Source organism: Citrobacter sp. Cf087, from assembly GCF_030334285.1.
In the GTDB taxonomy this organism is placed as follows: domain Bacteria; phylum Pseudomonadota; class Gammaproteobacteria; order Enterobacterales; family Enterobacteriaceae; genus Citrobacter; species Citrobacter freundii.
Map to the genome: position 1 here is coordinate 377,894 of NZ_JAOWED010000031.1, position 57,671 is coordinate 435,564.

Here is a 57,671-nt window from a genome sequence, read left to right on the forward strand (position 1 = left end):
ACAATTCCTCACACGCAATATTTGGAGTTATCACGTACATCATTAATGATGCCAGGAACGCGGAGTTTGATGACTGCCCGATTATGTAGATAGAAACACACCAATGGGAAAGGATAATTATGCTTGTTTGATGGCTAATTAACCGCTCATGAAATTGGTAATATTTTAGTTAAAAATATTAGATATCAATCACAAAGATTTAATGACAATTGTCTTTGAAATGACTATAAATCTACCCACTCGCTACGGATATAGCGTATCCAATATGCACTGCTGTGTGATTACGGGTGTCTGTGGATGTCAGCAGGCACCCGGTTTTTCATCATCGACTACACACAGCAGTTACCATGCCTGGCAAATTCTATATTTGAGCGGTGTTTCTCCCCATTCATTCCCCAGAGCTTCCCCACTTAGAAAACAGGCATAAAAAAACCAGCCGTAACAGGCTGGTTCTTCGAGGATTTTTGGTCGGCACGAGAGGATTTGAACCTCCGACCCCCGACACCCCATGACGGTGCGCTACCAGGCTGCGCTACGTGCCGACGCTATGGCTGCTAATACTACTGCTTTCCGCTACGAATGCAAGAGCATGTCTCGCTAACTGATTTATAATTAATCAGTTAGCAATAAATCGCTTCTCATCCGTCAGAACCTGTAACAGCAGACTTAGCTGCGGTTTCTGATCTTTTATTTTCTCGCCGCGCAAATTATAGGTCTGATAATTACCGTTGTTGTTCAGCACCAGCGTCATCTCGGGTGTGGTAACGGCCATCGTGCTGCCGTCAGCGGCAGTAACCCAGTAATGGCGGCGGGTTGCATTGAACAGATCCTGCCCCTGTGAGTATTCGTTAGCAGGTGTACTGACGTGCAGTAGGCGCTGCATCAGCGTTGTCATCAGGTCCGTATGATCGGTCAGACTATTGATGCGCTGTGCTGGCGTTCCCGGCCAGTGAATAACCAGAGGAACCTGCAGATGGCCTCGCGACCAGGCAAAGCTGTTCTCTTCCTGCGTCAGCGGCACGCCCCGACCAGCGGTAATAATCACCACCGTATTGTTCAGTTTGCCGGAGTCGCGCAGGGCGCTCAGAATGCGGTTAATGTTGGCATCCACATCCTGAGCGGCGCTGGCATAGCGTTTGGCAAAATTCTTCTGGTTACTCTCATCAAGGTTGGTCCCGTTAAAGGAGACCCACGAGAACCAGCGGTTATCTTCCTGCGCGTAGCGTCCCAGCCAGTTAATCCACTGGCTTGCGGTTTGGTCGTCAGATTGCGTCTGCACGCTTGGCATGGAGAAATCTGACAGCAGCGCCTGGCGATAAAGCGGGCTGGTAAAGCCATCCGAGGAGAATAGCCCTAACTGATAGCCCTGCTGGTTCAGCGCGGAAATCAACGCCGCAGGCGTTCGGGTCGATAAAATCCCATCCATGTAGCTTGGTGAGACGCCGTAAAACAGGCCAAAAATCCCGTTATCCGTGGTGTTGCCAGTGCTCATGTGACGCGTAAAGGAGATATTCTGCCCGGCGAATTCAGCCAGCGCAGGCATCTGCTTTTCAAAGCGTGAATAGTTCAGGCCGTCGACTGTGATCAGCAGGACGTTCTGGCCGGTGCCCATATCGCGATAGCGCAGTTCGCTCAGCGGGTACTGCACGGAAACTGCTTCCGGATTCCCCTGCTCGATCAGGCGACGCTGATACTCTTGCGCATCCAGCAGACCATGTTTTTCCAGGAACTTACGCGCCGTCATCGGGTAGGAGAGCGGCAGATTCGCGCGCTGCATGGTAATCGGGCGATAGAAATTGGCATCCGCCCAGATATACACCACGTGCGAGGCGATAAAGCAAATGAAGAAGAATGCGGCTAACGGTTTGGCGAAGTGGCGACGACGCGTCAGGCTACGCAGCTTTTGCCAACTCCAGGTCGCAAACAGCATTTCAATTAACAGAATCACTGGCACGCTGATAAACATCAGTTGCCAGTCACGCGCCGCTTCATTCTGGTCAGGGTTGATGACCAGTTCCCAGACGATCGGGTTGAGGTGCAAATGAAAGCGGGTGAAAACTTCGCTGTCGATTAGCAACAGCGTCATGCCCACCGTCGCCAGAATAGCTGATAAGAATCGCATCAGCCTCTGGGACATGACGATAAACGTCAGGGGAAACAGGATTAGCAGATAGGTGGCAAACACCAGAAAACTAAAATGTCCGACCAGGCTTACATAGGAATAAATACGACCTGCAAGCGTTGTCGGCCAGTCGGCGACAAACAGGTAACGGCTACCGAGTACCACGGCCAACAGAATGTTGAACAAGGCAAACCAGTGCCCCCAGCTAACCATCTGGGAGACTTTCTCACGGTAGCGCTGACGATGAGTTACCATAAACTGTTGTTCGTTTCCCCGGAGCAGGCTCTTAATGCGCTTGGTCGTCGTTTACCGAAGACTGTAATGCGCGGGCAAAAGAGTTGGCAATCGCCTGGCGCTGGGCCGGTGCGATGCTTGTATTGATAAGGTTAGTCACCATATTTCCCAGTACCATCAGGGAAAGGTCGGTCGGCGCCTTATGTTTTTCCAGTACGTTGAGCATCTCATTCAGCAGTTGTTCAACGTGTTCGTCACTATAGCGGGAAATTTGTGGCATAAATCGAAATCAGTCTGTTCATGAAAGGGCAACATATTACCGTACAGACAGTTTTTTTTCTGCTTTTTTATCTTCTATTGCGTCACTGCCCGGCAGGTGGTTGAATACCGCCCGGTCTAAAAGGAGAGTTTATCATGAGTCTGGATATCAACCAGATTGCCCTGCACCAGCTTATCAAACGTGACGAGCAGAACCTTGAGCTGGTCTTGCGCGATTCATTACTGGAACCGACAGCGACGGTTGTCGATATGATGGCTGAGCTGCATCGGGTATATAGCGCCAAGAATAAAGCTTATGGCCTGTTTAGCGAAGAGAGTGAACTGGCACAAACGCTGCGTTTACAGCGTCAGGGCGAAGAGGATTTTCTGGCATTTAGTCGTGCCGCGACCGGACGCTTGCGGGACGAGCTGGCGAAATATCCTTTTGCCGACGGCGGCATTGTCCTGTTCTGCCATTACCGCTATCTGGCGGTAGAGTATCTGTTGGTCGCCGTGCTGAACAATTTAAGCAGCATGCGCGTCAATGAAAATCTGGATATCAATCCGACGCACTATCTGGACATCAATCATGCGGATATCGTGGCGCGTATTGATTTAACCGAGTGGGAAACCAATCCGGAGTCCACGCGCTATCTGACGTTCCTGAAAGGGCGGGTAGGGCGCAAAGTCGCCGATTTCTTTATGGATTTCCTCGGTGCCAGCGAAGGTCTGAACGCCAAAGCGCAAAACCGTGGCCTACTGCAGGCGGTCGATGACTTTACTGCTGAGGCGCAGCTCGATAAAGCTGAACGCCAGAACGTGCGTCAGCAGGTGTACAGCTACTGCAACGAACAGCTACAAGCCGGTGAAGAGATCGAGCTGGAGTCGCTGTCCAAAGAGCTTTCCGGCGTCAGTGAAGTTAGCTTCAGCGAATTTACCGCTGATAAAGGCTACGAGCTGGAAGAGAGCTTCCCGGCAGATCGCAGTACGCTGCGTCAGTTAACCAAATTTGCCGGAAGCGGCGGTGGGTTAACCATCAACTTCGACGCCATGCTACTGGGTGAACGTATTTTCTGGGATCCGGCTACAGATACTTTGACCATCAAAGGTACGCCGCCGAACCTGCGCGACCAGCTGCAGCGTCGCACGTCGGGCGGGAAATAAAACCGTTTGCCGGGTGAGAGCGTAAACGCCTTATCCGGTCGACGAGAACCATCAGTATCGATTACAAAATCCCATAAAAAACCCCGCCTTGGCGGGGTTTTTCTTCAACTTGTTTGCGATTACGCGCGAACGAAGTCGATGTGAGACAGCTTCGGCTTGAACGGGTGACGCTGTACAGCCTGAGCTTTAACTTTAACTTCTTTACCGTCAACAACGATGGTCAGAACTTCGCTGTAGAATTCAGCTTTAGCTTGCATGTTCATAACTGCATCGTGATCCAGTTCGATAGCAATCGGGGCTTCTGCGCCACCGTAGATGATTGCCGGGAACTTGTTAGCGGCACGCAGGCGGCGGCTCGCACCCTTACCCTGCTCTTTACGTACTTCAGCGTTGATAGTAAACATTTAAATCTCTCTTTAATAATTCCTGCTACAGGCGACCCAGCAACAGGTAAGTGATCTGCTTTGCGTATGCAAAAGCGGGCGAGATTCTATACTCAAACGGGTGGTACATCAATCAAAAGTACGATTAACCGCGTAATTCGTGTGCCCGACGAAAGCGTCCTTCATAATCGAAGACCTTTTCACGGACCTGCCAGTACTGACCTTTCATGCGCGCGACCACGAAATCAGGATGACGTAACAGCGCCTGCTGGGCGAGGATATCGGCGGCGGTTATCCAGCGTAAGGGAATGCCAGGCGTTCGGGTGTGCGGGCGAATAAACAGTTGCTCGAAGGCTGTACGCTGCGCGGGAGTATGCAGGCGAAAGCGTTCGCTGACGTCGGCGCCATCTTCATCGTAATAGGTAATTTTCAGCCATTCGCCTTTTTCATCCTGCCCATTTTGTAGCGCCATCCCGCTGCAGCGCAGAACCAGCGCATCTTTAAGCCTGAGCGCGGCTTTCAGCATGTCATCCGGGTCAACCAGTACCGTGTCGCACTCCCGACAACGGCGGGCGGCGATGTCATTTTCCGCGTTGCACTGCGGGCAGTTTTTAAAACGGAAACGAAAATCGCACTGTTCGCGATGGCCGTCATCATCTTCAAACCATCCCTGACAGCGGCGGCCAAAGTGCTCAATCAGCGTGCCGTCGGACGTTGTTTTGCCCCAGAAGGTATTGGCAAACCCGCAGGCTGGGCAGAACACCTGTACTGGAACGTTGTCGCTTTTCCCTTTCGGCGCACCAACTTCCGGCGCGTACAGGTCGTGCGGGTTGCCAGCGTAATCGAGGATCAGACAGTCGGTTTTACCCGGCGCCAGGCGCAGCCCACGACCGACAATTTGTTGGTAAAGGCTAACTGACTCGGTCGGGCGCAGAATGGCGATAAGGTCGACGTGCGGGGCATCGAAGCCAGTGGTCAGGACCGACACATTCACCAGATAGCGAAAACGTTGGGCTTTGAACTCTTCAATCAGCACGTCGCGTTCGGCGCCAGGCGTGTCTCCGGTGATAAGTGCGGCGTCGTCAGCAGGCAGCAGACCCAGAATTTCTTTGGCGTGTTCAACTGTGGCGGCGAAAATCATCACCCCTTTACGCGTCTGGGCAAACTCGACAATCTGGCTGATGATATGCGGCGTTATTCGCTGCTGCTTTTTCAGCTCCTGATTCAGGTCCGCTTCGCTAAACAGGCCGTTACTTTGCGCCTGCAGGCGGCTGAAGTCATATTGCACTACCGGCATGTCGAGGCGTTCTGGCGGCGTCAGGTAGCCGTGTTTAATCATGTAGCGCAGCGGTAATTCATAAATGCAGTCGCGAAACAGTGCTTTTTCATCGCCGCGCACCATTCCGTGATAATGAAAATGATAAATCCAGCCTTTGCCCAAACGAAAAGGTGTGGCGGTAAGTCCGAGCAGGCGTAAGTGAGGATTTACTTTGGTCAGGTGAGTGAGGATTTGCTGATACTGACTCTCTTCATCATCGCCAATGCGATGGCATTCATCGACGATAAGCAGGGAGAATTCTCCCTGAAAGGCGTCCAGATTACGCGCTACCGACTGTACGCTGCCAAATACTACTTTTCCGTGGCTCTCTTTACGCTTCAGGCCTGCGGCAAAAATATCGGCTTCCAGCCCCAGCGCACAATATTTCGCATGGTTTTGTGCGACCAGTTCTTTGACGTGCGCCAGTACAAGTACGCGACCACGCGCCACGCGGGCCAGCTCGGCAATCACCAGACTTTTGCCCGCGCCGGTTGGCAGGACGATAACCGCCGGGGTGCGGTGGTGGCGAAAATGGTTGAGCGTGGCGTCCACGGCTTCTTTTTGGTACGGGCGAAGAGTAAAAATCATGGGCTCACTATAATAAACAATAACAAGGAGTAGTATGCCATGAATCATTTCTCTTGAGGGATGGTATAACGCCGCTATACTGGGCGGATAACGGTCCCACTTTTCGGGCGTAAACCCGATTCTCGTATTTTTACAGGCAAAATCACACACATGCGACTTGATAAATTTATCGCTCAGCAACTCGGCGTCAGCCGCGCTATTGCCGGGCGTGAGATCCGTGCTAACCGCGTTACCGTCGACGGTGAAATCGTCAGAAATAGCGCTTTTAAGCTGCTGCCAGAACACGACGTAGAATATGACGGTAATTCCCTGGTTCAACAAAATGGCCCGCGCTATTTTATGCTGAATAAGCCTCAGGGTTATGTTTGCTCAACGGATGATCCCGATCACCCGACGGTGCTCTATTTCCTTGATGAACCGGTTGCCTACAAACTGCATGCGGCAGGGCGTCTGGATATCGACACCACCGGACTGGTGCTGATGACCGATGACGGACAGTGGTCGCATCGCATCACCTCTCCTCGTCACCATTGTGAGAAAACCTATCTGGTGACGCTGGAGTCGCCAGTGGCAGATGATACCGCCGAACAGTTTGCCCATGGCGTACAGTTGCACAATGAGAAAGACCTGACCAAACCGGCCGTGCTGGAAGTGATTACGCCAACTCAGGTGCGCTTGACCATCAGCGAAGGGCGCTATCATCAGGTTAAACGTATGTTTGCCGCGGTGGGTAACCACGTTGTGGAACTGCACCGTGAACGGATTGGTGACATCAGGCTTGATGAGGATCTGGCGCCAGGTGAATACCGTCCTTTGACTGAAGAAGAAATCGCCAGCGTTAACTTAACCCCGCGTTAATTTCAGGAGATAAATGTGACCACCCGGCAGAACTCGTCAATTGCCATTGTCTTTATCCTTGGCTTGTTAGCCATGTTGATGCCGTTGTCGATTGATATGTATCTTCCGGCGCTGCCTGTTATCTCTGAACAGTTTGGTGTGCCAGCAGGTAGCGCGCAGATGACCCTCAGTACCTATATTCTGGGGTTCGCAGTGGGGCAACTGTTCTATGGGCCAATGGCAGACAGCCTTGGACGCAAGCCAGTGATCCTGGGCGGGACGCTGGTGTTTGCGGCGGCGGCAGTGGCCTGCGCACTGGCGCAAACCATCGATCAACTGATCGTGATGCGTTTCTTCCACGGCCTGGCTGCGGCGGCGGCGAGCGTGGTTATCAACGCCCTGATGCGTGATATCTATCCGAAAGAAGAGTTTTCGCGCATGATGTCATTCGTCATGCTGGTCACGACAATTGCGCCATTAATGGCACCGATTATCGGTGGCTGGGTGCTGGTATGGCTGAGCTGGCACTATATCTTTTGGATCCTCGCCATGGCAGCTATTCTGGCGTCGGTGATGATCCTTACACTGATCAAAGAGACTCTGCCGGTAGAGCGTCGCCAGCCGTTTCGCCTGCGTACTACTATTGGCAACTTTGCCTCGCTGTTTCGTCATAAACGTGTGCTGAGCTATATGCTGGCCAGCGGATTCAGTTTTGCCGGGATGTTCTCGTTTCTGAGCGCCGGACCCTTTGTCTACATTGAGATCAACCACGTTTCACCGCAACATTTCGGTTATTACTTCGCACTGAACATCGTATTCCTGTTCGTGATGACTATCATCAACAGCCGCTTTGTGCGTCGGGTTGGGGCATTGAATATGTTCCGTACCGGTCTGTGGATCCAGTTCGTGATGGCTGGCTGGATGGTCTTTAGCACACTGTTTGGGTTGGGGTTCTGGGCCCTGGTCGTGGGCGTTGCGGCGTTTGTTGGCTGTGTGTCGATGGTGTCATCTAACGCCATGGCGGTTATTCTGGATGAATTTCCACATATGGCAGGAACGGCGTCATCGCTGGCAGGGACATTCCGCTTCGGCATTGGCGCCATCGTTGGGGCGCTGTTGTCTCTGGCGACCTTTAACTCGGCCTGGCCAATGATATGGTCGATCGCATTTTGCGCTACCTGTTCAATTCTCTTCTGTCTTTACGCCAGTCGCGCCCAAAAACGGTGATCTATTACACATCCTGGGGGCCTTAAGGCCTCCAGAGTTGATATACATCAACCGCAAATCTATCATTTCCCCTGGTTATGTTTATTTTATGTAAAATCAATTTATGTAAAAAGTCACATCATTGTAGTTAAAAAGGTTGAGTTAGATCGCAGAAACGAGTACATATAGCCCGGAAATATGCCAGAACCATTGAATAATTTTAATTACCTGGTTCGGAAAGCGGCATAAAGACAGGGTGTAAACGTTTACCAACTGTCTGAAGACGTATTGTCAATGATGTGTTAATATTGATGTAAAATAATTGTGAAGTGATTGTGCTTCCAGGGAAAGAAAGTGATGACATTACAACTCTCAATCGTTCATCGTCTGCCGCAGAGCTATCGTTGGTCGGTGGGTTTCGCAGGTTCAAAGGTTGAACCGATTCCGCAAAACGGTCAGAGCAATGAGAACAGCCTGGTGGCGCTCAAATTGCTCAGCCCTGATGGTGACAGCGCATGGTCAGTCATGCATAAGCTCAGCCAGGCCCTCAGCGACATTGAGGTTCCTTGTTCCGTACTGGAATGCGAAGGGGAGCCGTGCCTGTTTGTGAATCGCCAGGATGAATTTGCCGCGACCTGCAGACTGAAAAACTTCGGCGTGGCCATCGCAGAGCCGTTTTCAAATAACAATCCGTTTTGAGCGTCAGCTTAGCGCAAGCAGCTGACGCGTATAGGCTTGCTGTGGCGCGTTAAATACGTGCTCGCATTGCCCTTGCTCCACAACCTCTCCCTGACGTAGCACAATAACCTGATGGCATAACGCGCGTACTACGTGCAAATCATGGCTGATAAAAATATAAGCCAGCCGATGCTTTTCCTGTAAGGACTTTAACAACGTCAGGATTTGCGCCTGTACGGTTCTGTCTAGCGATGATGTTGGCTCATCCAGGATAATCAAGGAAGGTTTGAGAATCAATGCTCTGGCGATGGCAATACGTTGACGCTGACCGCCGGAAAACTCAGCCGGGTAACGATGCCGCGTTTCGCTATCCAGTCCCACTTCCGTCATCACCGCTTTCACCTGCGCCTCGCGTTGTTCGGCTGACAGGGTTGGCTGATGAACGCGTAACCCCTCCTCGATAATCTGTAGCACGCTCAGGCGTGGGTTAAGCGAGGAGTTGGGATCCTGAAATACCACCTGAATACGGTGACGGACCGGCAACAGCTGGCGACGATTTAAGGTATGCAGCGCCTGACCATCGAACACAATACTTCCCTGTGAGGAGATTAACCTCAGGAGCGCCAGTCCGGTAGTGCTTTTCCCCGACCCAGACTCACCTACCAACCCCAGCGTTTCACCGGGCCGCAGAGAGAAACTGATATTGTTAACCACGACGTTGTGGTCCACCACACGCTTCAGGATACCTTTGCGGATGGGGAAGGCGACGTGCAGTTTTTCCACTTCCAGCAGCGGGGCTTGTCCGGCCGGTAAAGGTACCGGGTCGCCGGAAGGTTCACTGTTTAGCAATTTCTGCGTGTAGGGATGCGTGGGCGCAGTGAGCAACTGTGCTGCTTTATTTTGCTCAACGCACTGACCGTTTTGCATGACCGCCACGGTATCGGCCAGCTTTTTCACAATACTGAGGTTGTGGGTGATGAACAGTAATCCCATGTTCAGCTCGCGCTGTAATTCCCTCAGCAGTTGCAGGATCTGTGCCTGAACGGAAACGTCCAGCGCGGTAGTCGGTTCATCGGCAATCAGCAGCTCCGGTCGTGTTAGCAATGCCATGGCAATCATCACGCGTTGGCGTTCCCCGCCGGACAGTTGGTGCGGGTAGTCTGCGAGACGTTTGGCCGCCTGACGAATGCCGACGCGATCCAGACAGGTCAGGATTTCTGCTCGCGCGGCCTCCCGACGCATTCCCCTATGCAGCGACAGCACTTCATAAAGCTGTTTTTCCAGATTGTGGAGCGGGTTCAGTGACACCATTGGTTCCTGGAAAATCATGGCGATTTTATTCCCCCGCACGCCGCGAAGCGTTTGCTCATCGGCGTGAAGTAATGATTCACCATGAAAACGGATGTCGCCGGAAAGGTAGACGACCGGAGGGGAGGGCAATAACCGTAAAATAGATAGCGCGGTCACGCTTTTACCTGAGCCGGACTCCCCCACCAGCGCCAGCGTTTGTCCGGCATCAACGCGCAGTGACAGATTGTTGACCACGGTGCGCACGGTCTCTTGTTGACGAAAACCTACCGATAAATTGTCAATAGCTAACAGAGGTTGTGTCATCTTAAATCGCCTTGTTGGGATCGAACGCGTCGCGTACCGCTTCACCAATAAAGATCAGAAGCGATAAGAGCAGGGCAACGGAGATGAACGCGGTAATGCCAAGCCACGGCGCCTGCAGGTTGTTTTTACCCTGTAACAGAAGTTCTCCGAGCGATGGCGAGCCAAGCGGTAAGCCAAACCCAAGAAAATCCAGCGAGGTTAGAGTGGTTATCGAGGCGCACAAAATAAACGGTAAAAAGGTCAGAGCGGCAACCATCGCATTGGGTAGCATATGGCGCAGAATAATACTGCTATCGCCCACGCCGAGCGCCTGAGCGGCACGAATATAATCAAAGTTTCGGGTACGTAAAAACTCCGCGCGCACCACGCCAACCAGGCTCATCCAGCCAAACAGCACGGTAATACCCAGCAGCCACCAGAAGTTAGGCTGGACAACGCTCGACAGTAGAATGATGAGAAACAGCGTTGGCATACCGGACCAAACTTCAATGAATCGTTGCCCCCACAGGTCCACCTTGCCGCCATAATAGCCCTGTATTGCGCCAGCCATAATGCCCATCACGCTCGAACATAGGGTGAGCATTAAGCCAAATAAGACAGAAATACGTGTGCCGTAGAGGATCCGTGCCAGTACATCACCGCCGTTGGCGTCTGTTCCCAGCCAGTTTTGTGCAGAAGGCGGGGAAGGGAAGGGCTTATCGGTGGCAAAGTTAATGCTGGTCGCCCCGAAGCGTATTGGTGCCCACAGGATCCAGCCCTGGTTTTCCAGGCGCTGCTGTAGCCACGGATCCTGATAATCAGCCCGGGTCGCCAGCGGTCCGCCGAAGTCGCTTTCACTGTAGTTTTTGAACAGGGGGAAATACCAGCTATTGTCGTAGCGCACCAGTAACGGCTTATCATTGGCAATCAGTTCTGAACACAGACTAAGACCGAACAGCACCAGAAAAATCCACAGCGACCAGTAGCCGCGACGGTTGTGGCGAAAGCGCGCCCAGCGGGCCTGATTGACGGGGCTTAATCGCGACATTAGCGTCCCTCAAAATCAATACGGGGATCGACCAGCGTATAGCTGATGTCGCTGAGGATATTCAGCAGCAGACCGATCAGGGTGAAGATATAGAGTGTGCCAAACATTACCGGATAGTCGCGCGATACGGTGGATTCATACCCCAGTAGTCCCAGACCGTTAAGCGAGAACATCACCTCAATCAGCAGCGAACCGGTAAAAAACATGCTGATAAACGTCGCCGGGAAGCCGGCGATCACCAGCAACATGGCATTGCGAAACACATGTTTCCACAGAATATTTTTCTCGCTGACCCCTTTAGCGCGTGCGGTGACGACATACTGTTTGCGCACCTCATCCAGAAATGAGTTCTTGGTCAGCATAGTCAGCGCGGCAAACCCACCAACTACCGTCGCCAGCACCGGCAGGGTAATATGCCAAAGGTAGTCGGTCACTTTCTGATACCAGGGCAGGGAGTCAAAATTGGCGGAAACCAGCCCGCGCAGCGGGAACAGGTCGTAGTAGCTGCCCCCGGCAAAAAAGACGATCAGCAAAATGGCAAACAGAAAGGCCGGAATGGCATAGCCAATAATAATAAATGCGCTACTCCAGACATCAAACCGGCTGCCGTTGTGAACCGCTTTGCGGATCCCAAGCGGTATCGACACCAGATAGATGATGAGCGTACTCCATAGGCCCAGCGTAACGGAAACCGGCAGGCTGTCTTTGATAAGCGTCAGCACAGAGGCGCTACGAAACAGGCTGTCGCCGAAATCGAAACGAATATAGTCCCAAAGCATTTTGAAATAACGCTCATGAATGGGCTTATCGAACCCGTAGCGCCGAGTGATTTCCGCGATGACTTCCGGGTCCAGACCCCGGCCGCCGCGATAATTACTGTCGCTGATGTTACCAACGCCGGTTTGCGCATGGCTGGCGCGAACGCCTTCGCTACCCGCGCCAGGTAATGCCCCGCTTTGCCCGAACTCAATGGCGGCGACGGCCTGTTCAACCGGACCGCCGGGGGCAATTTGCACGATAAAAAAGTTGATGGTGATGATGGCCCAAAGCGTTGGGATCACCAGCAGCAGACGTCGAATCAGATAAGCGCCCATCTATTCTCCCTGCCGTCTGGCTGCGGGCAGTTTCGCGGCTTTGTTGACGTCATACCACCAGTTGTCGAGGCCAATGGTATAAATTGGGCGAATAGCCGGATGCGAAAATTTGTCCCACCAGGCGATACGATCCTCGGCCATAAACCACATCGGTAACATGTAGTAATTCCAGGTTAAAACTCTGTCCAGTGCCCGGCCGAGTGGGATCAGTTTGGCTTTATCACCTTGCGCGGCAATGATTTGACCGATCAGCTTATCGATAACCGGGCTTTGCACACCGGGGGCGTTATAGCTGGAGTCAATATATTGAGAAGCCCACAGAATTTGCAGGTCTGAACTCGGCCACGGCATTGCGCGATACAACCTTGGCATCATGTCATAGTCGCGACTGCGTAAGCGGTTGGTGATTTGTGAGTTATCAACCTGGCGGATGTTCATGGTAATGCCTAAGCGTTGCAGGTTGTGCTGGAACGGCAACACCCACTGACTGTTGCTGCCCGCCGGGAGCAATAGTTCAAAGCTCAGAGGTTTACCGCTGACGCTGTTTACGCGCTGCTGCCCCTTGAGTACCCATCCGGCTTGTTCCAGTAAGGTATCGGCTTTCAGCAAGTTCTCACGATCGTAGCCATCGCCTTTTGATTTTGGCGGTTGATAGATTTGGCTGAAGACCTCAGGAGGGAGATCTTTTTTCAAGGGCGCGAGTATCACCAGTTCATCTGCATCGGGGTATTTTGTCGCAGCATATTCGGTATTCTGAAAATAGCTGTTGGTCCGGCTCCAGGCGTTATAGAACAGGGCTTTATTCATCCATTCAAAATCAAAGGCCAGCGTGATGGCTTCCCGCACCCGTCGGTCACTGAACACCGGACGCTGAATATTAAAGGCCAGCCAGCGCGTATCCTGGGCGGATTCATTTTTTTGTTCATCTTTGATGATGTAATGATTCGCGAAATTTTTCCCGGTATAACGCGTCGCCCAGTTTTTGGCATCATTTTCAAGACGCAGATCAAACGCACCGGCCTTAAACGCTTCAAAGGCGACGTTATCATCCAGATAATAGTCGTAGCGGATGGTATCGAAGTTCCAGCGTCCACGATTGACGGGGAGATTAGCGGCCCAATAATCTTTGACGCGCGAATAGACAATATACTGGCCCATCTTCCATTTGGTAATGCGATAAGGGCCGCTGGCGAGCGGTGGCGAGGATAAGGGATCGCTGAGCTTATGATCTTTCCAGTACTTCTCTGGCATCACGGGTAATGAAAACAGGCTGAGCATGTCCTCTTTACCCGGTTTGGCTAATTCAATGCGTACGGTTAATGGCGCGATGGCTTTTACCGTTGTTCCCTTGTAGACCAGACGAAACTGCGGCACGCCTTCAGTCATAAATTTGTGGAAGGTGAATGCGACATCGCTGGCGGTAATGGGGGAACCATCATGAAAACGCGCTCGTGGATTAATGGCAATTTCTACCCAGGAATAGTCGTCAGCATAGCGTGCGCTGTCGGCAATGAGCGGGTAATAGCTACCAGGCTCATCGTCAGAGGTTGTAAACAGCGTATCGTAAAGCGTTTCGGTACGTGCGCCGGGATTACCTCGCATTGCATAGCGGTTAAAGTTGTCAAATGTGCCAATGGCGGAGAGGGTGATTTGACCACCTTTAGGGGCTGCGGGATTAACATAATCGAAGTGATTAAAGTTAAACGCGTACTTCGGTTCACCCAGCACGGCAAAAGCATAGCTTTCTTTGATGGATTGCGCCTGGGCGCTAAACCCGATGAGGGCGATAAACAGCAGCAATACGCGAGGGATCATTAAAAGCGATTTCCTTTTCCTGCCACAACCCGACGGGCATCATGCCTGAAAGATAAGAGATGTAGCGGCGAGTGAGAATATATGAATCGCATACTGCGATCACCACGTCGGCTTATTGGGCTGCGCCATCCAACGCACGAAATCAGCAAGCTTTAATGGGCGGCTAATCCAGTATCCCTGGAAAAAATGTACTCCACGTTCGCGCAGCCAACGGGCTTGCTCAGGTGTTTCTACCCCTTCAGCAACCGTCAGCATATTAAGACGTTTAGAGAGTGTCAACACGGCGTCCAGAACCGGAGAGGTCAGTGTTTCCGTCCCAATGGCGTTAATAAACCCGCGATCGATTTTCAGGTAGTCAACGGTAAAGCGTTCCAGATAAATAAGCGCACTATGACCGGTGCCAAAATCATCAATGGCAATCTCAAAACCTGCGGAATGCAGCCATTCAAATAGCTTTGTAGCCTCGTGCTGATTGAGCATATCTCGTTCAGTGATTTCCAGTACTATCTGAAAATAGTTTGCGGGAAGCGAAGCGTGCAGGTGCCGAATGTCGTCCTTAAACGTCTCGCCGTGTAAGTGCGTTGGCGCGATATTGATCCCCAATTTTGCGCCAACGGGTAACACTTTTTGCAGCGCCGGCGCGTCCAGGGCTATCAGCTTGAAGAGGTGCTGAGTTAGCGGCACAATCATTTTCTGTGATTCAGCGTAATGAATAAAGGCATCCGGTGGGATCTCACCCGTTGTTGGGTGATGCCAGCGTAATAGTACCTCAACGCCTTTCACCTCCAGCGTTTGCATCTCTACGACTGGCTGGTACACCACATAAAACTGGTTATGTTTGATGGCGTTGAGGATATCTTTGCCTGGGCGTAAACGGATGCTGTAGATGTAGTACCAGAGAAGGAGGGCGGTCATGATCCCGGCCATGCATCCGAGCATGATGGCGTATCCAACATCTTTATACGTCCACCGATCCGCGTAAAAACGCACCTCCAACGGGAATGTAGACAAGGCTGCATTATATGATGGGAGAGCAGGGAGTTCAGACATGGGGATTAATTGTTTGGAAAACGTGGTGATAGCCGTCTTCCCGACGACGAGTGCCACACCGTTGAAATCATCTTGCCGGGCGTTATAGAGAAGATAGGGTGCCAGGTTAACATTCAGGGTGGCAAAAACGCCGCTGTTCTGTAATGAATGATTGCGATACCAAATGAGTATTGCCGGTTTATTCGGCATCATTGGCGTACCGGGCTGGAGATCCATATCGATATCTTTCGTCATGTCCAGCACGGGAACCAATTGCTGAAGAGGCGTATTCATTGAACCGGTTGCTGAAGAGCAGAAAGCGATACCGTCTTTTACCAGCAAAAAGGCCCGCACATTCAGGCTAAACGCGGCGCTGGAAGTGAGTTGAGCTGAAGCTTGCGAGCAGGTGTCTTTTACCAGAGGTTGCAGTGTGTTGGTGGTGGTTTCAAGGTCAGCGAAGAAACTTTCAATATAGTTTTGTATGTTAGACGTTAGCGTGTCGTACTTTGCGTTTCGTTGATGCCATGACATAAAAAACTGCAGTGAGCTGACGAGTAACGCGACGACTATCCCCGTTATAACGCAGGTGAGCAGGAGTTTCCGATCGGAAGAAGAGGAGCGCCTTAACATAGTTCCTTATGTTTACCTGAAGTAACCACTTATCCTGTATGAATATAACCTGAAATGACTCATGTTGTGAGATTTTTCTTAGTCACAAGGGCAAAGCAAAAAAAAGCACCGCCGTAGCAGTGCTTTTTTATATGTCTCATCAGGATAGCCAAGGGATAGCTGCCAAACGAAATTAACTGCGGCTCAGAACCCGGCGAGCTTCGTTGTAACGTTTTTTCCAGTAAGGCTCGTTCATGCTGGAAATGATAACGCCACTGCTGGTCGAGGCATGTACGAACTGGTTGTTGCCGATATAAATACCGACGTGTCGGCCAGTAGAGCCAGCACGGAACAGAACCAGATCGCCTGTACGCAGATTAGTGCGCGAAACGGATTTACCCGTTTCCTGTTGTTCATAGGTTGAGCGAGGAAGCTCTAAACCAAATTGCTCACGAAACGTACGTTGTACGAAGCTTGAACAATCAATACCTTTTTTGGTGCTGCCGCCAAGGCGGTAACGCACGCCTTTCCAGTCAGCATATTGGTCCATAATACGTGATTTAACATCGATATTACGTACCATATTTTCAAATTCATCCTGAGAGGCTTGCAGTGAAGAGTTATCTCCATTGCCCACAGCATGCGTCTCAGAATGCATATTCCTGGCGGTGTTCGTTGTGCTACATGCAGAAAGCAGAACCGCAACTGCTATCGCGGGTATGCCCCGCAAGATATATCTCAAAATCGGTTGAGATTTGACCATTTTGTTTGTTTTCCCTTGAAGTCCTTAACGATAAATATCGTTATAAAAAATGCCAAACGTGACGAGACTAATTACCATCGCACGATGAGACAATTCCTTAAGGTCAAATCTGTGGCAGAACGCACAAATTTATTCTGAAAGGGAATAATTATCCCGCGAGGCAAAACGTGTTCGAGATTACCCTATCGTTCCGGTCAATGCGAGTGATTTTACGTGATTTCTTATAAGAAAAATTGATACAGAAAGTGAATAAACGGCATTGTCTAAATTAAGAACAATTAGGGTAAAAAACACGCAACTTACTCATTTTAAACATGAATAAGATGACAGGAGAATGACAATCAGAATGATGAAATATTGCCAGGCATCATCAGGGAATCAGAAGTATCCCTGATGATGTTAATTACTCTGCGTTATTTGTTTAAAAATTGTTTGTTTTTGCCGGGTAGATAATTCACGAACAGAGTGACTAATCGGTCGCTTAATGGCGTCATTAGCCACCAGGGAAGGCCAATCAAGACCACCGTCATGGAACCAACCACGATATCGGTGAGCCAGTGGGCGCCAATCATTACGCGTGGGAAGGCAAAAACCACAGCGATAATAAGGCCGATTATTCCTGCGACTTTTCCGAAATAACGCAGCATGAATGCGGAAAAAATAAGCAACATCATGCCGTGATCGCCAGGAAAACTGTCTTTCGACGCATCTTTGGTCGGAATATGCAGCAGTTCACTGACGCGATAAATATTATCCAGCATCAGGGTTGGGCTGGCACGTTTAACGGGAATAAGCGCCTGGCCCAGCTGATTTAATATCACTGCGGTAAGCAGCATAACCAAACCGATAGCCACAATGCGTCGGCGACCTTCCGATGTCTCTTTGAGCCAAAAGTGCAGCATCAATGCGCCCATTGCCAGCAATGAGCAGCCATCAAATGCCCGGTTATTGGTTATAGCAACAACCCATAAGAACAGCGGACTTTCCACCAGTTTATGATTAAAGAAGCGGAAAACGCCCGTATCCAGTGAAGACCAGAACCCATGCCCGGCTGGAATATACCAGGACAGAAACAGTGCCAGGCCCACAATATTAAGCAGGAGGATTAGAGGGTATCGGGTTTTCATCGTCGTTTACCATTGCTAAAAAACGAAGGCAACCTTACGCGCTAGCGCCTAAACGAAGTCTCAACAATGCGCTCTGTAGCGCATTCCAGTCGGTCTCGGTATCGGCGATGAGTTCAATACGACTATCTGGTGGCGCGACGTTTTGCGTCTCTATATGCCAGTCGTCTCCCTGGCGGTTAATGCGTACCAGTCCTTCTTTAATACGCATTACCCCCTTCACTCGTCCAACAGGAGCAAGACGCGACCATTCCAGCAGACCGATAGTATCGAACACAGTATCGGCGTCAAAAATCCAACCGCAGGCCTGATGGCCCTGTCCGCTGTTCAGGCTACGACGCCAGCGCTGCTGTGCGGGTAGACTCAACGCTGCTAGCCCCTTTTTGTCGGCATGACTATGGGCGTGCTCCGCGCTTGCAGGAAGCTCTGCCAGGTTTAGTCGGGGCAAATCCAGTAGCTGTCCATCAATTTGTCCATGGTCGGCATGAACTAACTGGCGATTACCTCCATAGTGTTGCCACCAGCTTTGCAGGGCGTCTTCGCTTTCCGTCGTGGCACGGTCGGTTTTGTTGGCAACAATGATATCTGCGGCGGCCAGCTGGTCGCGGAAATTGTCATTGGCGACGCTTTTTTCATCCAGTAACAGCCGCGGGTCAAGAATACAGAGGGTCGCACGCAGATCGATCCACGGTTTGTAAACCGGTGCGGTGAGTAAATCCAGAATCTGTTTAGGGTGGCCGAGGCCGGTGGGTTCAATGAGCAGACGGTCAGGTTTTCCCTGACGTAGCAGCGTATTGAGACCAACCTGCATCGGCAGACCGTTAACGCAGCACATACAGCCGCCGGGGATCTCTTTTAACAGCGCACCGCTGTTAGCCAGTAGCGCGCCATCAATGCCAACTTCGCCAAACTCATTAACCAGCACGGCCCACTTCTCAGCAGGATCTTTGTTTGCCAATAAATGAAGAATAGAGGTGGTTTTGCCACTGCCGAGAAAACCGGTGATGAGATTGGTTTTAGTCACATTTACTCCAGATTCATAAATTACCGTAATGGCATTTAACAATCCTGGCGAAAAACGGTGAAAAAGAGAAGGGGTGAGAGGACGAAGACGCGCTTCGTCCTGTTTAATGGCAGAAATCGTTAACTTTTTAACGTATCAATGACAGCCTGATGCGCACCGTATTGGGCAATGCGTTGCCAGGCCTGCTGAATGGCCGCGACAAACTGCGGATTCTGGACGAGATCGGTGGCGAAAATCTCGCGCAGCGAAAGCAGGGCGCTGACACGTTCTGACTCTGTGCTCTGTTTAACCAGAGCGGCAATTTTCTCACTTAGTGGGTCACGAATATCAATTGCGGCGCCTGAGTCATCCACGCCGCTCACATAACGCATCCAGCCTGCGACACCGAGCGCCAGCAGCGGCCATTCGCTTTGGCGGGCTAAATGTACGCGGATCCCTTCCAACATGCGCTGGGGTAATTTCTGGCTACCGTCCATCGCAATTTGCCAGGTTTTATGTTTCAACGCTGGGTTGGCAAAACGCTCCAACAGGCTTAGGGCATACTGGTCTAAATCAACGTCGGTAATTTGCAGCGTAGGCGCCTGTTCGTTGAGCATCAGACGGTGGGTGGCTTCACGAAATGCGCTGTCCTGCATACAGTCGCTGATGTGCTGGAACCCGGCCAGATAACCGAGATAAGCGAGAAACGAATGACTGCCGTTCAGCATCCTCAGTTTCATTTGTTCCCACGGCAAGACGTTTTCGACCATCTGGACGCCCGCCGTTTCCCATTCTGGGCGGCCACACACAAAATTATCTTCAATCACCCACTGGATAAACGGTTCGCAGCTGATTGCGCAAGGATCGGCAACGCCCAGCTCGCGTGCGATTTCAGCCAGTGACTCTTCGGTAGCGGCAGGAACAATGCGATCCACCATGGTACCCGGGAAGCTGACATGCTCCTGAATCCAGGTTGCCAGTTCTGGTGAACGTTTTTCCGCCATTCCCAGTACGGCGTTTTTTACCACATGACCATTGTCCGGGATATTATCGCAAGAGAGGACGGTAAACGGCTGTAGCCCGCGTTCACGCCGGCGGTGTAGCGCTTCAACAATAATTCCTGGGACAGAGTGCGGTTCAGTCGGTGTTTGCAGATCGTGAGCAATACGTGGATTACTGAGGTCTAACGAGCCTGTAGCCGGATCGATGCAGTAGCCTTTTTCCGTAATGGTTAACGAGACAATAGCCACCTGAGGCTCGCAGAATTTTTCAATAATAGCCGCCAGTGAATCCAGCCTGGCGTTGAGACATTCGTTGACGGAGCCGATAACAATCGGTTGGTTGCCGTTGGCCCCTTTCTCCAGCACGGTAAATAAATGATCCTGTTCGCGCAGTTGGCTCATCAGTCGATCGCCGCTGAACAGACTGATCTCACAAATACCCCAGTCTCCACCCTGCGCATTCAGCACCCTGTCGGTGAGTAACGCCTGATGGGCGCGGTGAAAAGCACCGAAACCAAAATGTACAATCCGCGTTTTTAATTGCTGGCGGTCGTACTGCGGCATCATGACATTTTCCGCCAGTGGCGCTGAGGCAATAGTTTTCATTAAATACACCTGATTAACCATAAATTAACAATGGCAGTATAAAGTTATATGACAACAAATTGAATTGGTGTGCCTCATTTATCCGGGGAATGTGAGCTTGATCAACCAATCATCGGCAATGTGTTGATCATCTAACGGATGCCTGTATGGTAGTCGTCATTAAGGTGATTTAATTTGGTATAACAACTTGTGAGGTAAAACAATGGAACAAACCTGGCGTTGGTACGGACCTAACGATCCGGTATCGCTTGATGATGTGCGTCAGGCTGGCGCAACGGGTGTTGTAACTGCCTTGCACCATATTCCTAACGGTGAAGTGTGGCCGGTAGAAGAAATTCAACAGCGTCAGGCCATTCTGGCTGAAAAAGGGCTGACCTGGTCGGTGGTGGAAAGTATCCCTGTCCACGAAGATATCAAAACGCGTTCAGGTCAATATCAAACGTGGATTGCCAACTATCAGCAGAGTATCCGTAATCTGGCGACCTGCGGTATCGATACCGTGTGCTATAACTTCATGCCGATCCTCGACTGGACGCGTACCGACCTCGAATATCAGCTGCCGGATGGTTCCAAAGCGCTGCGTTTTGACCAGATTGCCTTTGCGGCTTTCGAGCTGCACATTCTGCAACGCCCGGGAGCTGAAGCGGATTATACCGACGAAGAACAACGCCAGGCGCTGGACTACTTCAATGCCATGAGCGATGCAGAAATTGAAAAGCTGACACGCAATATCATTGCTGGCCTGCCTGGCGCAGAAGAGGGCTATACGCTGGATCAGTTTCGTGCGCGCCTTGCTGAATATGACGGCATCAGTAAAGACGATCTGCGCGAAAATATGGCGGTATTCCTGCGGGCGATTGTGCCAGTGGCAGAGGAAGTCGGTGTGCGTCTGGCCGTGCATCCTGACGATCCGCCGCGCCCGATCCTCGGCCTGCCGCGTATCGTTTCGACTATCGAAGATATGCAGTGGCTGAAAGAAACCGTCGACAGTATTAATAATGGTTTCACCATGTGTACCGGTTCTTACGGCGTGCGCGCTGATAACGATCTGGTGAAAATGATCGAAACCTTTGGCGATCGTATCCACTTCACGCACCTGCGCTCGACCTGTCGTGAAGATAACCCGAAAACGTTCCACGAAGGTGCGCACCTGCAGGGTGATGTGGATATGGTATCGGTGGTGGCTGCCATTTTGAGCGAAGAGCAGCGGCGTAAAAAGGCGGGCGACCTGCGTCCTATCCCGATGCGTCCGGATCATGGGCACCAGATGCTTGACGATCTGCACAAGAAAACCAATCCGGGCTACTCGGCGATTGGTCGCCTGAAAGGACTGGCAGAAGTCCGCGGCGTTGAGCTGGCGCTGAAACAAACGCAGTTCCGCGACCTGCTGTAAGTCTAACAACAGGGATTGCGCTACAGGCGCAATCCCTGTTATTCATCAAGGCTGCGCGAGCGCCTGCTCCAGCACTGTCAGCACTTTATTGATTTGCTGTATCTGCAATCCACCAAATCCAAAAAACATAACAGCATCGCTGTTTTCTTTGCGCCATGCGGCTTCTGATCCATTTTCTATATCCGACAGAGTGTCGAAACGGATCCCAGCCAACAGACAACTTTGTTGCAACCTGACGATGAATTCGGTATGTCTGGCAATGCGTAACGAGAGGTGCAGACCTGCCGTTGCTCCAGCGATTTTCCCTTCGGGAAACAGAGTGGACAGGCCATCGTGTAACAGAGTGAGGCGCGTCGCATAGCTGCAGGCCAGCTTGCTGATATGCGTATAAAAAACCTGATTTTGCATCAGTTCGGCTAAAAATTGCTGCAACAACCACTGACTGCCGTTGTTATTGAGCGCTTTCATGTTCTGTACCGCCGGAAGCAGTTCATCAGGGCAAATAAGATAGCCAAGCCGTGCGCCTGGCCCCAGTGTTTTAGAAAATGTCCCCATATAGATAACTCGGTTGTGATAATCCATGGCTTTCAGCGCGGGAAGGGGATTGTCCCCATAGGTAAAAACGGCATCGTAATCGTCTTCAATGATGTAAGCGCCGACGCGTTGCGCCCACGTTAATAATGACTGACGGCGCTCCAGCGAAAGCACACTTCCCATCGGATACTGATGAGCTGGAGTAACATAACAAAGCTGGGTTTCATACTCGGGTAAATTATCTGTTTGCAGCCCGTGGTTATCTACGGCAATTGACGTAATGTCTGCACCGTAATAATTAAAAAGATGCCATGCGCCAGAATAACAAGGGGATTCGGTCACAATATGGCACTTTTTTTGCTGACTGACAGCATGATGAATAATAAATATTTGGCTGAGCAGTGATAATCCTTCCTGAATCCCGTTGGTAATGATGATGTTCTCTGCTCGGGTATTAATTCCGCGGGATAAATTAAGGTATCTGACCAGTTGCTCACGTAGTGAAAATAATCCATTTGGTGAATGATACCGGGTAAATAATTGTTCTTTAAGTATGCTTGGAGCATTATTCCATTTCCGCCAGCTTGACCAGGGAAAAGCGTTGGGGTCGGGGACGCCCATCCGGCAGTAGCACTCTCGTCCAGGCTCGGCGTAAACATCGGTAGATACCCCGGCAGCTTTAGGTTTTACCGGTGGAGAGCCTTGGGTCACGGGCACATGAGTTGGGGTTATACGTACAGGCGTGGTGAATATCACTTCATAGCCAATGCCGTGTCGGCTCTTGATTAACCCAGCCGCCATCAGCTTATCATAGGCCATCACTACCGTTATTTTAGCAACGTGCAATACCTGAGCCTGCTCGCGAATAGAGGGGAGTTTGTCTCCACAAAGCAAATCACCCTGCTGAATTGCCTGGAAATAAAATTGAAATATCTGCAGTTGCAGCGGAGTACGGCTTTCTCTATTGAGCGTCAGTGTTAGCATAAGAAATTCCTTATTTACAGATGGTCACTATATTACGAATTTCTGATCTTTACTATTTGACTCACCTCATAGAGTGGCTGCTGTTCCTATAATCTGCTTTCGCTGTCTCTATTTTTGATTTTTATTATCCCTTAGCGTGTCGCTATTAAAAAATGGAGGCAAGCATGTCGTGGATAAGAAAGAACGCATTGTGGTGCGCATTCGTCGGGGCGTTAGTAATGGCCTTGGCTATTTGGGGAACGTGGCAAGGCGTTCATTACACCAGTACCACCGAATTTTGTTTATCGTGTCACTCGATGCGCACGGCTGGAGAGGAATATAAAACCAGCGTGCATTTTCGCAACGCGTCTGGCGTGCGGGCTGAGTGTAAGGATTGTCATATTCCACCGGGCGTTGTTCCAACGCTTATTCGTAAAACTGAAGCCTTAAACGATCTCTATCACACCTTTATTTCTCCTTCTATCGACACTCCGGAAAAGTTTGCTGCCAAACGCTCGGAGCTGGCCCAACGGGAGTGGGCGCGCATGAGCGCGAATAATTCAGCGGCGTGTAAATCCTGCCATAGCTATGAGGCAATGGATCATGGCAAGCAATCGGCAAATGCGGCGGCGCAAATGAGCGCGGCGGCAGCAAAAGACAGTAACTGTATCGATTGCCACAAAGGAATAGCCCATCACAAACCCGATATGAGCAGCGGTTTTCGCGATCGCTTTAAGCAGCTACAGCGTCAGGGAGATACGCCAACGGATGCGTCCACACTGTTCTCATTAAGCGAAAAATCATTGGCGGCAACGGCAGAAAGTCCGGCAGGGAAGGCGCTGTTATTTCCCGCCACCGAGGCCAAGGTGCTGAAAAAAGAAGGCAGTAACGTCCAGCTCGAAATTACGGGCTGGCGTGAAAGCAAAGGGCGTGGACGGGTGATCACCCAGTATATGGGGAAACGCGTTTTCTCCGCCGTGCTCGATGAGCCCCTGATGGCGAACGTAAAAGTGCTACAAACCCAGGTCGATCCTGATTCACATCAGGAATGGCAGCAGGTGAGCGTCACCGCCTGGACCACCGATCAGGACTTTATCAGCACACTTGCGCCAATCTGGGAGTACTCAGATCAAATGCTGCAATCCACCTGTAGCGCCTGTCATAGCACTCCTCCTACGACCCGATATACCGCTAATGGCTGGATCGCTGGATTGAAAGCCATGTCGACCTATTACCGGCTTAATCCGGTGGAGGAACGTACGTTGTTGAAATACCTCCAGACCCACGCCAGCGATGTGTCTGACACCAACAAAAAGTAAGGATAATGTATGGATATTCATGACTTTAATCCGTCCCGCCGCCGTTTTCTCAGCGGTATGTTGGCGGTGGGTGCTGCCAGCGCACTGGCGCCTAATCCGCTGATATCAAAAGTGTGGGCGGCGGGGGAAAATCCCGAACAGTGGATTCAATCAGGTTCGCACTATGGCGCTTTTGAAGCCAAAGTGGTCAACGGTGAGTGGATCGAAACCCGTCCGTTCAAACATGACAAATATCCCTGCGATATGCTGAACGCGGTGCGTGAAGTGGTCTACAACCCGTCGCGGGTGCGCTACCCGATGGTGCGTCTGGACTGGCTGCTTAAACGTGAGAAGTCGGATCGCAGCCAGCGCGGAGATAACCGTTTTGTACGGGTCAGTTGGGATCAGGCGCTGGATTTGTTTTACGAAGAGCTGGAGCGGGTGCAAAAAACCTATGGTTCATCAGGCGTATTTACCGGGCTTGCTGACTGGCAAATGGTAGGCAAATACCATAAAGCGGGCGGGGCGATGGACCGGGGACTTGGCCTGCATGGTAGCTATGTGACAACTGTCGGCGACTATTCTGCGGCAGCGGCCCAGGTCATTTTACCGCATGTGATTGGTTCACTGGAAGTTTATGAGCAGCAGACGTCACTCCCGCTGGTGATTCAAAACAGCAATACCATCGTGTTGTGGGGTTGCGATCCGATCAAGAACTTGCAGATCGAGTTTTTGGTTCCCGATCACGATGCATTTGGCTACTGGCAGCAGATTAAAGAGGCGGTAGCGCAGAATAAGATGCGCGTTATCAGCGTTGATCCAGTGCGTAGCAAATCTCAAAACTATCTTGGCTGCGAGCAATTGGCGTTGCGGCCACAAACCGATGTCGCGTTAATGCTGGCACTGGCGCATACCCTGTACGAAGAAAAACTGTACGACACGGCGTTTATTACCGATTACACCGTCGGCTTTGAACAGTTTTTACCGTACCTGCTGGGCGAGAGTGATAAGCAGCCGAAAAATGCCGAATGGGCGGCTGAAATCTGCGGGCTGACAGCAGAGCAGATCCGAGACTTCGCCCGCCTGTTGGTGAAAGGCAGGACACAGTTTATGGGCGGTTGGTGCGTACAACGCATGCACCACGGTGAGCAGTATCCGTGGATGCTGGTGGTACTGGCCAGTATGGTCGGTCAAATTGGTTTGCCCGGCGGCGGGGTCGGATTTGGCTGGCACTATAACGGGGGTGGGACGGTAACATCGACCGGGCCAGTGCTCTCCGGGCTGGGGAGTATTACTAATCCCCCGCAGGCGAAGTACAAAGCGGATTTTCGTGGCGCATCGGAGCATATCCCCACTTCGCGTATCGTTGACTGCCTGCTTGCGCCAGGCAACAAGATTGCCTTCAACGGTGAGACGTTAACGTATCCTGACATCAAAATGGCGATCTACAGTGCGGCCAATCCATTCCACGCCCAGCAGGACAGGAACCGCATGATCGACGCGTGGAAAAAGCTGGAAACCGTGGTGGTGTTAGATCACCAATGGACCGCGTCGTGCCGTTTTGCCGATATCGTTCTGCCTGTGACCACCCGTTTTGAACGTAACGATATTGAGCAGTTCGGCACGCATTCGAATAAAGGGCTGATGGCGCTGCATCAGATTGTTAAACCGCAATACGAAGCGCGGCATGATTTTGACATCTTTGCCGGGCTGTGTAAGCGATTTGATAAGGAAGCGGTGTACCGTGAAAACCGGAATGAAATGCAGTGGATACAGGCGCTTTATGACGAAGGTGTGAAGATGGGGGCGTCGCTCGGTGTTACCTTACCGGACTTCACAACGTTCTGGCAGGGTGACGGATATATTGAATATCCGCCGGGTCAGCCGTGGGTACGTCACGGCGAGTTTCGTGAGCAGCCAGACCTGAATCCGCTGGGTACGCCGTCAGGTCTTATTGAAATCTACAGCAAAACCATCGCGGGTTTTGCCTATGAGGATTGTCCGGGGCATCCGGTGTGGATGGAACCCTTTGAGCGTACCCATAGCGGCAAAAAAGATAAATACCCGCTGCATTTGCAATCCTGCCATCCGGATAAACGTCTACATTCCCAGTTGTGCTCAAGCGAGGCGTTTCGCAACACCTATGCAGTTGCCGGAAGAGAGCCGCTTTATATCAGCGAACAGGATGCCACCACTCGTGGCTTAAAAGCCGGTGATATCGCCCGCGTTTTTAACGCTCGTGGTCAGGTACTGGCTGGCGTGGTAATCAGTCCGGATTTTACCCCTGGCGTGGTCCGTATTCATGAAGGCGCGTGGTACTCCCCGCAGGAAGGGGGGAAAGCCGGGACATTATGCACCTATGGCGACCCGAACGTGCTGAGTGCGGATATCGGTACTTCACAGCTGGCCCAGGGGCCTTCAGCACATACCGTGCTGGTGGAGGTCGAGCGTTATCAGCAGAAAGCCCCGCAGGTGACGGCTTTCGGTGGTCCGCAGATTGTGAAAGAGGAGGGGACCAGTGCAGCATAATCAAATTCATCAGCAGCGGGCGGCTGTGTACCAGTGGTTTTCGCAACTGTTATTTCGTGAGCTGGATGAAAAACAGCTCGCCAGTCTGGAAAATGGCAATAGCCAGGCATGGATTGCCTCACTCGAGGCGATCCCCGGATTATCTGCCAATGTTAAACGTTTTGAGCGTAGCCTGGGCCGGGTTCTGCGGCGCGACTCCCGACAGCTTGAGTTGGCCGCAGATTTTGCCTCGTTGTTTCTGCTGGCCCCGCCGGCTAGTGTTTCTCCCTATGCGGGGCACTATCCACACACGACGGCGGCAGAAGAACGTCTGCAAATGAATGTGCTGCTGGTTGAGCAAGGGCTGGCGGCTCGGGAGAATGAACCCTCCGATCATATTGCCGTACAGTTGGCATTAATGGCGAGGATGGTTGCTAAAGAGGAGAAATTCTCCGCGCAGTATTACTTTTTGCATCATCATATTCTGTGCTGGGCACCGTTATTTCGCGACGCTTGTCTGGTGCGGGATAACGAGGGGTTTTATCCTCAGGCGGTTAATCTGATAGTGCGTTTTATGCAAGAGGATGAACAGTATCTGGAGTCGCTGCTGATGGATGATTTTTATTTCAGCAGTCAGCGCTGAAAATGACAAAGGGACAGCCTGCGCTGTAATGCCAGTCAGTAAAGCATTATGGAGAATATTTGATTGCGGCATAGGGTTCCGTTCACCTCAGTGGAGTCATTTCTCTGAAACGCCGTTACCCGTGAACGTGCAAGGGAGGCTCACCGCCGCCTCCCTTGCATCCCAGGCTCCCGGCGGGAAAATCGTCGCTGCGCGAGTTATTCGTCTTATGCCGTCTGCCTGTCGGGTCGGTGCCGAGCCTGCATCCTTGCAGGCCGTCCCCTCTGCCCGCATCCCTGCGGGCAGCCCCGGTCAGCCGTCAACGCCTCATCGATTTTCAGCCGGACCGGGGTCATCGCTGTAATGCTCTGACTTCCAGTTAAATCTGATTTGCTGTTCAGATATATTCAAAAAAACGCAGATGGTTAGGTGTGGGCTGGTCCGGCTGAAAATTGCCGACGTGTTTCCGTAAGGCCGGGAGAACCCGCATGGATGCGGGTTCAGGGCGCGTTTTGCAGGGACGCTACCTCGCGCCCGGCCCGGTAGCCTGGAGGAATAAGCGGAGGGAACCACGAAGTGGCAATTTTCCCGCCGGGAGCCGGGATTGTTAAGGGTACGGCGATAGTACCCTTAACACGTTCACAGGCAGTATGGTTTCAGAGAAGTGATACCACTAAAGTGAACGGAACATTTTGCCAGAGATAACATGCCATTATCTTTGGTTCACCTGTAACGACAGGAGATTAATCTGCACGGCCCATATAGCGACGCTCTTCGATATGAATACGGATTTTTTCACCCGCACTCAAATACTCAGGAACCTGGATCACCAGACCGGTGCTCAGGGTTGCTGGCTTGTTGCGCGCACTCGCTGAAGCACCTTTAATACCCGGTGAGGTTTCAACGATTTCCAGGTCTACGGTCTGCGGCAGTTCAAGCGCCAGCAGTTGGCCGTCCCAGGTCAGTACCTGCATATCCGGCATACCGCCTTCCGGCATGAACAGCAGCTCTTCTTCAATCTGGTCTTTGGTGAAGGTATACGGGGTATAGTCTTCTTTATCCATAAAGATGTATTCGTTGCCATCGACGTAGGAGAAATCAACCCCGCGGCGGCTCAGGGTGACGGTATCCACGATATCGTCGCCTTTGAAGCGCTCTTCAACTTTCAGACCGGTACGCACATCAGAAAAACGCATTTTGTACAGCGTAGCTGCACCACGTGCAGACGGTGATTGAATATCGATATCTTTTACAATCAGCAGCTTGCCGTTGTAGTTTAGTACCATACCTTTTTTAATTTCGTTCGCTCTTGGCATCGAAAAAATCCTGTAGTGAGGAGTGTCTAAAATATCGCGTAAAACTACTCGCGCCGGGGCATTCAGGCAAGCGGAATTCATGCTTTTGCTGGTGCCAAAAAGGTGGTACTGTGCGCTTCCCGCACAATCCGATGGTTTACGATAAAGAGAGTACTGTATGGAATGCCGTCCGGATTGTGGTGCATGCTGCACCGCGCCTTCAATCTCCAGTCCCATCCCTGGCATGCCTGATGGCAAACCTGCTAATACGCCATGCGTTCAGCTGGATGAATCCCTGCGTTGCAAAATTTTTGCTTCGCCGCTACGACCAAAAGTGTGCGGCGGTTTACAGCCCAGTGCGGAAATGTGCGGACAGACGACGCACCAGGCCATGGTTTATCTCATCGAGCTTGAAGCGCTGACCGCGCCTTAAGCGTCCTTGATGCGCGCAAGGCACACGACGGTGGCGACGATCATCACCAGCGCAAACCAGAACACCGCGTGATAGTTCCAGATTTCAGCGGCAATCCCCGCCAGCGATCCGGCAATAATCCAGCCCACGCGAATGGTATTCGTATACAGGGTCGTTGCTGAGCCTGCCTGTCCTGGCATCAGATCCTGGAAATAGAGCATGCCAATTCCGCCGAGGATGCCGATGTAAATCGCGTTCAGCAGTTGTAAGCCAAGTAATACCGCCGGAGAGTGAGCCAGCAGCATACCGGCATAAAAGAAGAACCCGGCGACGACAGCAATTCTCATCAACAGACGTTTGCCCAGACGCTTTGCAAAATAGCCAGCAATCAACATGGTCGGGATTTCCAGTCCGGCTGCGGTACCCATCATGATGCCAGCCAGTTTTTCCGGCAGATGCAGTTCGTTGATGATAAACAGCGGCATATTAATGATATAGAGACTATTAGTGCCCCACATTAATGTGCAGATAACAAACAGCAGCAGCGTGTCGCGTCGATTGCGGCGTGGGGCCTCAACTGCGCCTGTTGCGAGCGGCACGTTTTTACTCATCGAAGGTAAAAATAACCAGACCATTACGCCGCAGACAACAAACGCCACCGCTGCGCTGAGATACATCACCGTAAAGCTGAACCCCATGGCCAGCGCGTAGGCCAGCGGTGGGCCAATTACCCAGGCCAGCGAAACCTGCGCACGTAATATTGAGCTGAACATGACGGCTTCCCGACCTGTGCGGTCGGCGTGTTCACGGGCGAGAGCGAACATTTGCGGGTTGGCAGTCGATCCAAAGCTGCTGAGGAATACCCCGATAAACAGCAGAATAAAATAGTTACGGTTCCAGGCGAACAGCACGCAGGCCAGCATCCCCAGCACGCAGCAAAACACAATCAGGTTTTTGCGATCGCCTTTTTTATCCGAGCGCCCGGCCAGAAACTGACTCACCAAAATGCCGATCACGGCGCTGCCGGTAAAAAAGAACCCGACCATGCCGGGACGGGCATGGACTTCATCCGTCAGAAATAGGCTAAGCGTTGGCGTCTGCAACGCACCGGCGATACCCGTCAGAAATGCGACAAGCAGGAACGCCGAAGACGTTAAATCAAACGCCTTGGGTGTGGCGGCTACGGGGGTGTTATGCATGTTTTGATATCAATGATGTGAAGAGACGCGGAGTTTACGCCGCTTGTCAGAAAATAAACAGGGAGCCAAATCAAAATCGGCATCAAAAATCAAAATAGCATTTCAGTCAAAGAATGCTGTTTGCTGACGTTGCTGAATCTGACAAGCTGACGCCGTTTTTCCGTCAGCAGTTTTTTCTCCTTCGCAGAGAAAATGTGCGTTATCTCTAAATTCAGCAAGTAATTTGTCAACTTTACTTGTGTGCTGAAGAAAAAAGAGCAAGACTTCTTGAAACGTTTCAGCGTCATCTCGCCATAACTGATGGAGTCAGGTGACGCCTTTTTTCTCATGTTAGCTGAATCGTTTCAAATCAGCGGGAGAGGAGAACCATGTTCCAGTTATCTGTTCAGGATATTCACCCGGGCGAACAGGCCGGGAATAAAGAAGAGGCTATTCGCCAGGTTGCCGCTGCCTTAGTGCAGGCGGGTAACGTCGCGGAAGGCTACGTCGATGGCATGCTGGCGCGCGAACAACAGACGTCCACGTTCCTCGGCAACGGTATTGCGATTCCGCACGGTACGACGGACACGCGTGATCAGGTGCTGAAAACCGGTGTGCAGGTTTTTCAGTTTCCGCAGGGCGTGACCTGGGGCGAAGGGCAGGTTGCTTATGTGGCAATCGGCATAGCCGCAAGCTCTGATGAACATCTCGGTTTACTGCGTCAGCTGACACACGTGCTGAGCGATGACTCCGTCGCTGAACAGCTGAAATCTGCGACCACGGCGGAAGAACTGCGTGCGCTGCTGATGGGCGAAAAGCAAAGCGAACAGCTGAAGCTTGATAACGAAACGCTGTCGCTGGATGTCGTGGCCAACTCGCTGGTGACGCTGCAGGCACTCAACGCGGCACGACTGAAAGAAGTCGGTGCGGTTGACGCCACCTTTGTGGCCAGAGCAATCAATGAGCAGCCGATGAATCTCGGTCAGGGGATCTGGCTGAATGATTGTGCTGAAGGCAACGTGCGTAGCGCTGTTGCGGTCAGCCGTGCAGCAACAACGTTCGATGTAGAAGGTGAAGCGGGAGCCCTGCTGGTGACCGTCGCCATGAATGACGATCAACCGGTTGCCGTGCTGAAGCGCCTTGGCGATCTGCTGCTGGATAATAAAGCTGACCGTTTGTTGAAAGCCGATGCGGCAACGGTGCTGGCGCTGCTGACCAGCGATGACGCCTTAACTGATGATGTACTGAGCGCCGAATTTATTGTGCGCAATGAGCATGGTTTACATGCCCGCCCGGGCACCATGCTGGTGAATACGATTAAACAATTTAACAGTGAAATTACCGTGACAAATCTTGATGGAACCGGCAAACCGGCGAATGGACGCAGTCTGATGAAAGTTGTGGCATTAGGTGTGAAAAAAGGACATCACCTGCGCTTTACCGCACAGGGCGAAGATGCTGAACAGGCGCTGAAGGCGATTGGAGAAGCCATCGCGGCAGGTCTGGGGGAGGGCGCGTAATGAGCAGACGTGTTGCGACTATCACCCTTAACCCGGCTTACGACCTGGTGGGTTTTTGCCCGGAAATTGAACGTGGTGAAGTGAACCTGGTTAAAACCACCGGTCTGCACGCGGCAGGGAAAGGAATTAACGTCGCTAAAGTTTTGAAGGATTTAGGTATCGATGTCACTGTGGGCGGCTTCCTGGGTAAAGACAACCAGGATGGTTTTCAGCAGTTGTTCAGCGAGTTGGGTATTGCCAACCGTTTTCAGGTTGTACAAGGGCGTACCCGTATCAACGTCAAACTGACCGAAAAAGACGGTGAAGTATCTGACTTTAATTTCTCCGGCTTTGAAGTCACCCCGGCTGACTGGGAACGCTTTGTGAATGACTCGCTGAGCTGGCTGGGCCAGTTCGACATGGTGTGCGTCAGCGGCAGTTTGCCGACCGGCGTGAGCCCGGAAGCCTTCACCGACTGGATGACGCGCCTGCGCAGTCAGTGTCCTTGCATTATCTTTGATAGTAGTCGTGAAGCGTTGGTGGCGGGTCTGAAAGCGGCACCGTGGCTGGTGAAACCAAACCGTCGTGAGCTGGAAATCTGGGCAGGCCGCAAACTGCCGGAAATGAAAGATGTGATTGATGCGGCGCATGCGCTGCGCGAGCAGGGTATTGCTCACGTGGTGATTTCACTCGGCGCGGAAGGTGCGCTGTGGGTTAACGCTTCAGGTGAGTGGATTGCTAAACCGCCGTCAGTTGAGGTGGTCAGCACCGTCGGCGCGGGTGATTCAATGGTTGGCGGTCTGATTTACGGCCTGCTGATGCGTGAGTCCAGTGAACATACCCTGCGTCTGGCGACGGCTGTTGCCGCCCTGGCAGTAAGCCAAAGTAATGTAGGCATTACCGATCGTCCTCAGTTGGCCGCAATGATGGCGCGTGTCGACTTAAAACCGTTTAACTGACAGCAGGAGAGGCATAATGAAAACGCTGCTGATTATTGACGCTAATCTCGGCCAGGCTCGCGCTTACATGGCGAAAACCCTGCTTGGAGCGGCGGCACAGAAAGCACATCTGGAAATTATTGATAATCCGAATGATGCCGAACTGGCAATTGTTCTGGGCGATACGCTTCCTGCCGACAGTTCGCTGAACGGCAAAAAAGTCTGGCTGGGCGACATTGGTCGTGCGGTTGCGCACCCTGAACTGTTCCTCAGCGAAGCGAAGGGCCATGCAAAACCTTACAGTGCCCCGGTTGCAACAGCACCTGTGGCCAGCAGTGGTCCAAAACGTGTAGTGGCAGTGACGGCGTGTCCGACCGGTGTTGCTCATACGTTTATGGCTGCTGAAGCGATTGAAACAGAAGCGAAAAAACGTGGCTGGTGGGTGAAGGTTGAAACCCGAGGTTCTGTTGGCGCAGGCAATGCCATTACGCCGGAAGAAGTGGCTCAGGCGGATCTGGTGATTGTGGCAGCTGACATTGAAGTTGATCTGGCGAAGTTTGCCGGCAAACCGATGTACCGCACCTCTACGGGTCTTGCGTTGAAGAAAACCAAGCAGGAGCTGGACAAAGCGCTGGAAGAAGCAACACCGTACCAGCCAACCGGTAAAGCGCAGACTTCAGCAACCGAAAGTAAGAAAGAGAGCGCGGGGGCATATCGTCACCTGCTGACGGGTGTCTCTTACATGCTGCCGATGGTGGTTGCTGGCGGTCTGTGTATTGCACTCTCGTTCGCTTTTGGTATCGAAGCGTTTAAAGAGCAGGGTACGCTGGCGGCGGCGCTGATGCAGATTGGCGGTGGTTCAGCTTTTGCGCTGATGGTGCCGGTTTTGGCAGGTTATATCGCGTTTTCCATCGCTGACCGTCCTGGTCTGACGCCGGGTCTTATCGGCGGTATGCTGGCGGTGAGCACCGGTTCCGGCTTTATTGGCGGGATTATTGCTGGTTTCCTTGCCGGTTATGTGGCGAAGCTTATCAGCACGAAGTTGAAACTCCCGCAGAGTATGGAAGCGCTGAAACCGATCCTGATCATTCCGCTGTTCTCAAGCCTGGTGGTTGGTCTGGCCATGATTTACCTGATCGGCAAACCGGTGGCTGGCATTCTGGAAGGTCTGACCCACTGGCTGCAAACCATGGGTACGGCGAATGCGGTGCTGCTTGGAGCGATTCTTGGCGGCATGATGTGTACCGATATGGGTGGTCCGGTTAACAAGGCGGCGTATGCTTTCGGTGTGGGTCTGCTGAGTACGCAAACTTATGCGCCGATGGCGGCCATCATGGCGGCAGGTATGGTTCCCCCGCTGGCTCTGGGTTTGGCAACGCTGGTTGCGCGCCGTAAGTTCGACAAAGCGCAGCAGGAAGGCGGCAAAGCAGCGCTGGTACTGGGCCTGTGCTTTATCACCGAAGGGGCTATTCCATTCGCTGCCCGTGACCCGATGCGCGTTCTGCCTTGCTGTATCGTTGGTGGTGCGATTACCGGTGCTATCTCGATGGCAGTGGGTGCGAAGCTGATGGCGCCACACGGCGGGCTTTTCGTCCTGTTAATTCCAGGCGCAATTACGCCGGTACTGGGATACCTGCTGGCCATTATTGCCGGTACGCTGGTAGCCGGTCTCTCCTACGCGGTGCTGAAGCGCCCGGAAGATGAGGTTGTGGCAAAAGCGGCATGATTTAATGCTGACATCAGGGGCAGAGATTTCTCTGCCCCTTTTTTTATTGATTAACTGCTGCCTGAAGATAGATATGTAAAACGGTTCAGGCAATCATTGGCGCGATGATAAAACCAAAGGCAACGCCAGCAATGATCCCACCCAGTCCTGGCAGCATAAACGGATGGTTTAAGACATACTTGCCCACGCGTGTTGTCCCTGTGGTGTCGAACTCCATTGCCGCCAGCGAAGTCGGGTATGTTGGTAGAACAAACACCCCGGTTACCGCCACATAGGAGGCCAGAATCGCCCATGTAGGTACGCCGAGTGCAACGGCCAGAGGGATAATCAGCGGCGTTGTGGCGCCTTGCGAGTAGAGAAGCGCGCAGGTACCAAACAGCACCAGCGCCAACAGCATCGGATAAGCCTGTAGAATATCGCCTGCGATATCCTTAATCTCCGCTAAGTGGGCATCAATGAAGGTCGTTCCCAATGTAACAATCCCGAGAATGACGGCCAGTGAACTCATCCCTGCTCGAAATGTGGAGGTCAGGACAATAGCATCGGTTGATGTTTTGCATAATACCACCATCAGGCAAGCGGCAGATAACATACAAATAATGATGATATCCCGGGTATTCATTGGGTTGCCGGCATCAAATCCGGGGCGTAGCTGCGGGCAGGCGGCAAGAATAACGATGACGACCGTTGCCAACATAAACAGGGCGACTGAGAGTTTGGCACCCGGTACAGTGCTGTTTTGCCCTTCATATTTACGCACCAACCCTTTTTGCAGGCGTTCAAGATAGACTTCATCATCTTGTAGCTCGCATCCCTGACGTGAGGCGATAAAAGCGGCGGCCATCGCGGCAACAAACGAAGCTGGCAGACATACCGCCATAACCTGGATAAAGGTGACACCGTTGCCTTCCATAATGGTCAGCATCGCCGCCATTGCGGCACTGATCGGCGAACCGGATATCGCCACCTGAGAGGCGACCACGGAGCCGGCGAGTGTACGAGAAGGGCGGATACCGGACTCTTTGGCGACTTCGGCAATCACCGGTAGGGTAGAAAATACAATGAACCCTGTTCCGGCCATAATGGTCATCGACCAGGTGATAATCGGTGCAATAATATTGATATATTTAGGATTACGCCGCATGAAATTACCGGCTACGCGAACCAGATAATCCATACCTCCGGCGGCCTGTAGCGCCGATGCTGCCACGACAACTGTCATAATAATGAGAATAACGTCAACGGGGGGCGAACCAATTTGTAGATCAAATCCCAATGTTAAAATAGCCAGCCCCAGCCCGCCGCATAAACCGATACCTATTCCGCCGAGGCGGATACCAAAAAATATTGCACCCAACACGACGATAATTTCTAACCAAACCATAATGGCCTCCGCCAGAGAATAATTTGTTATTAAAATAAGTGTTTGTTTAATGCTTTATTAATCTGGTGACGGCTGTTATTGCGCCAGAAGATGATGTTTGCCAACTCGCTTTTCGTACCATTTAATACCGGCGCGTACTAATGAACCGGTTGAGTCAATATATTTATCTGGTGAGTTTTTGACTGCGTTGGCAAGAATGACGGGGACTTCAGTACATCCCAGTACAATGACTTCTGCACCGCGTGAAAAGAGCATTTCAGCCTGTTCATTCATCAGCGTTTGTGCCCGCTTAAGATCGCCGGCTTTTAAGCAATAAATACTATCCATGACCTTTTCCTGACCGGATGAATCAGGGCTGACACAGGTTAAGCCAAGAGATTCTATGCCTTTTTGGTAGAGTCCCATGTAAAGGGTGGCGTTGGTAGCAAGTAAACCTATACGCGATTTTCCGCAGTTTTTGACTTCATTCATGGTGGTTTCAACGATACTGAGTAACTCTGTATGACAGCACTCCTTTAATTCATTAAACCAAAAGTGGGCAGTATTACAGGGGATCACAATACACTCCGCACCAGCATCTTCCAGTTTATGCATATAATCACGCATTGCCGGAAGTGGGGAATGACCATGATGCATTAACGCATCAGTTCGATCTGGAATATCAGGGATGGATGAAATAATTAATGGGATATGTTCCTGATCGCGTTGCGCTGCGGTAAAGGTGACGAATTTATTAAAAAGATCGACGGTTGCAGCAGGTCCCATACCACCAAGTACGCCAATTAAACCTTTCACGATATATACCTCTATTACCGATATTTAATATCAGGGCTGGTGTGTGTCTGGTGTCTATGTTTAACAGCAGTGTGTCGTGAGGAGAAATGCAATAATGTATGGTTCAATGCAAAAACTGCATGGGTGCAGTTTCTTTTGCCACCTCAGCAGGCCAGTAATCAGGCTGGTGTCTGAAATTCCGCGGCGATAAGCGGTCGTGGTCGATGGGTAAAGAAACATGTTAATGTCAAAAACGAAGGTGTTATGCAAAAAACGAATCACCAGATGCTGATGTTGAATATCATCTCCGGGCATATTCAGGCATGATGCTTAAGACTAATTGACATATTTAAACATCCGCGTGACAGGCATGAAAAATATCGAGACAAAATGGTTATATGATTTTTTGACGCTGGAAGCGTGTCGTCATTTTTCCCAGGCCGCGGAGGAGCGCAACCTATCCCAACCGGCATTTAGCCGACGGATCAAGGCGCTCGAGTCCGCCGTTGGCGTGCTGCTGTTTGACCGTACGACGAGCCCACTGCAGTTGACGGAGGAGGGTAAGTTATTCCATTCGCAGACCCGTAGCCTGTTGCAACAGCTGGAATGTAACTTAGATGAGCTTAGTGGTCACAACCTGCTTGGCGTTCCCAATATCAAAATAGCGGCAGCGCATTCTCTGTCGCTGACGATGTTGCCCAGATTAGTACATTCAATGTCGGCATGGGGCGAGGAGTTTGTGTACCACGTCGAAGCGATTGACGTAGTCCAGGCAGTGAATACGCTGCGCGAGGGGAAAAGTGATTTCATTATCTCCTTTCGCGATGAAGACTTAATGCAGTCACCTTTCTGCGGCTTGAAGGTGTTTGAGTCTGAGCTGTATCCCGTCTGTGCTGCGGATGCACAGGGTCAGGCATTGTTTGATATCTATCAGCCGCAGGTGCCGATACTGAACTATACCAGCACATCCTACATGGGAAGATTGGTTAACCGTCACCTGGCGGAGGTGGGTAGTATTTCGGCGCGTACGCTGTTTATGTCTTCGATGAGTGAGCTATTGAAGAATATGGCATTGGATGGGCATGGTATTGCCTGGCTGCCAGCGTGGACGATCGTGAACGAACTACGGGATAAACGCCTGGTTTGTCTGGACACGCCGGAGTTGATGGTGCCTATTCAGGCCTATATTTATAGAATGGATACCCGCCTGAATAAAACGGCTGAGCACTTCTGGCGGATTTTGTACAACCATATGCCAGAGGATCTGGTTTCGCTTAGTTGATACGCGCCAGTTCGCCTGGCGCGTCTGAAAAACCTTCGGTTATGACCAAAGATGCTTTTTAACCTGATCAATTTGTGTACTACCTCTCATTTTCTCTCTCCCTGACAAACTGTATCTATAAAAAATTGTGATTCTGTTCATATCTATCGACTTTATAGCTTGTGGATGGATTTACTTTGTCAAAAACACGCCTACTATGAACACATGTTTGATAGTGAACATGTGCTCTAATAGCCTGATGTGTGGCGTTGGTTATTTTTAACGAACTCATTTGTGGCAAATTAATTGCCAGGGGACGTGCTATGCGTGAAAAGGAATACATCGTAACGATTGGCTCGGCCAATATGGATGTTGCTGGGTATTCGCATGCTTCTCTAAATTATGCGGATTCGAATCCAGGTAAGATAAAATTCACTCCCGGTGGCGTTGGACGCAATATCGCACATAATCTCGCGCTGCTGGGTAAAAATTCTTGGTTGCTAACAGCGGTTGGTAACGATTTTTATGGTCAATCATTATTGGCACAAACTAATCAATCAGGAGTACATGTCGACAAGTGTCTTATCGTTTCCGGAGAGAATACATCCAGTTATTTATCGCTGCTTGATAATACTGGTGAAATGCTGGTGGCTATTAATGATATGAGTATCACCGAGCATATTTCAGCAGAATTTTTATCACAGCATTTTGATTTTATTAGGCAGGCAAAAGTCATTATCGCCGATTGCAATATCAGCGAAGACGCTCTGGCATGGGTACTGGAAAACGCCGGAGATGTTCCGGTGTTTGTTGACCCGGTGTCGGCCTGGAAGTGCGTAAAAATTCGCGGCCGCCTTGCAAAAATTCACACCCTCAAACCAAACCGCCTTGAAGCCGAAACGCTCAGCGGTATTGCGCTTTCTGGGCGTGATGACGTTAGCAAAGTCGCCGCGTGGTTTCATGATCGCGGCTTAAACCGGCTGGTGCTCAGCATGGGCGGCGACGGCGTTTATTACAGTGATATTGCGGGGAGTTGTGGTTGGTCGCTCCCCATTAAAACTCGCGTCATTAATGTCACAGGGGCTGGTGATGCGATGATGGCTGGACTGGCCGCCTGCTGGGTAGACGGCATGCCCTTTATTGATTCGGTTCGATTTGCGCAGGGGTGTTCATCAATGGCATTAGCCTGTGAATATACCAATAACCCTGATTTGTCTGTTGCGAATGTTAGCTCAATAGTGGAGAACACAGAATGTCTGAATTAACTCTTTCCTCTGAATTATTACAAATATCACCAGAAGTCCAGGAAGCATTAAACAGTAAAAAACCGATTGTTGCGCTTGAGTCAACCATTATTTCTCATGGAATGCCATTTCCGCAGAATGCTCAGACAGCGATTGAAGTAGAAGAAACTATTCGTAAGCACGGCGCTGTTCCTGCGACCATTGCCATTATCGGCGGAATAATGAAAGTAGGTTTAAGTAAAGATGAAATTGAATTGCTTGGACGAGAAGGACATAGCGTTACGAAAGTAAGTCGTCGTGATTTGCCATTTGTGGTCGCGGCAGGGAAAAATGGTGCCACCACCGTTGCCTCTACGATGATTATTGCCGCGCTGGCTGGAATTAAAGTATTTGCGACCGGGGGAATTGGTGGCGTTCATCGTGGTGCTGAACATACGTTTGATATTTCTGCGGATCTGCAGGAACTGGCACATACCAATGTCACGGTAATTTGTGCTGGTGCTAAATCTATTCTGGATCTTGGCTTAACGACTGAATATTTAGAAACCTTTGGCGTGCCGTTAATTGGATATCGAACCCAAGCGTTACCGGCATTTTTCTGTCGTACCAGTCCGTTTGAAGTCAGTATCCGTCTGGACAGCGCTAAAGAGATTGCCCGCGCGATGGCGGTGAAATGGCAAACGGGTCTTAATGGAGGCCTGGTTGTCGCTAATCCAATCCCGGAGCAGTTTGCCATGGCAGAAGAGAAAATTAATGCGGCAATAGATCAGGCGGTAAAAGAAGCGGAAGAGCAGGGCGTCGTGGGTAAAGAAAGTACGCCGTTCCTGCTGGCGCGAGTTGCGGAGCTGACCGGTGGCGACAGCCTGAAATCAAATATTCAACTGGTGTTCAACAACGCAGTGCTGGCCTGTGAAATTGCGAAGGAGTATCAACGCCTCGCCTGACAGAATTTCCCGGGCAGAATGCGGTCGCCCGCGAATATCAAACCTACCAAAACCTGGCGATAACGCCGGGTTTCCTGGCATGAAGGGAATTTCATTATGGATATAATGAGAAGTGTTGTGGGTATGGTGGTATTACTGGCCATCGCGTTTCTGCTGTCAGTAAATAAAAAACGTATTAGTCTGCGCACCGTTGGGGCTGCGCTGGTACTGCAAATTGCCATCGGCGGTATTATGCTCTATTTCCCGCCGGGAAAATGGCTGGTTGAACAGGCCGCGCTCGGCGTCCACAAGGTGATGTCATATAGTGACGCGGGTAGCGCATTTATCTTCGGCTCCCTGGTTGGGCCAAAAATGGATGTGCTGTTTGACGGGGCAGGGTTTATCTTCGCCTTCCGGGTGCTCCCGGCCATCATTTTTGTGACCGCACTCATCAGTCTGCTCTATTACATTGGCGTGATGGGGCTATTGATCCGCATCCTCGGCGGTATTTTCCAGAAGGCGTTGAACATCAGTAAGATCGAGTCATTTGTCGCAGTAACCACGATTTTCCTCGGGCAAAACGAGATCCCGGCAATCGTGAAACCGTTTATTGACCGCCTTAATCGTAATGAACTGTTTACCGCTATTTGTAGCGGGATGGCCTCGATTGCTGGCTCAATGATGATTGGTTACGCCGGAATGGGCGTCCCGATTGACTATTTGCTGGCGGCATCATTGATGGCAATCCCTGGCGGCATTTTGTTCGCCCGTATGCTGAGTCCGGCAACGGAAGAATCTCGCGTCACCTTTGAAAACCTGTCATTTACTGAAACACCACCGAAAAGCATCATCGAAGCGGCGGCCAGTGGGGCTATGACCGGGCTGAAGATTGCCGCAGGCGTTGCGACGGTGGTAATGGCATTTGTCGCCATTATCGCGCTGATTAACGGCATTATCGGCGGAATTGGCGGTTGGTTTGGTTTTGGCCACGCCACTCTGGAAGGGATCTTTGGCTATGTGTTAGCCCCGCTGGCGTGGATTATGGGCGTGGACTGGAGCGATGCGACGCTGGCAGGTAGTCTGATTGGACAGAAGCTGGCGATCAACGAATTTGTCGCTTATCTCAACTTCTCGCCGTATCTGCAAACGGGCGGAACGCTGGACGTGAAGACCATCGCGATTATCTCGTTTGCGTTGTGTGGTTTCGCGAACTTCGGTTCGATTGGCGTCGTGGTCGGGGCATTTTCGGCGATTGCGCCACAGCGTGCGCCGGAAATCGCGCAACTTGGAATGCGTGCGCTGGCAGCAGCAACGCTGTCAAACCTGATGAGCGCCACAATAGCCGGTTTCTTTATCGGACTGGCATAAAATAAAGTTTGTAGGCCGGATAAGCGTAGCGCTATCCGGCAGACATTCAAGCTGTTTGCAGCAAATACAGAGCGTTATCCGCAGAGAGCGTTGGGTTGTTGATACTGACGCTGGCCCGCGATAATGCTGCGCAGGCCATGGCAAAGCGCGCGCTTTCACGAAACTCACTGCCTTCCAGAAAGCTGTACAGTAATCCCGCCATAAAAGCGTCATCGGCACCAAAACTGTCTACCACCGTATGCTCAGGCGGCGTCAATAAAAACTGTTCGCCGTCCTTTTCGCTGCAAAAAACGGATTCATCTTCCAGGCAGACAAAAATGCGTTTTACCCCTTGCTGATGCAGGCTATTGACGGCCAGTACGCGATCCGCATCAGTATGAATAGGTTGGCCCCATAAAATCGCAAGCTCTTTCTGCGTGGGTTTTAGCGTATGAATACGCGTAAACCAGGTTTTCATTTTTTCCGCTTTGAACTCTGAAACGGTGTCAATGAATACCGGAATATCATCGGCAATAGTAAAGACCCACTCAATGGCTTCGGCGGTCAGATTGCAATCGGCCAGTACGACACCGGAATGGCGAATCAAATCTCGCGAACCGTTAAGCAACTGCGGCGTCAATTGTTGCAGGATATGGGTATCGTTAATGGCCAGTACGGTCTCTTCCTGTTGATTAGCGATCGACAGGTAGGTTGAGGTGTTGTGTCCATGCAGACGAATGCAGCTGGAAACGTTAACCCCAGCCTGACGCGTTTGTTCCAGCAATGTTTCGCCATAGAAGTCACTGCCAACAGCGGAAATTAAATGTACGTCGCGGCCCAACAGCGCCAGGTTGTGGGCGATGTTACGTCCTACACCGCCTGCTGAGCAATGAATGCTGCCAGGGTTAGAGGCTGCCTGCGGATAATGGATGTCTGCAACACCCCGGATATCCATGTTGATAGCACCGACAACCACGCAATAATCCTGTTCGGTAAGGATATAACCTTTACCTTTGATCATGCCTTTACGCATTAAATCCATAATATGCGCAGCGACGCGTGAACGGCTGATCTGCAAAATATCGGCGATTTCATTCTGCTGAATCAACGGATTGCGGCGCAGGATCTTAAGGATCTGCTTTTCCCTGTCGTTCATGATTAGGCCACCGCTTTTTCAGTTTGCTGGGCTTTCAGCCAGGCAATCTCTTCTGCCCAAATGTCCGGATTAATGGTTTCCAACACCAGCGGAATGCCGTCAAAACGATTGTCCTGCATGATCCAACGGAAGGCATCGTGGCCAATATTGCCTTCACCTAAGCTGTGGTGACGGTCAACGCGGCTGCCAAACGTGCTCTTGGCGTCGTTCAGGTGCATACCGCGCAGATACTTGAAGCCGACAATTCGTTCAAATTCCGCAAACGTCTTTTCACATTCCTCAACGGAACGCAAATCGTAACCGGCCGCGAAGGCGTGGCAGGTATCAATACAGACGCCGACACGGGATTTATCTTCTACGCCGTCGATAATGGCGGCCAGGTGCTCAAACTTAAAGCCAAGGTTACTGCCCTGTCCGGCGGTATTTTCAATGACCGCCGTAACGCCCTGGGTCTGGGCGAGGGCAATGTTGATCGATTCCGCAATGCGCGCCAGACATTCATCTTCCGGAATCTGCATCAAATGGCTGCCCGGGTGAAAGTTAAGCAGGGATAAGCCAAGCTGTTCGCAGCGTTGCATTTCATCAAGAAACGCATCACGCGATTTTTCCAGCGCATCGCTGACCGGGTGACCGAGGTTAATCAGGTAGCTGTCGTGAGGCAGGATTTGCGCGGAAGTATAGTGATACTTCTCGCAGGCAGATTTGAAATCATCAATGATTTCGGAGGTCAGCGGCGCAGCACGCCACTGACGCTGATTCTTGGTGAACAGGGCGAATGCGGTCGCTTCGATTTCTGCGGCTCGAATAGCGGCGTTAGCCAGACCGCCAGCGGCGCTTACGTGCGCTCCGATGTATTTCATAAATTAAACCCGCCATACTCAAATGCAAAAGGAGGAAGTATAGCGGGTTAATGGAGGCGAGTCGTGCTCGTTTATGCCATCAGCGCGTGGATAGCGAGGTTAATCGCGCCACCGCCTACAATCAGCCAGACAAACAGCAGCAGGGCCATTAGTAACGGTTTAGCACCGGCTTTTTTCAGGGCGCTAACGTGAGTGGTCAGCCCCAGTGCGGCCATCGCCATTGCCAGCAAAATGGTATCCAGTGTTACCAGCATGTTCACTACCGACTGCGGCAGAAAGTGGAACGAGTTAAAAATCGCGACCACAATGAACAGGATGGCAAACCACGGAATGGTGATTTTGCTCTTCTCACCACCGGAGGCCGGAGACAGCTGTTTAACGCGAGCGGCCAACAGGATAAGGAACGGTGCCAGCATCATGACGCGCAGCATTTTGGCAATAACTGCGGCATTTTCCGCATCCGGGTTAATGGCGTGCCCGGCAGCCACTACCTGTGCCACTTCATGCATGGTGGAACCAATGTAAATGCCGTAGGTTTCCGGGCTAAACCAGTGTGCCAGCAGCGGATACATTGCCGGATACAGGAAGATAGCGATGGTACCGAAGATCACTACGGTGGCGACAGCGACCGTCACCTTACTGGCTTCCGCTTTCACTACCGGCTCGGTTGCCAACACGGCGGCGGCACCACAAATGCTGCTCCCCGCGCCAATCAGCCAACTGGTGTGGCGGTCCAGACCAAACACTTTTTGCCCCAGGAAACAGGCAATCATAAAGGTACTGCTTAGCGTTAACACATCAATCACGATACCGCTGACGCCGACGTCAGCAATTTGCGCGAAGGTGAGGCGGAAGCCGTAGAGGATGATCCCCAGACGTAATAAATGTTGTTTAGCAAACAGCACACCGCCGTCACAGCTTTTCCAGATGTGCGGATAGACGGTGTTGCCGAGAACCATCCCCAGTAAGATTGCTAAGGTGAGGGCGCTGAACCCGGCACCTGCAACGGCGGGAATGGATCCACCCCATAAGGCGACCCCAGTGATAACTGCACTCAGGGCGAGCCCCGGAATAAAATGCCACGCTGTACGACGATGAGTCTGCAAGGTGAGTTCTGTCATATCCTTCTCCTTTATCTGGGTAAAAGAGTACGGCGAAGTGGTTTAAAAATAAAATTGATTATATATTTATAATTAATCTATATAAGTGGTATACCCGTCATACTTCAGGTTGCATGTGCGCTGGCTGCAACTCGAATTATTTAGGGTATAAGTAACGGTTATCCGGTGGAAAACGACTATGCATATCACCCTGCGACAACTTGAAGTGTTTGCTGAGGTATTAAAAAGCGGCTCAACGACCCAGGCGTCTGTCATGCTGGCATTGTCGCAGTCGGCGGTGAGTGCGGCACTTACCGATCTGGAAGGGCAACTCGGCGTGCAACTGTTTGACCGTGTTGGTAAACGACTGGTGGTCAACGAACACGGGCGCTTGCTCTACCCACGGGCGCTGGCGCTACTTGAGCAAACGACCGAAATTGAACAGCTTTTCCGCGAAGATAATGGCGCTATCCGGGTTTATGCCAGTAGCACCATTGGCAACTATATTCTCCCTGCCATGATCGCCCGCTATCGGCATGATTTCCCCGATTTGCCGCTGGAGCTTAGCGTGGGCAACAGCCAGGACGTGATCAATGCGGTGCTGGATTTCCGGGTAGACATCGGGCTGATTGAAGGGCCGTGTCACAGTACGGAAATTATCTCTGAACCGTGGCTGGAAGACGAGCTGGTGGTGTTCGCCGCACCGTCGTCACCGCTTACAAAGGGACCCGCTACGCTGGAACAACTGGCTGCTTCGCCGTGGATCCTGCGTGAACGAGGATCGGGTACGCGTGAACTGGTGGATTACCTGCTGTTGTCTCATTTGCCGAGATTTCAGATGGCAATGGAGTTGGGTAACTCCGAGGCCATTAAGCATGCAGTGCGCCATGGCCTTGGGATCAGCTGTTTGTCACGGCGGGTCATTGCCGAGCAGTTACAGGCGGGAACGCTGAGCGAAGTTCCTGTGCCGCTTCCACGTTTGGTCCGCACGCTGTGGCGTGTTCATCATCGACAAAAACATATCTCCAATGCCATTACGCGCTTTTTGCACTACAGCGACCAGGTAGAGCAGGGGGAATAGGACGTTCACTGTCGTAATGACTCCTTTTTGCATAATGGCGGTTACGTTTTAACCGCCTTGCACCCTCTATTTTCTGCTTTACTTATAATCCGCGGCCAGTCATGAAGGTCTCTTATAACAGCGCATTTGTGCCGGAAGAATGCCGTTTCGTCTGCTACAATCGCGCCTCATTTTTTGGATGGATAGCATTTTCACATGGTTTCCGAAACTAAAACCACAGAAGCGCCCACGCTACGTCGTGAACTGAAGGCGCGTCACCTGACGATGATTGCCATTGGAGGCTCCATCGGTACAGGTCTTTTCGTTGCATCTGGTGCAACTATTTCTGCAGCGGGTCCTGGCGGCGCGTTGTTCTCTTATATTCTGATCGGTCTGATGGTGTATTTCCTGATGACCAGCCTCGGTGAACTGGCGGCCTATATGCCGGTTTCTGGCTCGTTTTCCACCTACGGTCAGAACTACGTAGAAGAAGGCTTTGGCTTCGCGCTGGGCTGGAACTACTGGTACAACTGGGCGGTAACGATTGCCGTTGACCTGGTTGCCGCACAGCTGGTGATGAGCTGGTGGTTCCCGGACACGCCGGGTTGGATCTGGAGTGCGCTGTTCCTCGGCGTGATCTTCCTGCTGAACTACATTTCCGTTCGCGGATTTGGTGAAGCGGAATATTGGTTCTCACTGATCAAAGTTACCACCGTCATTATCTTCATCGTAGTTGGCGTAATGATGATTTTCGGTATCTTCAAAGGCGCTCAGCCGGTGGGCTGGAGCAACTGGACGACCGGTGATGCACCGTTTGCCGGTGGTTTTGCTGCGATGATTGGCGTGGCGATGATCGTCGGCTTCTCCTTCCAGGGGACGGAACTGATCGGTATCGCGGCAGGTGAATCTGAAGATCCTGAAAAGAACATTCCACGTGCGGTACGTCAGGTATTCTGGCGAATCCTGCTGTTCTATGTGTTCGCGATTTTGATTATCAGCCTGATTATTCCGTACACCGATCCGAGCCTGCTGCGCAACGATGTGAAAGACATCAGCGTTAGCCCGTTCACGTTGGTATTCCAGCATGCGGGTCTGCTGTCTGCGGCAGCGGTGATGAACGCAGTTATCCTGACGGCGGTGCTGTCTGCAGGTAACTCCGGGATGTACGCTTCCACGCGTATGCTTTACACCCTGGCATGTGACGGTAAAGCGCCACGTATTTTCGGTAAACTTTCTCGTGGCGGCGTACCGCGTAACGCGCTGTATGCGACCACCGTGGTGGCGGGGCTGTGCTTCCTGACCTCGATGTTTGGCAACCAGACCGTATACCTGTGGCTGCTGAATACTTCCGGGATGACGGGCTTTATCGCCTGGCTGGGGATCGCCATTAGCCACTATCGCTTCCGTCGCGGTTATGTGCTGCAGGGCCACGATGTGAAGGATCTGCCGTACCGTTCTGGCTTCTTCCCGCTGGGTCCGATCTTCGCCTTTGTGCTGTGCCTGATTATCACTCTCGGCCAGAACTACGAAGCGTTCCTGAAAGACAGCATTGACTGGGGCGGCGTGATGGCTACCTATATTGGTATCCCGCTGTTCCTGATTATCTGGTTTGGCTATAAGCTGACCAAAGGAACCCATTTTGTTCGCTACAGCGAAATGAAATTCCCGGGTCGCGTGAAGAAATAACAGTATAAAAAGCATAACAAAAACCCCGGCATGATGAGTGCCGGGGTTTTTTATTGCGTCAAACTTAGAAGCTGTAAGTCATGCCAACCGTGTAACGACGACCATCGAGAACGGTGTCGTAGGTATCGTAATCGATTTGCTTATCCAGCACGTTATACACGCCAGCGGTCATCAACAAATCCTTGGTGGCATAGTAACGTAAACCCACATCGACCTGCGTATAGGACGGCGTACCCTGCGCCATGGAAGTACGGCTCAGGTATTCAGACGTTTTTCCACGCAGATTCAGGCGGCTCCAGAAACCGAGATCCTGCGTGGCCTGCCAGTCCAGCGTCGTGTTAAACATATGCTTCGGCATTTTGTTCAATGGCTGGCCGGAGAACTGACCGCTTTTCTGTTCAGATTCCGTGTAAGTGTAGTTCGCCGTCCAGTTGACGTCAGAGGTTATTTTCCAGCCGAAGGTGGATTCTACGCCACGCATATTGGCTTTATCGACGTTAACGCGATCGCTGACGAAGTCATAATGGGTATTGCCGATGGTGCAGGCCGGATCGGAACTGCTGTTACAACGGCGTACTTCAGTGATTTTGTTCTTGAAGTCGGTATTGAACAGGGTGACGCCTGCGTTGAGGTTATCGCCGTTATCCCACAGTAAGCCGATTTCTTCGCTGAGGCTTTTCTCCGGCTTCAGGTCCGGGTTGCCGACAATGATTCCGTTCAGACGACCGCCGCCGGTGACCTGTCCCCAGTTTGCTGATGACTGGCGCAGATCCGGGGCGCGATAGCCCGCCGAAACGCCGCCTTTTAAGGTCCATTGATCGCTCAGATGCCATACGCCATAGCCGCGTGGCGTCCAGTTGTCACCGTAGTTTTCATCCTTATCCATACGCAGACCGCCGGTCAGCGTAAAGGTATCGGTAACGGCCCATTCATCTTCAGCAAACAACGCCCAGCTCCAGCGGGTCAGTTTGTTCAGCCCATCAGCCGCTTGCAGCTGGTTGCCGTTATCGCGCAGTTTTTCATAACGGTATTGCCCGCCTAGCGTCAGGGTATGCGCTCCAAGGAATACCTGGTTCTGGTTATTGAAAATCGTGTTGTAGGACTTCATCTGGCGACCCGGGTTTTCGCTCTCTTCCTGCTGGACATAGCTGGTGGAGTTGAAGTCATCGTAATAACCGCTATGGGTTAAAGAATACGTCGTGTGCACATACTTGCTTTCGCTTTTGCTGTTCGGCTTACAGCTTCCGTTACGACAGTTTTCCTCAGCCATAGATTTGCCTGGGGTACTGTCGCGATCCTGCAATTCACGTGCGTAATCGAAATCGATATCGTTTTTATCGTCTGGCGTAAAGTTCAGGGTTAAGCCCCCGTTACGCATACGCTGTTCATTGTAGCCATTGAGGATTTTATCTTCCGCCCGATGGGAGAATAACCCGGTCACCTTCGCGCCAAGTAATCCGTCAATCAGTGGCCCAGACGCATAGGCGTTGGTCTGGTAAATATCGCCGGAGTCTCTGTCTTCCTGGAAAGTGGCATCGCCGTGCAGAGAACCGGTCCAGGCTTTGGTATTCGACACTTTCTTGGTGATGACGTTAATGACACCGCCCATCGCGTCGGAGCCGTACAGGGATGACATCGGGCCACGGATGACTTCGATACGCTCGATGGATTCAAGCGGCGGCAGCCAACCTTGTTCAATACCTGAGTTGTCGCTATTAGGACGTGTGCCGCGGGTGCTGATGCGTTTACCGTTGACCAGGAAGAGCGTGTATTGCGAAGCCATACCGCGAATACTGATATCGCTGCTGCTTCCCCCGCCGGTGACGACGACGCCAGGGACATCTTTTAGCGCATCGGTGACATCGCGATAGGCTTTGTCCTCAATCTGCTGCTTGGTAATAACAGATATCGAAGCCGGGGCATCCTGAATTTTCTGCTCAAAGCCGGTAGCGGTAACTACCACGGTATCTTGTTCAGCGGCATAGCCGAGTGATGGGAGACTGGCGACGCATACTGCGGCAGCTACAGCCTTAACGTGAGGTATAGTCATTTGTATCATTCCATTTAAATGAATCAAACTGCGCGTCATGTGAAAGGCCATGACAATTGTATGTATTTGTCTTTTAAGGACTCTTTTCAGTAAAGAAGCGGGAGGATTGTACAAAAGTATGAATATTTGTAAACACAAATGATAATAGAAATCATTTGTGTTTGATTTGATTTGGGGTGAAATACTTTTTTAATCAATAAGATAGTGAAGGAAGAAAAAAGGAGAAAAAGTGAAGGAATGATGGAGGGATGAAGAAGATGGACACCTTTTTGACGCTGAAAGAACCCAACCGAAAGACAGCGGCGATGGCGCCACTGTCCTGTTATGGCTGGCTTATAGTCGATGGAATTTGGCGAGTAAGGCCAGTGACAAGGTGGTTAACAGGATTGCGATCACGGCATAGAGATAGACTCCAGACCACTCCCAGTTGTTCTTCACTAATATCACCGGTACGCCCGCTAACGCCGCGCCGACATAGCTAAACAATCCGCGGAAGCCAGTTATCGATCCCGCCGCATCTTTGTGAGTGACGTCCAGACAACCTACGGCAAAAAGCATATGCGGCCCATACAGGGCGAAACCCATTATGGTGAAGAGAATGGCCGTAATGGTATATGAGGTATCCTGAACCAGTGGGATTAAGGTAATACATACGCACAGCATTAATGCGAATATTAAGCCTGTCATCCAGCGGTTACTTTTAAACATAAAGTCAGATAAGTAACCCGCCAGTAGCCCTCCGGCAAGTCCACCGGCTTCAAACCACGAGATAATGGAGTTGGCTTTAATCAGACTCCAGCCATGCACCTGAGAATAGTAAATTTGCGGCCAGTCATTGAGGATGGTGCGGGCAATATAAACGGACATATCGCCAATGATAATAATCCACACTAATGGGTTAATCAGGATATATTTGACGAAAATCTGCCAAAAGGAGAGATTTACCGGACTGGCTTTCACTTGGGCAAGCTCTGTTGGATCCTTACGCCATTCGCCAACGTTAGGCAAACCTAAGGTCCCGGGACGGTCTTTAATCGTAAAGAGCGCTACGATCCCCATCAGCAAGGAGATTGCGCCCGGTACATAAAAACCCATTTTCCAGCTACCGCTCCAGACAATCGCGAAACTTGTCAGCAGTGGGGCGAGACTACCGCCAATATTATGCGCCGCTTCAACGACCGCCCACCAACGTCCGCGTTCATTCTTGGAAAACCAGGATGCCATGATCTTTGCCATTGGTGGAAAACTGGTGCCCTGGAGGATAGCATTGAGGCTGTACAACACATAAAACGCGGCAACGCTGTCGGAAAAACCAAACAGAATATTAACGATCCCCACGCCAATGAGCACCGGGCCGGTCATGGCTTTCGGATTGATTTTATCAACCAGCATGCCGCCAACAAACTTCATTGAGCCATACAGGATGTAAAACAGTGAAGACATGATGGCAAAATCTTCTGCGGTCAGAGTGGTATCTGACAGCATGGCCGGCATGGCGGCTGAGAAGTTTTTACGTGTTAAATAAAAGACCGCGTAAGAGATAAAAACCGAGGTAATAATCTCTATCCTGAATTTTTTGTAAGTATGGTCAATCTCTTTTTTTTCTTTTACAACCGGCTTATCAGCCTGGCTGAATATAAATGATTTCAAGCTCATATGATCTTCCCTTCAGACAGTGCTTGTGGGGTTATAATCCATTTTCGATAAAGAACAAAAGCGACTCGAATCCGTGAAAATTAATCTGATTGTTAATTAAATTTCTGACCGCGGGTTTTGCTCGCCAGGCAATACCAGTGCCAGCATACGTGAGCATGGGAATATCGTTGGCGCCATCACCGCAGGCGATAATATTATGCTGAGGCATCTGCAGAGAGTCGGCAATCATGGCCAATGTTTTTTGCTTATTTTCTGCATTCATGATTGGCGCGGAAATATTATCTGTCAGCATGCCATTACTGACTTCAACGGTATTTGAAAATATATAGTCCAGCTGATATTTCTGTTGTAAGCGGTGGGTGAAAATATCCAGTCCGCCGGAAATGATCGCTGTTTTAAATCCTTTCTGCTTGAGGAATGGCAAAATGGTGGTGATGCCGGGAGAGGCCGTCATCCGATCGCATACGGCATTAATGACATGGATGTGTGTCCCTTTTAACATTCCGATGCGCCGGGTGAAACTGTTATTGAAATCCAGTTTTCCTTCCATCGCTTGCTGCGTCAGTTCTGTTATCCGATCGGTGATGCCTAGTGCGCGGGCGATCTCATCCACACCTTCTTCCTCGATAAACGTCGAGTCCATGTCAAAGGCGATGATCCCGTTCGTCGGGATGATTTGCGGTTTTAGGAAAAAATCAAATTGCTGAGTGAACGATGTAGCCCTTAGTTTCTTGTATATGTCATCGGTGAATATTTCATCGGGTATTGATAATTTTAAATACGGTTTATTGAATGCGGCTATAGATAATTGTTCCAGTGCGCACGGATATTGTTTGGTCTCGGTATTTAGAAATGTATTGTGCAGCCATGCCTGAAGTTTTTCAGGATCTTTTGCACTAATAAAATAAATAATTGCCATTATGTCACTCCTGTAAATTAAGGTTATTGTAATAGTAGAGGGTGACGATTGAATCCTGCTTTATCACAGATGTGAATGTTAAAAAAAAGATAAAATAGTATTGTTTTTTATACCAATAAATAAACAAAGTCTGAAAGGTATCATTTTTGATATACACGTCACGGTCTGTTGCTACTGGCGGTATATTCTATTTTGACTAACAGGGATGGGTCTAAAATGGAAAGTTGTATTGATATTTTTAAAGTCGTCATTGGGCCTTCCAGTTCAAGAACAGTAGGGCCAATGCGTGCCGCGTTTAACTTCATTTCACAATTAAAGCTACAGGAGATCTTACCGCTAACGCGAGAAATCGAGGTTGAGCTATACGGCGCGCTCTCATTAAGCCGCAAGTGTCATAACGTTGATATCGCTCTTTATCTGGGGCTGTTGGGCAATCAGCCGGATGATGTTGATTTACGCCAGCAGATGGATCTCATTAAACGTGCTGAACAGGACGGCACCCTGACGCTTTCTCCTTCAGTTACCGTGACGGTCGCGATTAAGCCGAATCAACAACCGCATTCTGGCCATCCCTATGCGATGACGTTTCGTGCCAGGGATGATTATTTTACGTTGTATGAAGAAACATGGTTTTCAACCGGCGCCGGCCAGGTTCGCAAACCCGGCGAGCCGGCGCCCGAGAGAGCCGCGCAAAAAAACGCATTTCCTTTTGCGTTTCAAAATGCCGCGCAGCTGCAGGAACTGTGTCAGCGTAATGGACTATCCGTTGCGGCATTAATGATGAAAAATGAATTACAGGTGCATTCCCAGGCGGCGTTGCATGACTATTTCGCGTACGTTTGGGCGATAATGCAGCAGGCCGTCCATCGTGGTCTGCATACTGAAGGCCTACTGCCAGGCTCGTATCAGGTGCCGCGCAGGGCCTGCTCGCTCTATAAATTACTGGCAATGAAACCCTCTGCTAACGACTTTCTCACCAACCTCAACTGGGTGAATGCGTTTGCGATTGCCGTCAGCGAGGAAAACGCCGCTGGAGGGCGAGTGGTGACCGCGCCGACCAATGGTGCGAGCGGTATCATCCCTGCGGTCCTCAGTTGGTACGATAAGTTTGTCTGTAAGTTGGATAGCGCATCGGTTATCCGCTTTTTCCTCACCGCTGGCGCCATCGCGCTACTGTTCAAACAAAACGCGTCTATTTTAGGTTCTGAGGTTGGGTGTCAGGGAGAGATCGGCGTGGCCAGTTCGATGGCCGCAGCCGGATTAGCGGAACTGATGGGGGCGTCAGTTGCTCAGGTGCTGAATGCCGCAGAAATCACCATGGAGCACCATCTCGGACTGACCTGCGATCCGGTTGGCGGGCAGGTACAAATTCCCTGCGTCGAACGAAACGCGATTTCGTCCGTAAAAGCGATTAACGCCGCAACGATGGCGATGAGCCGTGTCAGCGAGCCATGCGTTTCGCTCGATGAGGTGATTGCCGCCATGTATGAAACGGGTAAAGACATGAGCGCGAAGTATCGTGAGACGTATCACGGCTGCCTTGGGAAAATTCAGCCCAAAAATCGGGGAGGGCGGCATGAAATATAACACCATGAATAATGATGAAATCATCTTGTCATTATGCGCTCGCATCAGAGAAACGCGGATTTCTCTGGCGCTAACGCAGCAGCAACTTGCTGACTGTGCACAGGTCGGCATTGCGACCATTAAACGCATTGAGAAAGGCGGCGGCCTCAATCTGGACACGCTTATCTCCCTGTTGCGTGCACTGAATAAGTTGCATCACCTGGATGCAATCTTATTCGAGTCTGAAGTGCGTAATTTTAACGAAGGTCATGAAGGCGGTGAGAGCGTGGGGCGATTACAGGTACGCCAACAGGCGGCCGATCTAAATCGTAAAGCGTCCGCGCCGCAGTCAGAAGAGATGAGCTACAGCGCGGCAATAGAAAATACGCTTTACTGGTGATCACTTCAGCAAATACTGGGCATGAAAGCGCAGGTGATCCTCAATAAATGACGCAATAAAGTAATAGCTGTGGTCGTAACCTGGCTGGATGCGTAGCGTCATTGGCCATGCGGTCTGACGGGCTATTTCGGCCAGCACTGCGGGCTGCAACTGATCGGCAAGAAACTGATCGCTGTCTCCTTGATCAATTAGCGTCGGAATCGCGTCTGTGGGCTTACTGGCCAGCATTAACGCGCAGCTATCCCACTCAGCCCATTGTGTTTTATCTTCACCCAGATAAGCGCTAAAAGCCTTTTCGCCCCACGGAACGCGACAAGGGTTTACGATCGGCGCAAAGGCTGAAACGCTGGTGTATCTCCCGGGATTTTTCAGCGCCATAATCAATGCGCCGTGACCGCCCATGGAGTGTCCGCTGATGGCGCAGCGATCGCTGGCGTTAAACTGCGAATGAATCAGTGCCGGAAGCTCATCACGCAGATAGTCATACATGCGAAAATGCGTTGCCCATGGCTGCTGAGTGGCATTGAGGTAAAATCCCGCGCCCTGGCCTAAATCGTAACCATCATCGTTGGCAACCTGCTCGCCGCGCGGGCTGGTGTCTGGCATCACCAGAACAATACCGAGCTCAGCCGCGATGCGCTGTGCGCCGGCTTTGGTGGTGAAGTTTTCATCATTGCAGGTCAGGCCCGACAGCCAGTACAGCACCGGAGGCGGGGCGTTATCGCGGGGTGGCGGAAGAAAAATACTGAAGGTCATGGCGCAATTTAACGTGGTGGAGTCGTGACGCCAGCGTTGCTGCCAGCCTTCAAAACAGCGGTGCTCTTCAAGCATTTCCATGCGTGGCTCCTTGTTGTGTTGAACCTGTATGTGTTTGCGAACTCACCATAATACAGATTATTCATTGCACTGTGAGTAACTTTCACTTCCGCATTGAGCAAACATACTTCATCATCTATATAACTTTACATTAACACTCGACGTCACCGGGCTGAACAGAAAGTGAAGTTGCTACAGCTGAAAGGCTGTGCCAATTTCAATAATTATCGCGGTGAATACTGGATTATGTGCGCCGCCTCACGCACAATGTTCTGGCTGTGATACAGCCTAAAAACTTTGCCCCATGCAGGGCAGAGGCGCCCCACCTGCAGGAGAAGAAGAAATGTCATCACTCAGTAAAGAAGCGGCACTGGTTCATGAAGCGCTGGTTGCGCGTGGTCTCGAAACCCCGCTGCGCCCGCCCGTGCAAGAGATGGATAACGAAACACGCAAACGTCTTATCTCTGGCCATATGACCGAGATTATGCAATTGCTCAATCTCGATTTGAGCGATGACAGTCTGATGGAAACTCCGCATCGCATTGCGAAAATGTATGTCGATGAGATTTTCTCCGGCCTCGATTACGCCAACTTCCCGAAAATCACCGTCATTGAAAATAAAATGAAGGTGGACGAGATGGTCACGGTCCGCGATATTACGCTGACCAGCACCTGCGAACACCACTTTGTCACTATCGATGGCAAAGCGACGGTGGCGTATATTCCGAAAGATTCGGTTATTGGTCTGTCGAAGATTAACCGCATTGTGCAGTTCTTCGCCCAGCGCCCACAGGTACAGGAACGCCTGACCCAGCAAATTCTCACCGCGCTGCAAACGCTGCTCGGGACGAATAATGTGGCGGTGTCGATTGATGCGGTGCATTACTGTGTGAAAGCGCGCGGCATTCGTGATGCGACCAGTGCGACCACCACCACTTCTCTTGGTGGATTGTTTAAGTCCAGCCAGAACACGCGTCAGGAATTTCTGCGCGCAGTACGTCATCACAACTGATTAGGGCAGGAACCATGGAGCGTAATGTCACGCTGGATTTTATTCGTGGCGTCGCCATTCTTGGTATCCTGCTTCTCAATATTAGCGCCTTTGGCTTGCCAAAGGCGGCATACCTCAATCCTGCGTGGTATGGCGACATTACCTTATCCGACGCCTGGACCTGGGCGCTGCTCGATCTCTTTGCGCAGGTAAAATTCCTCACGCTGTTTGCGCTGCTGTTCGGTGCCGGTTTGCAAATGCTGCTCCCACGCGGTAAACGCTGGATCCAGTCACGGCTTACGCTGCTGGTGTTATTGGGTTTTATTCACGGTTTACTCTTCTGGGATGGCGATATCCTGCTGGCATATGGCTTGATCGGCCTGATTTGCTGGCGGCTGATCCGGGATGCGCCGTCGGTAAAAAGCTTATTTAACACTGGTGTGCTGCTGTATCTGGTGGGCGTTGGCGTACTGCTGCTGTTGGGTGTGATCTCCGGGAGCGAAACCAGCCGCGCCTGGACGCCGGATGCTTCAGCGTTGCTGTATGAAAAATACTGGAAAGTGAACGGCGGAATGGAAGCAATCAGCAATCGCGTGGATATGATGTCCAATAGCTTGCTGGCGTTGGGTGCTCAGTACGGCTGGCAACTGGCGGGGATGATGCTGCTCGGCGCGGCATTAATGCGCAGCGGTTGGCTAAAAGGGCAGTACAGTTTGCAACACTATCGACGTACCGGCGTGCTGCTGGTCATTATTGGGATGGCGATCAACCTGCCTGCTATCATCGCTCAGTGGAATCTGGACTGGGCCTACCGCTGGTGTGCTTTCCTGTTACAAGCCCCGCGAGAGCTGGGAGCGCCGATGCAGACCATTGGTTACGCCGCGCTGATGTACGGTTTCTGGCCGCAGCTTAGCCGTTTAAAATGGGTCATTGCCGTCGCCTGTGTGGGACGCATGGCGTTAACCAACTATCTGTTACAAACCTTAATCTGTACCACGCTGTTCTATCAATTCGGCTTATTTATGAAATTCGACCGGCTGGAGCTGCTGTATTTCGTCATCCCGGTCTGGGTCATTAACTTACTTTTCTCCGTGATATGGCTACGTTATTGCCGCCAGGGCCCGGTGGAATGGCTGTGGCGTCAATTAACCCTGCGTGCTGCAGGGACATCATTACCGCGAACATCCAGATAACGATCTGGATCACATTCATTAACAAAATGGATGTAAGCGCTTTCATTCCTGTGACATCACTCACGCAGTCCGTTTCATTGTGCTGACAAAATACCCAGCCTGGGGTGTCTGCGGGCAGCCGCAATCTAAAACAGGGCAGTGAATATGGTAACCATTCGTGATGTGGCACGGCAGTCTGGCGTTTCTGTAGCGACCGTTTCCCGCGTACTGAACAACAGTGCGCTGGTGAGTCCCGATACGCGTGAAGCGGTAATGAAAGCAGTCACTCAGCTTGGCTATCGACCTAATGCCAACGCACAAGCGCTGGCGACGCAGGTAAGCGATACGATTGGTGTTGTCGTCATGGATGTATCAGATGCGTTTTTTGGCGCGCTGGTAAAAGCCGTGGATATGGTTGCCCAGCAGCATCAGAAGTATGTCCTGATTGGCAACAGCTACCATGAGGC

Annotated in this window: 48 protein-coding genes, 1 tRNA gene and 1 pseudogene (1 of these 50 cut by a window edge); 24 read left to right on the forward strand and 26 right to left on the reverse strand. The window is 51.2% G+C overall.

Translation table 11 applies throughout. From position 1 onward, the window contains the following. A pseudogene (locus tag OGV57_RS18380) lies at positions 1–89 on the forward strand (S24 family peptidase); the annotation flags it as partial. Between the two features lie 376 nt (positions 90–465). On the opposite strand, the gene OGV57_RS18385 reads toward OGV57_RS18380, so the two are convergent. The 3 genes from OGV57_RS18385 to OGV57_RS18395 form a co-directional block, all read right to left on the reverse strand. Continuing rightward, positions 466–542, reverse strand: a tRNA-Pro gene (locus OGV57_RS18385). Between the two features lie 74 nt (positions 543–616). Next, positions 617–2,377 carry an LPS biosynthesis-modulating metalloenzyme YejM gene (gene yejM / locus OGV57_RS18390; protein WP_016150675.1) on the reverse strand — a complete coding sequence of 587 codons (1,761 nt, stop codon included), beginning with the start codon at positions 2,375–2,377 and terminating at the stop codon, positions 617–619. 31 nt (positions 2,378–2,408) lie between these two features. Continuing rightward, positions 2,409–2,636, reverse strand: a complete 228-nt coding sequence (locus OGV57_RS18395) for a YejL family protein (RefSeq protein WP_003027506.1) — start codon at positions 2,634–2,636, stop codon at positions 2,409–2,411. Between the two features lie 134 nt (positions 2,637–2,770). Here OGV57_RS18395 and yejK point away from each other — a divergent pair, with 134 nt between their 5' ends. Then, positions 2,771–3,778 (forward strand): nucleoid-associated protein YejK, encoded by a 1,008-nt coding sequence (gene yejK / locus OGV57_RS18400; protein WP_003027504.1) that lies wholly within the window; start codon positions 2,771–2,773, stop codon positions 3,776–3,778. A gap of 119 nt (positions 3,779–3,897) precedes the next feature. Here the strand turns inward: yejK and rplY are convergent, their stop codons facing one another. Next, on the reverse strand, positions 3,898–4,182 hold the full coding sequence (gene rplY, locus OGV57_RS18405) for a 50S ribosomal protein L25 (RefSeq protein WP_003027502.1): 285 nt from the start codon (positions 4,180–4,182) through the stop codon (positions 3,898–3,900). A 124-nt stretch (positions 4,183–4,306) separates the two neighbouring features. Next, positions 4,307–6,067 carry a DNA repair helicase RadD gene (gene radD / locus OGV57_RS18410; protein ID WP_003027498.1) on the reverse strand — a complete coding sequence of 587 codons (1,761 nt, stop codon included), beginning with the start codon at positions 6,065–6,067 and terminating at the stop codon, positions 4,307–4,309. Positions 6,068–6,217: 150 nt separating this feature from the next. Here radD and rsuA point away from each other — a divergent pair, with 150 nt between their 5' ends. The 3 genes from rsuA to OGV57_RS18425 all read left to right on the forward strand — a co-directional run bounded on the left by rsuA (position 6,218) and on the right by OGV57_RS18425 (position 8,809). Further along, positions 6,218–6,925, forward strand: coding sequence for a 16S rRNA pseudouridine(516) synthase RsuA (gene rsuA, locus OGV57_RS18415; protein WP_003027496.1), 708 nt, complete (start codon positions 6,218–6,220; stop codon positions 6,923–6,925). 15 nt (positions 6,926–6,940) lie between these two features. Further along, positions 6,941–8,131: a Bcr/CflA family multidrug efflux MFS transporter gene (locus OGV57_RS18420; RefSeq protein WP_003027494.1), complete on the forward strand. Its 1,191-nt coding sequence runs from the start codon at positions 6,941–6,943 to the stop codon at positions 8,129–8,131. 333 nt (positions 8,132–8,464) lie between these two features. After that, positions 8,465–8,809, forward strand: coding sequence for a YejG family protein (locus tag OGV57_RS18425; RefSeq protein ID WP_085951589.1), 345 nt, complete (start codon positions 8,465–8,467; stop codon positions 8,807–8,809). Positions 8,810–8,812: 3 nt separating this feature from the next. On the opposite strand, the gene yejF is transcribed toward OGV57_RS18425, so the two are convergent. From yejF to OGV57_RS18470, 9 genes are all read right to left on the reverse strand, one after another. Then, positions 8,813–10,402: a microcin C ABC transporter ATP-binding protein YejF gene (gene yejF, locus OGV57_RS18430; RefSeq protein WP_044711482.1), complete on the reverse strand. Its 1,590-nt coding sequence runs from the start codon at positions 10,400–10,402 to the stop codon at positions 8,813–8,815. A 1-nt stretch (position 10,403) separates the two neighbouring features. Next, positions 10,404–11,429, reverse strand: a complete 1,026-nt coding sequence (locus OGV57_RS18435) for an ABC transporter permease (protein WP_032936628.1) — start codon at positions 11,427–11,429, stop codon at positions 10,404–10,406. Beyond that, entirely contained in the window at positions 11,429–12,523 is a 1,095-nt protein-coding gene (locus tag OGV57_RS18440) for a microcin C ABC transporter permease YejB (protein WP_003834575.1), read from the reverse strand. The genes OGV57_RS18435 and OGV57_RS18440 overlap by 1 nt, the downstream gene beginning before the upstream one ends. Then, positions 12,524–14,338 (reverse strand): extracellular solute-binding protein, encoded by a 1,815-nt coding sequence (locus tag OGV57_RS18445; protein WP_054528601.1) that lies wholly within the window; start codon positions 14,336–14,338, stop codon positions 12,524–12,526. A 99-nt stretch (positions 14,339–14,437) separates the two neighbouring features. Continuing rightward, positions 14,438–15,997 (reverse strand): cyclic di-GMP phosphodiesterase, encoded by a 1,560-nt coding sequence (locus OGV57_RS18450; protein WP_054528600.1) that lies wholly within the window; start codon positions 15,995–15,997, stop codon positions 14,438–14,440. A 172-nt stretch (positions 15,998–16,169) separates the two neighbouring features. Next, a complete protein-coding gene (gene mepS / locus OGV57_RS18455; protein ID WP_003027474.1) occupies positions 16,170–16,739 on the reverse strand; it encodes a bifunctional murein DD-endopeptidase/murein LD-carboxypeptidase in 570 nt (189 codons plus the stop codon). A 413-nt stretch (positions 16,740–17,152) separates the two neighbouring features. Continuing rightward, positions 17,153–17,866 (reverse strand): phosphatase PAP2 family protein, encoded by a 714-nt coding sequence (locus OGV57_RS18460; RefSeq protein WP_003840063.1) that lies wholly within the window; start codon positions 17,864–17,866, stop codon positions 17,153–17,155. A gap of 34 nt (positions 17,867–17,900) precedes the next feature. Then, entirely contained in the window at positions 17,901–18,887 is a 987-nt protein-coding gene (locus tag OGV57_RS18465) for a CobW family GTP-binding protein (protein ID WP_286531528.1), read from the reverse strand. A gap of 119 nt (positions 18,888–19,006) precedes the next feature. Next, a complete protein-coding gene (locus OGV57_RS18470; RefSeq protein WP_049016379.1) occupies positions 19,007–20,473 on the reverse strand; it encodes a mannitol dehydrogenase family protein in 1,467 nt (488 codons plus the stop codon). A gap of 202 nt (positions 20,474–20,675) precedes the next feature. On the opposite strand from OGV57_RS18470, the gene uxuA reads away from it, so the two are divergent. Next, the gene (gene uxuA, locus OGV57_RS18475; RefSeq protein WP_003845159.1) at positions 20,676–21,866 is read left to right on the forward strand and encodes a mannonate dehydratase; all 1,191 of its coding nucleotides are present in this window, start codon (positions 20,676–20,678) and stop codon (positions 21,864–21,866) included. Positions 21,867–21,911: 45 nt separating this feature from the next. Here uxuA and pdxR read toward each other — a convergent pair whose 3' ends face one another. Next, positions 21,912–23,384, reverse strand: coding sequence for a MocR-like pyridoxine biosynthesis transcription factor PdxR (pdxR, locus tag OGV57_RS18480; protein WP_286531530.1), 1,473 nt, complete (start codon positions 23,382–23,384; stop codon positions 21,912–21,914). Positions 23,385–23,548: 164 nt separating this feature from the next. Here pdxR and torC point away from each other — a divergent pair, with 164 nt between their 5' ends. The 3 genes from torC to torD are packed head-to-tail and all read left to right on the forward strand — an operon-like array spanning position 23,549 to position 27,812. Next, positions 23,549–24,682, forward strand: coding sequence for a pentaheme c-type cytochrome TorC (torC, locus tag OGV57_RS18485; protein ID WP_054528598.1), 1,134 nt, complete (start codon positions 23,549–23,551; stop codon positions 24,680–24,682). A gap of 9 nt (positions 24,683–24,691) precedes the next feature. Continuing rightward, positions 24,692–27,190, forward strand: a complete 2,499-nt coding sequence (gene torA, locus OGV57_RS18490) for a trimethylamine-N-oxide reductase TorA (RefSeq protein WP_054528597.1) — start codon at positions 24,692–24,694, stop codon at positions 27,188–27,190. Next, entirely contained in the window at positions 27,180–27,812 is a 633-nt protein-coding gene (torD, locus tag OGV57_RS18495) for a molecular chaperone TorD (RefSeq protein WP_003840076.1), read from the forward strand. The genes torA and torD overlap by 11 nt, the downstream gene beginning before the upstream one ends. Positions 27,813–28,534: 722 nt before the next feature. Here the strand turns inward: torD and yeiP are convergent. Then, on the reverse strand, positions 28,535–29,107 hold the full coding sequence (gene yeiP / locus OGV57_RS18500) for an elongation factor P-like protein YeiP (protein ID WP_003027452.1): 573 nt from the start codon (positions 29,105–29,107) through the stop codon (positions 28,535–28,537). Between the two features lie 157 nt (positions 29,108–29,264). On the opposite strand from yeiP, the gene OGV57_RS18505 reads away from it, so the two are divergent. Beyond that, a complete protein-coding gene (locus tag OGV57_RS18505; RefSeq protein WP_003027451.1) occupies positions 29,265–29,519 on the forward strand; it encodes a YkgJ family cysteine cluster protein in 255 nt (84 codons plus the stop codon). Here the strand turns inward: OGV57_RS18505 and setB are convergent. Further along, positions 29,516–30,697, reverse strand: a complete 1,182-nt coding sequence (gene setB / locus OGV57_RS18510; RefSeq protein ID WP_054528596.1) for a sugar efflux transporter SetB — start codon at positions 30,695–30,697, stop codon at positions 29,516–29,518. The genes OGV57_RS18505 and setB overlap by 4 nt on opposite strands. Before the next feature lie 368 nt (positions 30,698–31,065). Here setB and fruB point away from each other — a divergent pair, with 368 nt between their 5' ends. Genes fruB through fruA form a run of 3 tightly spaced genes read left to right on the forward strand, consistent with a single transcriptional unit; the run spans position 31,066 to position 34,839 of the window. Beyond that, on the forward strand, positions 31,066–32,196 hold the full coding sequence (fruB, locus tag OGV57_RS18515; protein ID WP_048232397.1) for a fused PTS fructose transporter subunit IIA/HPr protein: 1,131 nt from the start codon (positions 31,066–31,068) through the stop codon (positions 32,194–32,196). Further along, a complete protein-coding gene (gene fruK / locus OGV57_RS18520) occupies positions 32,196–33,134 on the forward strand; it encodes a 1-phosphofructokinase (RefSeq protein WP_003027446.1) in 939 nt (312 codons plus the stop codon). Before fruB ends, fruK begins: the two co-directional genes overlap by 1 nt. 16 nt (positions 33,135–33,150) lie before the next feature. Further along, complete coding sequence (gene fruA / locus OGV57_RS18525) at positions 33,151–34,839, forward strand: PTS fructose transporter subunit IIBC (protein WP_003840084.1); 1,689 nt, start codon at positions 33,151–33,153, stop codon at positions 34,837–34,839. A gap of 85 nt (positions 34,840–34,924) precedes the next feature. On the opposite strand, the gene OGV57_RS18530 is transcribed toward fruA, so the two are convergent. After that, on the reverse strand, positions 34,925–36,223 hold the full coding sequence (locus tag OGV57_RS18530) for an anaerobic C4-dicarboxylate transporter (protein ID WP_054528595.1): 1,299 nt from the start codon (positions 36,221–36,223) through the stop codon (positions 34,925–34,927). Between the two features lie 75 nt (positions 36,224–36,298). Further along, positions 36,299–37,018: a cysteate racemase gene (gene cuyB, locus OGV57_RS18535; protein WP_003027440.1), complete on the reverse strand. Its 720-nt coding sequence runs from the start codon at positions 37,016–37,018 to the stop codon at positions 36,299–36,301. A 349-nt stretch (positions 37,019–37,367) separates the two neighbouring features. Here cuyB and hypT point away from each other — a divergent pair, with 349 nt between their 5' ends. From hypT to OGV57_RS18555, 4 genes are all read left to right on the forward strand, one after another. Beyond that, a complete protein-coding gene (gene hypT / locus OGV57_RS18540; protein ID WP_003027438.1) occupies positions 37,368–38,279 on the forward strand; it encodes a hypochlorite stress DNA-binding transcriptional regulator HypT in 912 nt (303 codons plus the stop codon). Between the two features lie 302 nt (positions 38,280–38,581). Further along, positions 38,582–39,523, forward strand: coding sequence for a pseudouridine kinase (locus OGV57_RS18545; RefSeq protein WP_003845170.1), 942 nt, complete (start codon positions 38,582–38,584; stop codon positions 39,521–39,523). After that, positions 39,511–40,446, forward strand: a complete 936-nt coding sequence (locus OGV57_RS18550) for a pseudouridine-5'-phosphate glycosidase (protein WP_003840093.1) — start codon at positions 39,511–39,513, stop codon at positions 40,444–40,446. Before OGV57_RS18545 ends, OGV57_RS18550 begins: the two co-directional genes overlap by 13 nt. Before the next feature lie 96 nt (positions 40,447–40,542). Next, the gene (locus OGV57_RS18555) at positions 40,543–41,793 is read left to right on the forward strand and encodes a NupC/NupG family nucleoside CNT transporter (RefSeq protein ID WP_003840095.1); all 1,251 of its coding nucleotides are present in this window, start codon (positions 40,543–40,545) and stop codon (positions 41,791–41,793) included. A 46-nt stretch (positions 41,794–41,839) separates the two neighbouring features. Here OGV57_RS18555 and OGV57_RS18560 read toward each other — a convergent pair whose 3' ends face one another. The 3 genes from OGV57_RS18560 to OGV57_RS18570 all read right to left on the reverse strand — a co-directional run bounded on the left by OGV57_RS18560 (position 41,840) and on the right by OGV57_RS18570 (position 44,909). Next, entirely contained in the window at positions 41,840–42,928 is a 1,089-nt protein-coding gene (locus OGV57_RS18560) for a sugar kinase (protein WP_003027430.1), read from the reverse strand. A 2-nt stretch (positions 42,929–42,930) separates the two neighbouring features. Then, on the reverse strand, positions 42,931–43,788 hold the full coding sequence (gene nfo / locus OGV57_RS18565) for a deoxyribonuclease IV (RefSeq protein ID WP_016150659.1): 858 nt from the start codon (positions 43,786–43,788) through the stop codon (positions 42,931–42,933). Between the two features lie 71 nt (positions 43,789–43,859). After that, positions 43,860–44,909: a YeiH family protein gene (locus OGV57_RS18570; RefSeq protein ID WP_003027424.1), complete on the reverse strand. Its 1,050-nt coding sequence runs from the start codon at positions 44,907–44,909 to the stop codon at positions 43,860–43,862. Positions 44,910–45,087: 178 nt separating this feature from the next. Here OGV57_RS18570 and yieE point away from each other — a divergent pair, with 178 nt between their 5' ends. Then, positions 45,088–45,969 (forward strand): DNA-binding transcriptional regulator YeiE, encoded by an 882-nt coding sequence (yieE, locus tag OGV57_RS18575; RefSeq protein WP_054528593.1) that lies wholly within the window; start codon positions 45,088–45,090, stop codon positions 45,967–45,969. A 195-nt stretch (positions 45,970–46,164) separates the two neighbouring features. Continuing rightward, entirely contained in the window at positions 46,165–47,634 is a 1,470-nt protein-coding gene (gene lysP / locus OGV57_RS18580) for a lysine-specific permease (protein ID WP_003027419.1), read from the forward strand. Between the two features lie 64 nt (positions 47,635–47,698). Here lysP and OGV57_RS18585 read toward each other — a convergent pair whose 3' ends face one another. The 3 genes from OGV57_RS18585 to serB all read right to left on the reverse strand — a co-directional run bounded on the left by OGV57_RS18585 (position 47,699) and on the right by serB (position 52,259). Further along, entirely contained in the window at positions 47,699–49,684 is a 1,986-nt protein-coding gene (locus OGV57_RS18585) for a ligand-gated channel protein (RefSeq protein ID WP_003840102.1), read from the reverse strand. 333 nt (positions 49,685–50,017) lie between these two features. After that, entirely contained in the window at positions 50,018–51,340 is a 1,323-nt protein-coding gene (locus OGV57_RS18590; RefSeq protein ID WP_003840104.1) for an MFS transporter, read from the reverse strand. A gap of 31 nt (positions 51,341–51,371) precedes the next feature. Continuing rightward, positions 51,372–52,259, reverse strand: a complete 888-nt coding sequence (serB, locus tag OGV57_RS18595) for a phosphoserine phosphatase SerB (RefSeq protein ID WP_054528592.1) — start codon at positions 52,257–52,259, stop codon at positions 51,372–51,374. A 216-nt stretch (positions 52,260–52,475) separates the two neighbouring features. On the opposite strand from serB, the gene OGV57_RS18600 reads away from it, so the two are divergent. Next, positions 52,476–53,846: an L-serine ammonia-lyase gene (locus OGV57_RS18600; protein ID WP_071681415.1), complete on the forward strand. Its 1,371-nt coding sequence runs from the start codon at positions 52,476–52,478 to the stop codon at positions 53,844–53,846. Continuing rightward, the gene (locus OGV57_RS18605; RefSeq protein WP_044711415.1) at positions 53,836–54,225 is read left to right on the forward strand and encodes a helix-turn-helix domain-containing protein; all 390 of its coding nucleotides are present in this window, start codon (positions 53,836–53,838) and stop codon (positions 54,223–54,225) included. The genes OGV57_RS18600 and OGV57_RS18605 overlap by 11 nt, the downstream gene beginning before the upstream one ends. Here OGV57_RS18605 and fghA read toward each other — a convergent pair whose 3' ends face one another. Next, positions 54,226–55,062, reverse strand: coding sequence for an S-formylglutathione hydrolase (gene fghA, locus OGV57_RS18610; RefSeq protein WP_054528591.1), 837 nt, complete (start codon positions 55,060–55,062; stop codon positions 54,226–54,228). A 322-nt stretch (positions 55,063–55,384) separates the two neighbouring features. Here fghA and folE point away from each other — a divergent pair, with 322 nt between their 5' ends. The 3 genes from folE to galS form a co-directional block, all read left to right on the forward strand. Further along, on the forward strand, positions 55,385–56,053 hold the full coding sequence (gene folE / locus OGV57_RS18615; protein WP_003027410.1) for a GTP cyclohydrolase I FolE: 669 nt from the start codon (positions 55,385–55,387) through the stop codon (positions 56,051–56,053). A 14-nt stretch (positions 56,054–56,067) separates the two neighbouring features. Then, a complete protein-coding gene (gene yeiB, locus OGV57_RS18620) occupies positions 56,068–57,225 on the forward strand; it encodes a DUF418 domain-containing protein YeiB (RefSeq protein WP_054528590.1) in 1,158 nt (385 codons plus the stop codon). 144 nt (positions 57,226–57,369) lie between these two features. After that, on the forward strand, positions 57,370–57,671 hold the 5' end (the start) of the coding sequence (gene galS, locus OGV57_RS18625) for an HTH-type transcriptional regulator GalS (RefSeq protein WP_003027402.1). It continues 724 nt past the right edge of the window; only the first 302 of its 1,026 coding nucleotides appear in the window; its start codon is at positions 57,370–57,372; the stop codon falls past the right edge of the window.

Coding starts and splice junctions, on each gene's coding strand:
- yejM (WP_016150675.1), bottom strand. CDS start 2,377: ATGGTAACTCATCGTCAGCGCTACCGTGAGAAAGTCTCCCAGATGGTT.
- OGV57_RS18395 (WP_003027506.1), bottom strand. CDS start 2,636: ATGCCACAAATTTCCCGCTATAGTGACGAACACGTTGAACAACTGCTG.
- yejK (WP_003027504.1), top strand. CDS start 2,771: ATGAGTCTGGATATCAACCAGATTGCCCTGCACCAGCTTATCAAACGT.
- rplY (WP_003027502.1), bottom strand. CDS start 4,182: ATGTTTACTATCAACGCTGAAGTACGTAAAGAGCAGGGTAAGGGTGCG.
- radD (WP_003027498.1), bottom strand. CDS start 6,067: ATGATTTTTACTCTTCGCCCGTACCAAAAAGAAGCCGTGGACGCCACG.
- rsuA (WP_003027496.1), top strand. CDS start 6,218: ATGCGACTTGATAAATTTATCGCTCAGCAACTCGGCGTCAGCCGCGCT.
- yejF (WP_044711482.1), bottom strand. CDS start 10,402: ATGACACAACCTCTGTTAGCTATTGACAATTTATCGGTAGGTTTTCGT.
- OGV57_RS18435 (WP_032936628.1), bottom strand. CDS start 11,429: ATGTCGCGATTAAGCCCCGTCAATCAGGCCCGCTGGGCGCGCTTTCGC.
- OGV57_RS18440 (WP_003834575.1), bottom strand. CDS start 12,523: ATGGGCGCTTATCTGATTCGACGTCTGCTGCTGGTGATCCCAACGCTT.
- OGV57_RS18445 (WP_054528601.1), bottom strand. CDS start 14,338: ATGATCCCTCGCGTATTGCTGCTGTTTATCGCCCTCATCGGGTTTAGC.
- OGV57_RS18450 (WP_054528600.1), bottom strand. CDS start 15,997: ATGTTAAGGCGCTCCTCTTCTTCCGATCGGAAACTCCTGCTCACCTGC.
- mepS (WP_003027474.1), bottom strand. CDS start 16,739: ATGGTCAAATCTCAACCGATTTTGAGATATATCTTGCGGGGCATACCC.
- OGV57_RS18460 (WP_003840063.1), bottom strand. CDS start 17,866: ATGAAAACCCGATACCCTCTAATCCTCCTGCTTAATATTGTGGGCCTG.
- OGV57_RS18470 (WP_049016379.1), bottom strand. CDS start 20,473: ATGAAAACTATTGCCTCAGCGCCACTGGCGGAAAATGTCATGATGCCG.
- uxuA (WP_003845159.1), top strand. CDS start 20,676: ATGGAACAAACCTGGCGTTGGTACGGACCTAACGATCCGGTATCGCTT.
- pdxR (WP_286531530.1), bottom strand. CDS start 23,384: ATGCTAACACTGACGCTCAATAGAGAAAGCCGTACTCCGCTGCAACTG.
- torC (WP_054528598.1), top strand. CDS start 23,549: ATGTCGTGGATAAGAAAGAACGCATTGTGGTGCGCATTCGTCGGGGCG.
- torA (WP_054528597.1), top strand. CDS start 24,692: ATGGATATTCATGACTTTAATCCGTCCCGCCGCCGTTTTCTCAGCGGT.
- yeiP (WP_003027452.1), bottom strand. CDS start 29,107: ATGCCAAGAGCGAACGAAATTAAAAAAGGTATGGTACTAAACTACAAC.
- OGV57_RS18505 (WP_003027451.1), top strand. CDS start 29,265: ATGGAATGCCGTCCGGATTGTGGTGCATGCTGCACCGCGCCTTCAATC.
- setB (WP_054528596.1), bottom strand. CDS start 30,697: ATGCATAACACCCCCGTAGCCGCCACACCCAAGGCGTTTGATTTAACG.
- fruB (WP_048232397.1), top strand. CDS start 31,066: ATGTTCCAGTTATCTGTTCAGGATATTCACCCGGGCGAACAGGCCGGG.
- fruK (WP_003027446.1), top strand. CDS start 32,196: ATGAGCAGACGTGTTGCGACTATCACCCTTAACCCGGCTTACGACCTG.
- fruA (WP_003840084.1), top strand. CDS start 33,151: ATGAAAACGCTGCTGATTATTGACGCTAATCTCGGCCAGGCTCGCGCT.
- OGV57_RS18530 (WP_054528595.1), bottom strand. CDS start 36,223: ATGGTTTGGTTAGAAATTATCGTCGTGTTGGGTGCAATATTTTTTGGT.
- hypT (WP_003027438.1), top strand. CDS start 37,368: ATGAAAAATATCGAGACAAAATGGTTATATGATTTTTTGACGCTGGAA.
- OGV57_RS18545 (WP_003845170.1), top strand. CDS start 38,582: ATGCGTGAAAAGGAATACATCGTAACGATTGGCTCGGCCAATATGGAT.
- OGV57_RS18550 (WP_003840093.1), top strand. CDS start 39,511: ATGTCTGAATTAACTCTTTCCTCTGAATTATTACAAATATCACCAGAA.
- OGV57_RS18555 (WP_003840095.1), top strand. CDS start 40,543: ATGGATATAATGAGAAGTGTTGTGGGTATGGTGGTATTACTGGCCATC.
- OGV57_RS18560 (WP_003027430.1), bottom strand. CDS start 42,928: ATGAACGACAGGGAAAAGCAGATCCTTAAGATCCTGCGCCGCAATCCG.
- nfo (WP_016150659.1), bottom strand. CDS start 43,788: ATGAAATACATCGGAGCGCACGTAAGCGCCGCTGGCGGTCTGGCTAAC.
- OGV57_RS18570 (WP_003027424.1), bottom strand. CDS start 44,909: ATGACAGAACTCACCTTGCAGACTCATCGTCGTACAGCGTGGCATTTT.
- yieE (WP_054528593.1), top strand. CDS start 45,088: ATGCATATCACCCTGCGACAACTTGAAGTGTTTGCTGAGGTATTAAAA.
- lysP (WP_003027419.1), top strand. CDS start 46,165: ATGGTTTCCGAAACTAAAACCACAGAAGCGCCCACGCTACGTCGTGAA.
- OGV57_RS18585 (WP_003840102.1), bottom strand. CDS start 49,684: ATGACTATACCTCACGTTAAGGCTGTAGCTGCCGCAGTATGCGTCGCC.
- OGV57_RS18590 (WP_003840104.1), bottom strand. CDS start 51,340: ATGAGCTTGAAATCATTTATATTCAGCCAGGCTGATAAGCCGGTTGTA.
- serB (WP_054528592.1), bottom strand. CDS start 52,259: ATGGCAATTATTTATTTTATTAGTGCAAAAGATCCTGAAAAACTTCAG.
- OGV57_RS18600 (WP_071681415.1), top strand. CDS start 52,476: ATGGAAAGTTGTATTGATATTTTTAAAGTCGTCATTGGGCCTTCCAGT.
- OGV57_RS18605 (WP_044711415.1), top strand. CDS start 53,836: ATGAAATATAACACCATGAATAATGATGAAATCATCTTGTCATTATGC.
- fghA (WP_054528591.1), bottom strand. CDS start 55,062: ATGGAAATGCTTGAAGAGCACCGCTGTTTTGAAGGCTGGCAGCAACGC.
- folE (WP_003027410.1), top strand. CDS start 55,385: ATGTCATCACTCAGTAAAGAAGCGGCACTGGTTCATGAAGCGCTGGTT.
- yeiB (WP_054528590.1), top strand. CDS start 56,068: ATGGAGCGTAATGTCACGCTGGATTTTATTCGTGGCGTCGCCATTCTT.